This window comes from Neisseria sp. P0019.S002 (assembly GCF_051957155.1).
Taxonomy (GTDB): Bacteria; Pseudomonadota; Gammaproteobacteria; order Burkholderiales; family Neisseriaceae; genus Neisseria; species Neisseria perflava.
In genome coordinates this window covers 222954-280380 of record NZ_JBQCWS010000003.1, presented here as the reverse complement: position 1 = coordinate 280380, position 57427 = coordinate 222954, and the positions used below count along the sequence as shown (strand labels likewise).

54 protein-coding genes, 1 tRNA gene and 1 pseudogene (1 of these 56 running past the window's edge) are annotated in these 57427 nt (G+C 48.4%); 36 read left to right on the top strand and 20 right to left on the bottom strand.

Going from position 1 to position 57427, the window contains the following annotated elements; genetic code table 11:
- A protein-coding gene (locus ACTHTY_RS06685) for an FAD-binding oxidoreductase (RefSeq protein ID WP_440366918.1) crosses the window boundary here: on the top strand, window positions 1-780 show its 3' portion. Its footprint begins 225 nt before the window's first position; the window shows 780 of its 1005 coding nt (coding positions 226-1005); its start codon lies off the left edge, out of view; the stop codon is at window positions 778-780.
- 239 nt (window positions 781-1019) lie between these two features.
- On the opposite strand, the gene ACTHTY_RS06680 is transcribed toward ACTHTY_RS06685, so the two are convergent.
- The gene (locus ACTHTY_RS06680; protein WP_440366916.1) at window positions 1020-3128 is read right to left on the bottom strand and encodes a LysM peptidoglycan-binding domain-containing protein; all 2109 of its coding nucleotides are present in this window, start codon (window positions 3126-3128) and stop codon (window positions 1020-1022) included.
- A 156-nt stretch (window positions 3129-3284) separates the two neighbouring features.
- Here ACTHTY_RS06680 and ACTHTY_RS06675 point away from each other — a divergent pair, with 156 nt between their 5' ends.
- The 5 genes from ACTHTY_RS06675 (at window position 3285) to ACTHTY_RS06655 (ending at window position 8252) form a co-directional block, all read left to right on the top strand.
- Window positions 3285-3944: a class I SAM-dependent methyltransferase gene (locus tag ACTHTY_RS06675; protein ID WP_440366914.1), complete on the top strand. Its 660-nt coding sequence runs from the start codon at window positions 3285-3287 to the stop codon at window positions 3942-3944.
- Window positions 3945-3987: 43 nt separating this feature from the next.
- Window positions 3988-4815 (top strand): bifunctional DNA-formamidopyrimidine glycosylase/DNA-(apurinic or apyrimidinic site) lyase, encoded by an 828-nt coding sequence (mutM, locus tag ACTHTY_RS06670; RefSeq protein WP_440367037.1) that lies wholly within the window; start codon window positions 3988-3990, stop codon window positions 4813-4815.
- A gap of 64 nt (window positions 4816-4879) precedes the next feature.
- The gene (locus ACTHTY_RS06665) at window positions 4880-5665 is read left to right on the top strand and encodes a 1-acylglycerol-3-phosphate O-acyltransferase (protein ID WP_440366912.1); all 786 of its coding nucleotides are present in this window, start codon (window positions 4880-4882) and stop codon (window positions 5663-5665) included.
- 189 nt (window positions 5666-5854) lie between these two features.
- Complete coding sequence (locus tag ACTHTY_RS06660; RefSeq protein WP_004520136.1) at window positions 5855-6592, top strand: redoxin family protein; 738 nt, start codon at window positions 5855-5857, stop codon at window positions 6590-6592.
- Between the two features lie 253 nt (window positions 6593-6845).
- Window positions 6846-8252: a dihydrolipoyl dehydrogenase gene (locus tag ACTHTY_RS06655; protein WP_440366910.1), complete on the top strand. Its 1407-nt coding sequence runs from the start codon at window positions 6846-6848 to the stop codon at window positions 8250-8252.
- A 73-nt stretch (window positions 8253-8325) separates the two neighbouring features.
- Here the strand turns inward: ACTHTY_RS06655 and ACTHTY_RS06650 are convergent, their stop codons facing one another.
- Window positions 8326-9456 (bottom strand): PilT/PilU family type 4a pilus ATPase, encoded by a 1131-nt coding sequence (locus ACTHTY_RS06650; protein WP_036490451.1) that lies wholly within the window; start codon window positions 9454-9456, stop codon window positions 8326-8328.
- 203 nt (window positions 9457-9659) lie between these two features.
- On the opposite strand from ACTHTY_RS06650, the gene ACTHTY_RS06645 reads away from it, so the two are divergent.
- The 3 genes from ACTHTY_RS06645 (at window position 9660) to lepB (ending at window position 13306) form a co-directional block, all read left to right on the top strand.
- Window positions 9660-10361 (top strand): 5'-methylthioadenosine/adenosylhomocysteine nucleosidase, encoded by a 702-nt coding sequence (locus tag ACTHTY_RS06645; RefSeq protein ID WP_440366907.1) that lies wholly within the window; start codon window positions 9660-9662, stop codon window positions 10359-10361.
- Between the two features lie 132 nt (window positions 10362-10493).
- The gene (gene lepA, locus ACTHTY_RS06640; RefSeq protein WP_440366905.1) at window positions 10494-12287 is read left to right on the top strand and encodes a translation elongation factor 4; all 1794 of its coding nucleotides are present in this window, start codon (window positions 10494-10496) and stop codon (window positions 12285-12287) included.
- On the top strand, window positions 12287-13306 hold the full coding sequence (lepB, locus tag ACTHTY_RS06635; protein ID WP_440366903.1) for a signal peptidase I: 1020 nt from the start codon (window positions 12287-12289) through the stop codon (window positions 13304-13306). The genes lepA and lepB overlap by 1 nt, the downstream gene beginning before the upstream one ends.
- 53 nt (window positions 13307-13359) lie before the next feature.
- Here lepB and ACTHTY_RS06630 read toward each other — a convergent pair whose 3' ends face one another.
- The gene (locus ACTHTY_RS06630; RefSeq protein ID WP_440366901.1) at window positions 13360-14238 is read right to left on the bottom strand and encodes a DMT family transporter; all 879 of its coding nucleotides are present in this window, start codon (window positions 14236-14238) and stop codon (window positions 13360-13362) included.
- A gap of 238 nt (window positions 14239-14476) precedes the next feature.
- Between ACTHTY_RS06630 and ACTHTY_RS06625 the strand changes: the two genes are divergently transcribed.
- The 12 genes from ACTHTY_RS06625 to greB all read left to right on the top strand — a co-directional run bounded on the left by ACTHTY_RS06625 (window position 14477) and on the right by greB (window position 23710).
- Complete coding sequence (locus ACTHTY_RS06625; RefSeq protein ID WP_440366899.1) at window positions 14477-15016, top strand: gamma carbonic anhydrase family protein; 540 nt, start codon at window positions 14477-14479, stop codon at window positions 15014-15016.
- A gap of 14 nt (window positions 15017-15030) precedes the next feature.
- Window positions 15031-15630 (top strand): Maf family protein, encoded by a 600-nt coding sequence (locus ACTHTY_RS06620; RefSeq protein ID WP_440366897.1) that lies wholly within the window; start codon window positions 15031-15033, stop codon window positions 15628-15630.
- An 88-nt stretch (window positions 15631-15718) separates the two neighbouring features.
- Window positions 15719-16498 (top strand): 16S rRNA (adenine(1518)-N(6)/adenine(1519)-N(6))-dimethyltransferase RsmA, encoded by a 780-nt coding sequence (gene rsmA, locus ACTHTY_RS06615; protein ID WP_440366895.1) that lies wholly within the window; start codon window positions 15719-15721, stop codon window positions 16496-16498.
- Window positions 16499-16505: 7 nt separating this feature from the next.
- Window positions 16506-16784, top strand: a complete 279-nt coding sequence (locus ACTHTY_RS06610) for a hypothetical protein (RefSeq protein ID WP_440366893.1) — start codon at window positions 16506-16508, stop codon at window positions 16782-16784.
- A 44-nt stretch (window positions 16785-16828) separates the two neighbouring features.
- Window positions 16829-17557, top strand: a complete 729-nt coding sequence (locus ACTHTY_RS06605; RefSeq protein ID WP_003747231.1) for an amino acid ABC transporter ATP-binding protein — start codon at window positions 16829-16831, stop codon at window positions 17555-17557.
- A gap of 63 nt (window positions 17558-17620) precedes the next feature.
- The gene (locus ACTHTY_RS06600) at window positions 17621-17980 is read left to right on the top strand and encodes a hypothetical protein (protein WP_440366891.1); all 360 of its coding nucleotides are present in this window, start codon (window positions 17621-17623) and stop codon (window positions 17978-17980) included.
- A 4-nt stretch (window positions 17981-17984) separates the two neighbouring features.
- Window positions 17985-18437, top strand: coding sequence for a protein YgfX (locus ACTHTY_RS06595; RefSeq protein WP_308881021.1), 453 nt, complete (start codon window positions 17985-17987; stop codon window positions 18435-18437).
- A gap of 38 nt (window positions 18438-18475) precedes the next feature.
- Window positions 18476-19759, top strand: a complete 1284-nt coding sequence (gene folC, locus ACTHTY_RS06590; RefSeq protein ID WP_107857568.1) for a bifunctional tetrahydrofolate synthase/dihydrofolate synthase — start codon at window positions 18476-18478, stop codon at window positions 19757-19759.
- A 13-nt stretch (window positions 19760-19772) separates the two neighbouring features.
- Complete coding sequence (gene ftsN, locus ACTHTY_RS06585; protein ID WP_440366888.1) at window positions 19773-20921, top strand: cell division protein FtsN; 1149 nt, start codon at window positions 19773-19775, stop codon at window positions 20919-20921.
- A complete protein-coding gene (locus ACTHTY_RS06580) occupies window positions 20914-21447 on the top strand; it encodes a CvpA family protein (protein ID WP_063068803.1) in 534 nt (177 codons plus the stop codon). Before ftsN ends, ACTHTY_RS06580 begins: the two co-directional genes overlap by 8 nt.
- A 152-nt stretch (window positions 21448-21599) precedes the next feature.
- On the top strand, window positions 21600-23144 hold the full coding sequence (purF, locus tag ACTHTY_RS06575; protein ID WP_440366885.1) for an amidophosphoribosyltransferase: 1545 nt from the start codon (window positions 21600-21602) through the stop codon (window positions 23142-23144).
- Between the two features lie 74 nt (window positions 23145-23218).
- Window positions 23219-23710 (top strand): transcription elongation factor GreB, encoded by a 492-nt coding sequence (gene greB / locus ACTHTY_RS06570; RefSeq protein WP_003685038.1) that lies wholly within the window; start codon window positions 23219-23221, stop codon window positions 23708-23710.
- 87 nt (window positions 23711-23797) lie between these two features.
- On the opposite strand, the gene ACTHTY_RS06565 is transcribed toward greB, so the two are convergent.
- From ACTHTY_RS06565 to argB, 6 genes are all read right to left on the bottom strand, one after another.
- The gene (locus tag ACTHTY_RS06565; protein ID WP_440366883.1) at window positions 23798-24505 is read right to left on the bottom strand and encodes an SIMPL domain-containing protein; all 708 of its coding nucleotides are present in this window, start codon (window positions 24503-24505) and stop codon (window positions 23798-23800) included.
- 112 nt (window positions 24506-24617) lie between these two features.
- The gene (locus tag ACTHTY_RS06560; RefSeq protein WP_440366881.1) at window positions 24618-25109 is read right to left on the bottom strand and encodes a DUF1841 family protein; all 492 of its coding nucleotides are present in this window, start codon (window positions 25107-25109) and stop codon (window positions 24618-24620) included.
- Window positions 25110-25209: 100 nt separating this feature from the next.
- The gene (gene ftsB, locus ACTHTY_RS06555) at window positions 25210-25485 is read right to left on the bottom strand and encodes a cell division protein FtsB (RefSeq protein WP_003679613.1); all 276 of its coding nucleotides are present in this window, start codon (window positions 25483-25485) and stop codon (window positions 25210-25212) included.
- A 23-nt stretch (window positions 25486-25508) separates the two neighbouring features.
- Window positions 25509-26795 carry a phosphopyruvate hydratase gene (gene eno / locus ACTHTY_RS06550; protein ID WP_440366880.1) on the bottom strand — a complete coding sequence of 429 codons (1287 nt, stop codon included), beginning with the start codon at window positions 26793-26795 and terminating at the stop codon, window positions 25509-25511.
- A 40-nt stretch (window positions 26796-26835) separates the two neighbouring features.
- Entirely contained in the window at window positions 26836-26994 is a 159-nt protein-coding gene (locus ACTHTY_RS06545; RefSeq protein ID WP_157686105.1) for a hypothetical protein, read from the bottom strand.
- Window positions 26995-27056: 62 nt separating this feature from the next.
- Window positions 27057-27944: an acetylglutamate kinase gene (argB, locus tag ACTHTY_RS06540; RefSeq protein ID WP_440366879.1), complete on the bottom strand. Its 888-nt coding sequence runs from the start codon at window positions 27942-27944 to the stop codon at window positions 27057-27059.
- A gap of 174 nt (window positions 27945-28118) precedes the next feature.
- On the opposite strand from argB, the gene ACTHTY_RS06535 reads away from it, so the two are divergent.
- Window positions 28119-29249 carry a M14 family metallopeptidase gene (locus ACTHTY_RS06535; RefSeq protein ID WP_107857575.1) on the top strand — a complete coding sequence of 377 codons (1131 nt, stop codon included), beginning with the start codon at window positions 28119-28121 and terminating at the stop codon, window positions 29247-29249.
- Between the two features lie 74 nt (window positions 29250-29323).
- On the top strand, window positions 29324-30184 hold the full coding sequence (gene lgt, locus ACTHTY_RS06530) for a prolipoprotein diacylglyceryl transferase (protein ID WP_440366877.1): 861 nt from the start codon (window positions 29324-29326) through the stop codon (window positions 30182-30184).
- A 77-nt stretch (window positions 30185-30261) separates the two neighbouring features.
- Here the strand turns inward: lgt and trkA are convergent, their stop codons facing one another.
- From trkA to ACTHTY_RS06505, 5 genes are all read right to left on the bottom strand, one after another.
- Window positions 30262-31674, bottom strand: a complete 1413-nt coding sequence (gene trkA / locus ACTHTY_RS06525; protein ID WP_440366875.1) for a Trk system potassium transporter TrkA — start codon at window positions 31672-31674, stop codon at window positions 30262-30264.
- 95 nt (window positions 31675-31769) lie between these two features.
- On the bottom strand, window positions 31770-33221 hold the full coding sequence (locus ACTHTY_RS06520) for a DASS family sodium-coupled anion symporter (RefSeq protein WP_440366873.1): 1452 nt from the start codon (window positions 33219-33221) through the stop codon (window positions 31770-31772).
- 211 nt (window positions 33222-33432) lie between these two features.
- Window positions 33433-34686 (bottom strand): complex I 51 kDa subunit family protein, encoded by a 1254-nt coding sequence (locus ACTHTY_RS06515; RefSeq protein ID WP_440366871.1) that lies wholly within the window; start codon window positions 34684-34686, stop codon window positions 33433-33435.
- The gene (locus ACTHTY_RS06510; protein ID WP_440366870.1) at window positions 34683-36311 is read right to left on the bottom strand and encodes an FAD-binding protein; all 1629 of its coding nucleotides are present in this window, start codon (window positions 36309-36311) and stop codon (window positions 34683-34685) included. The genes ACTHTY_RS06515 and ACTHTY_RS06510 overlap by 4 nt, the downstream gene beginning before the upstream one ends.
- Window positions 36311-36949, bottom strand: a complete 639-nt coding sequence (locus tag ACTHTY_RS06505) for a 2Fe-2S iron-sulfur cluster-binding protein (RefSeq protein WP_070608671.1) — start codon at window positions 36947-36949, stop codon at window positions 36311-36313. The genes ACTHTY_RS06510 and ACTHTY_RS06505 overlap by 1 nt, the downstream gene beginning before the upstream one ends.
- Before the next feature lie 853 nt (window positions 36950-37802).
- Here ACTHTY_RS06505 and ACTHTY_RS06500 point away from each other — a divergent pair.
- Both ACTHTY_RS06500 and ACTHTY_RS06495 read left to right on the top strand, forming a co-directional pair.
- Window positions 37803-39326 carry a fumarate hydratase gene (locus ACTHTY_RS06500; protein WP_003746217.1) on the top strand — a complete coding sequence of 508 codons (1524 nt, stop codon included), beginning with the start codon at window positions 37803-37805 and terminating at the stop codon, window positions 39324-39326.
- A 153-nt stretch (window positions 39327-39479) separates the two neighbouring features.
- Window positions 39480-39556: transfer RNA gene (locus tag ACTHTY_RS06495), tRNA-Pro, on the top strand.
- 153 nt (window positions 39557-39709) lie between these two features.
- Here the strand turns inward: ACTHTY_RS06495 and ACTHTY_RS06490 are convergent.
- Entirely contained in the window at window positions 39710-40501 is a 792-nt protein-coding gene (locus ACTHTY_RS06490; protein WP_440366869.1) for a formate/nitrite transporter family protein, read from the bottom strand.
- Window positions 40502-40746: 245 nt separating this feature from the next.
- Window positions 40747-41181: an acyl-CoA thioester hydrolase YciA gene (gene yciA, locus ACTHTY_RS06485; protein ID WP_049332732.1), complete on the bottom strand. Its 435-nt coding sequence runs from the start codon at window positions 41179-41181 to the stop codon at window positions 40747-40749.
- A 124-nt stretch (window positions 41182-41305) separates the two neighbouring features.
- On the opposite strand from yciA, the gene pip reads away from it, so the two are divergent.
- The 4 genes and pseudogenes from pip (at window position 41306) to fghA (ending at window position 44683) form a co-directional block, all read left to right on the top strand.
- Window positions 41306-42235, top strand: coding sequence for a prolyl aminopeptidase (gene pip, locus ACTHTY_RS06480; RefSeq protein WP_440366867.1), 930 nt, complete (start codon window positions 41306-41308; stop codon window positions 42233-42235).
- Between the two features lie 120 nt (window positions 42236-42355).
- Window positions 42356-42616: pseudogene (locus tag ACTHTY_RS06475) on the top strand (HD domain-containing protein); the annotation flags it as partial.
- A 94-nt stretch (window positions 42617-42710) separates the two neighbouring features.
- On the top strand, window positions 42711-43847 hold the full coding sequence (locus ACTHTY_RS06470) for an S-(hydroxymethyl)glutathione dehydrogenase/class III alcohol dehydrogenase (protein ID WP_003746247.1): 1137 nt from the start codon (window positions 42711-42713) through the stop codon (window positions 43845-43847).
- Between the two features lie 8 nt (window positions 43848-43855).
- Window positions 43856-44683 (top strand): S-formylglutathione hydrolase, encoded by an 828-nt coding sequence (gene fghA, locus ACTHTY_RS06465; protein WP_440366864.1) that lies wholly within the window; start codon window positions 43856-43858, stop codon window positions 44681-44683.
- Between the two features lie 98 nt (window positions 44684-44781).
- Here fghA and rtcR read toward each other — a convergent pair whose 3' ends face one another.
- Window positions 44782-46410 carry an RNA repair transcriptional activator RtcR gene (gene rtcR, locus ACTHTY_RS06460; protein ID WP_440366863.1) on the bottom strand — a complete coding sequence of 543 codons (1629 nt, stop codon included), beginning with the start codon at window positions 46408-46410 and terminating at the stop codon, window positions 44782-44784.
- Window positions 46411-47528: 1118 nt separating this feature from the next.
- On the opposite strand from rtcR, the gene ACTHTY_RS06455 reads away from it, so the two are divergent.
- From ACTHTY_RS06455 to ACTHTY_RS06445, 3 genes are all read left to right on the top strand, one after another.
- Window positions 47529-49103: a vWA domain-containing protein gene (locus tag ACTHTY_RS06455; protein WP_440366861.1), complete on the top strand. Its 1575-nt coding sequence runs from the start codon at window positions 47529-47531 to the stop codon at window positions 49101-49103.
- A gap of 88 nt (window positions 49104-49191) precedes the next feature.
- Complete coding sequence (locus ACTHTY_RS06450; RefSeq protein WP_440366859.1) at window positions 49192-50670, top strand: RNA ligase; 1479 nt, start codon at window positions 49192-49194, stop codon at window positions 50668-50670.
- Window positions 50671-50762: 92 nt separating this feature from the next.
- Entirely contained in the window at window positions 50763-51323 is a 561-nt protein-coding gene (locus ACTHTY_RS06445; RefSeq protein WP_003746257.1) for a hypothetical protein, read from the top strand.
- An 87-nt stretch (window positions 51324-51410) separates the two neighbouring features.
- On the opposite strand, the gene ACTHTY_RS06440 is transcribed toward ACTHTY_RS06445, so the two are convergent.
- Window positions 51411-51854, bottom strand: coding sequence for an RpiB/LacA/LacB family sugar-phosphate isomerase (locus ACTHTY_RS06440; protein ID WP_440366857.1), 444 nt, complete (start codon window positions 51852-51854; stop codon window positions 51411-51413).
- A gap of 86 nt (window positions 51855-51940) precedes the next feature.
- Between ACTHTY_RS06440 and ACTHTY_RS06435 the strand changes: the two genes are divergently transcribed.
- The 4 genes from ACTHTY_RS06435 to cysI all read left to right on the top strand — a co-directional run bounded on the left by ACTHTY_RS06435 (window position 51941) and on the right by cysI (window position 55741).
- Entirely contained in the window at window positions 51941-52594 is a 654-nt protein-coding gene (locus ACTHTY_RS06435) for a phosphoesterase (RefSeq protein ID WP_440366855.1), read from the top strand.
- Window positions 52595-52731: 137 nt separating this feature from the next.
- On the top strand, window positions 52732-53196 hold the full coding sequence (gene nudB / locus ACTHTY_RS06430) for a dihydroneopterin triphosphate diphosphatase (protein WP_440366853.1): 465 nt from the start codon (window positions 52732-52734) through the stop codon (window positions 53194-53196).
- Between the two features lie 84 nt (window positions 53197-53280).
- Window positions 53281-53814: an inorganic diphosphatase gene (locus tag ACTHTY_RS06425; RefSeq protein WP_003678634.1), complete on the top strand. Its 534-nt coding sequence runs from the start codon at window positions 53281-53283 to the stop codon at window positions 53812-53814.
- Between the two features lie 169 nt (window positions 53815-53983).
- Window positions 53984-55741: an assimilatory sulfite reductase (NADPH) hemoprotein subunit gene (gene cysI, locus ACTHTY_RS06420; protein WP_440366852.1), complete on the top strand. Its 1758-nt coding sequence runs from the start codon at window positions 53984-53986 to the stop codon at window positions 55739-55741.
- A 127-nt stretch (window positions 55742-55868) separates the two neighbouring features.
- Here cysI and ACTHTY_RS06415 read toward each other — a convergent pair whose 3' ends face one another.
- A complete protein-coding gene (locus ACTHTY_RS06415; protein ID WP_440366851.1) occupies window positions 55869-56441 on the bottom strand; it encodes a hypothetical protein in 573 nt (190 codons plus the stop codon).
- 90 nt (window positions 56442-56531) lie between these two features.
- Window positions 56532-57038, bottom strand: a complete 507-nt coding sequence (locus ACTHTY_RS06410; RefSeq protein WP_063068708.1) for a hypothetical protein — start codon at window positions 57036-57038, stop codon at window positions 56532-56534.
- Between the last annotated feature and the right edge of the window lie 389 nt (window positions 57039-57427).

Here is a 57427-nt window from a genome sequence, read left to right as displayed (position 1 = left end):
TGCTGTACCACTGCGAAGAGTGACCTCAAAATTAATGTACCGGGTTTTAATCAAAATGCTTTACCAGTACGCACATTGCCGGCACGTATTGAAAACATTGAAATCAAACACGATGTTGCTTTGTTGAGATTGGCTTTGCCTAAAGCGCCGTCATTTGCATTTTATGCCGGACAATATATTGATTTGCTGTTTCCCGGCAATATCAGCCGCAGCTATTCAATCGCTAATTCGCCTGACCAGGAAGGTGTTTTGGAGCTGCATATCCGCAAACGTGAAAATGGCGTATGTTCGGAAATGATTTTTGGTGCCGAGCCTAAAATCAAAGAAAAAGGCATTGTCCGCGTTAAAGGCCCATTGGGTACGTTTACTTTGCAAAAGGACAGCGATAAACCGATTGTTTTGTTGGCAACGGGTACAGGCTATGCACCAATTCGCAGTATTTTGCTTGATTTGATTCATCAGAATAGCGAGCGTCAGGTTCATTTTTACTGGGGAGCACGTCAGCAGGAGGATTTGTACGCATTGGAAGAGGCAGAAGCATTAATAGGCCGTCTGAAAAATGCGAAATTCTCGTCTGTTCTTTCTAAGCCTGATTCCGATTGGAAAGGGGAGAATGGATACGTGCAAAATGTTGCCGCACAAAATTATCCTGATTTGAGCCAATACGAAGTTTATGCTTGCGGGTCACCAGCCATGACGGAGAATGCGCAAAGTTTGCTGACTCAAAAATGTGCTTTACCGGAAGATGCTTTTTTCTGTGATGCTTTTTCACCGGCATAGGAATATATTTTACGGAATTCATATGTTTGGATAAGGGTATTTAGCATAGAGTTTGACGACAATTCGTTTGAAGAAGAGAGTGTGTTTTTGCACACTCTTTTTTTATACAGTAATTTTCAAAAAATATTTTTATCTTTAAGTAAAGACCATTCTGTTTGTTATCAAACATTAACTTGATTATCTATCATCAAGAAAAAGGCCATCTGAATCTTTCAGACGGCCTTTTTTTGAAGTAAGTATTAGCTACCCATCAGTTTTAAACGTTGACCAGGGGTCACAGTACGGGTATTGCGGTTCCAACGACGAATATCATTAACATCAACATTGAAACGGCTGGCAATGGTGTTCAAAGTATCGCCTTTGCGTACAGTGTAGGAAACGTTTTGAATCGGGTTGCCGCGGACTTTTGCCGGAGCAGCTGTAACACGGAGGATTTGGCCTTTTTTGATATTGTTGCCTTTAATGTTGTTGGCAATAATCAAATCGGCTACGCTCAAGTTGTAACGTTTGGAGATGTTAAACAATGTATCGCCATCTTCCACGCGGTGTGTGCCTGCTGCAAGTGCTGCGGTTTGTGTGTTTTGTTGGCCATTTACACGAGCAAGACGCGCATTGATGCGTTGTTGTTGTTTAGCGGTATTGGCTGCGATACGTGCGGTACGAGCGCTTTCGGCAGTAACAACAGTTTGAACTTGTTTGGCTTCAGAAGTCGCTTCAGCAACAGTCGCTGCAGGTTCCTCTGCAGGTCGGCTTTGTACAAAAGCCATCAGGTCATCATGCTCTTCTTGAAACGGAGCAACAGCAACAGATTCGACTGCTGGAGCAGGGGCTACATCGTTTGCGGCAACAGTCGGTGCAGTCAAGTCGGCAGGGATAGCTGCTTTTGGTGCTTCAGCAACATTTGTGGCAGCAGGCTCAGCAGCAGTATGGGTCATGGCTACAACAGGGGCTGCTACATCCGCATTTGCAACTTGAGGTTGTGCTTTAGTTTCTGTTACCGCTACGGAAGTAACGTTTTCAGCTTTGCTACGTGCAATAAAGTCAACCGGTTTGCTGGACTGTGGAACAACAGGCGCAACAATATTGGTCACGGTATTTTGAGCAACTTTAACCGGTTCTGCTACGCTGGAAGCAATAATTGGAGACATAGCCGGCATATTGGATTGGTAAGTATCCGGCGTATTGTCTTTGTCGATAAAGTTAATAATGTCTTGACTTGGGGTAGCTGAGTTTTTAGCCACCAAAATGCTGCGGCCTTCAGAAATGGCGCTACCGCTCAGGCCATTGAGGCGTTTGAGTTCGGCTACGCTCATGCCGGTATCGTTGGCAATGGCATTAAGTTTTTTGTTGCCCAAAGAAGTATAGATATCCCAAGACATCAGAGTATCTGGATTGGCATTGCGGTAGTTCTTCTCAAATGCGGAAACCGCAGAAACCGGCAACAACAGACGACGATTGTTTTTAGGGATAAATACCGGGGCATTGAAACCTGGGTTGAGTGCCAACAGTTCGCTTTCGCTGATGTTTGCAAAACGAGCGATTGTGCTGTTATCAATAGGTTTGTCGATGCTGACAGATTTGAAATACGGCTGATTGCTGATTTCGCTGATATTCATGCCAAAAGTTTGCGGATTGGCAACGATATTACGTACGGCCAAAAGTTTGGGGACGTAGTTGCGTGTTTCGTTCGGCATACGCAGATTTTCGTATGTCGGTTCCAAACCTTGCGCGCGGGCGCGGTTGACAGCGCGTCCGACATTACCTTCGCCCCAGTTGTAAGCGGCAAGCGCCAAAGACCAGTCGCCGAACATACCGTGCAGGTATTGCAGGTAGTTCAATGCGGCATCGGTAGCGGCGTAAATATCGTGGCGGCCGTCATACAAAGGTGTTTTTTCCAAGCCGAAGTGGCGGCCGGTAGCCGGCATAAATTGCCACAGGCCGGATGCGCCGACGTGTGATTTGGCTTTGGTTACGAATGCGCTTTCAATGAAAGGCAGCAAAGCGATTTCAGCAGGCATATTGCGTTTTTTAACTTCATTAGCAATATGGTACATATAAGGTTTGCTGCGAGAGATGGTGCGGTCGAAATATGCACTGTTTGCAGCAAATTTGTTTTCATGGCGGCGAACCAGTTCTGTGTTGACTTCGTTGATGCGGAAGTCTTTACGCAACGATGCCCATAAGCTACCGGAGCCGAAGGTTTGTGCTTTGGCTTGGTCGAGCAGGGCGGAGTTGAGGCGCATCATGGCCATGCCGACTTGGTTGGGCGTAGCGTTTTGCGCATAGGCTGTGGCGGAAACCGCCGACAGGCTTGAAACGGTCAGAGCGATGGTTTTTAGTTTTGCCATAGTAAATAAAGTTATCAAATATATAATAAAATTTCGTCTTTTTGATAGTATCGTTTCAGCATTTAAACGTCAAGTCGAGCAGGGAATTTGCTTGTGTGATGTGGTCGTGGTGTTAAAATTCTGTCACACAAGTCGGGATGCATAGGGGAGCCTTTAATGGAAGTTTTTTTTATGCAAACGCCAATGGGGCAATATCTTGCTCAAAAAGAGGCGGATTTTTTCAGACGGCATTTGCAGCATTTGAATAGGCAGGTGGCGGTTCAATTGGGCGGTGTATGGCAGAGGCCGTCTGAAAACATGCTTGTAGTGCCTCGCGATGTGCGGATGGATGCTGAAATGTTGGCATTTGAAACGCATTCCGTGGATGTGTTATTGATGCCCCATCTTTTGGAAGTTTCATCTGCAGATTTGGTGTTGCAAGAGGCGTTTAGGATATTAAAACCTGAAGGCAGGTTGATTTTGACGGGGTTCAACCCTAAATCTTTGTGGGGATTGAGCTCGTGGTTTGATGGTAAAAGACTGCCTATGAAATCTCAATGCTTGGCTCTGGCTGAGTTGAAACGAAAAATTGCGGATATTGGTTTTGAAATGGAATATGGGCAGTTTATGGATTATCTGCCTGCTGTGAATTCGCCTTCTGCTTTGAAGTTTTGGAGGTTTATGGAAAAGGCAGGGGATAGGTGGTGGCCGCAGTGTGCAGCGGTTTATGGGATGGTGTTAACGAAACATTTGATTGGTGTCCATCCTTTGCCTGAATTGGAATCTGCATTCGTTGGCAATACGGTTGCTTTAAGTACGGCACGTTTGGCCGAATAGTTTTCAGACGGCCTATATATAATGATGAATTTGGAGAATAATGATGCCTGAATTACCTGAGGTGGAAACGACTTTACGCGGAATTGCGTCGCATATTGATGGCAAGAAGATAGAAAAAGTCATTATTCGCCAGTTTAAATTGAGATGGCCTATCCATCCAAACTTGGCGCAAATTTTGGCTGGGCGCAAAGTTTTGGCATGCAACCGGCGTGCGAAGTATTTGATTATTACTTTTGAAACGGGTATTTTACTTATTCATTTGGGTATGTCCGGCAGTTTGCGGATTTTTACCGCCGATGATGAGCGTATCGCCACTCCGGATAAACATGATCATTTAGATTTTGTATTTGATGACGGCACCGTATTGCGTTATCACGATCCGCGTAAATTTGGTGCGGTATTGTGGTATGAGGGTATTGCCGAACATCATCCACTGTTGGAAAAGTTGGGACCGGAGCCGCTCTCGGGTGATTTTGATGCAAATTACCTGTATCAGAAATTGAAAACCCAAAAGCGTGCAGTCAAGTTAGCACTGATGGATAATGCGGTGGTGGTTGGCGTTGGTAATATTTATGCGAATGAAAGTCTGTTTAAGGCAGGTATTTCGCCAGTGCGTCCGGCGAATAAGCTGACCAAGAAAGAATGCGCATTATTGGTAGAAACCGTTAAAGCGGTTCTGCAAAGGGCAATTGAAACGGGCGGCAGTACGCTGCGAGACTTCGTTAATAGCGATGGCAAAAGCGGCTATTTCCAGCAGGAATATACGGTCTATGGCCGTCATAACGAGCCTTGCGTTCAGTGTGGCGGGTTGATTTTTAAAGCAACTTTGGGGCAGCGTGGAACATTTTATTGTCCAAATTGCCAGAAATAGTTTCAGACGGCCTTAAATGTCAGAGGCCGTCTGAAAATAATGAATACCATACAGAAGAAATTTTATGTCTAAACAAAAAGCTCCTTTTTTAAAACGATTGGGCAGACTTTGCCGTTTGGCGGCTTGGTTGTTCCGAACCGGCCGGAATTTGCGTGCCATCGATGGTAATAATGCAGAGGAACGCAATCATGCTGTGGTTGTTTTGGGAAAAGGCGCATTGGATGCTTTGGATATTGAATTGGAAATCGGCGTACCGCCTCAAGGCAATGTGAGCGGTACATTGGTAGTGGCCAACCATGTTTCTTGGTTGGATATTTTTGCCATGAGCGCCGTTTATCCGAGCAGTTTTATTGCCAAGCAGGAAATCAGCGGTTGGCCGGTTTTGGGAAAAATGGGTAAAAATGCCGGCACGGTGTTTATCAACCGCAATTCCCGCCGAGATATCGAGCCGATTAACCAGGCGATTTGTGCGGCATTGAAAGCAGGGCAGAATGTAAGTTTTTTCCCCGAGGCGCGCACTTCTTCCGGCTTGGGTATTTTGCCGTTTAAAGCTGCCCTGTTCCAATCGGCTATTGATGCGAAAGCGCCGATACAGGCGGTAACCTTACGCTATTATGATGACGAAGGACAACGGACGGATCTGCCATCCTATGCGGAGGTAAACTTGTTTCAATCTTTATGGCGCATTGTTTCGATGAAGAAAATCCGTATCCGTTTGGATTTCTCGCCTCAATACAAACCGACAGATATGCCTGATAAAGACCGCTATGCTTTGAAGGATATTGCGGAAACAGCCATCGGCGAAATTGTGGCTTCGGATTCGCCCGTTCAGCCCTTACCTAAAAAATAATTTCAGTCAGGTACTTGTTTTATTTCAGATGGCCTTTATTTAGATGAATAGCTGTTTTCGGTTTAATTGAATTGATAGTTTGATGTAATTAATATTATTTGAACTATAAATTATACAAATCGATAGGCCTGCATTAAAATGCAAGCATTGATTCATTTCTCTAACCCGAATTTTTAAAGGAGCTTAAAAATGGCTTTGCAAGATCGTACCGGTCAAAAAGTACCTTCCGTAGTATTCCACACTCGCGTTGGCGACACTTGGAAAGATGTTTCTACTGATGATTTGTTCAAAGGCAAAAAAGTAGTCGTGTTCTCTCTGCCTGGCGCATTTACTCCAACTTGCTCTTCTTCTCACCTGCCACGCTACAACGAATTGTTTGGTGCGTTCAAAGAAAACGGTGTTGACGCAATCTACTGCGTATCTGTAAACGACACTTTCGTAATGAACGCTTGGGCTGCTGAAGAAGAAGCCGACAACATCTACATGATCCCTGATGGCAACGGTGAATTCACTGAAGGCATGGGCATGTTGGTTGACAAAGAAGACTTGGGCTTCGGTAAACGCTCTTGGCGTTACTCCATGCTGGTTAACGACGGCGTGGTTGAAAAAATGTTTATCGAACCTGAAGAACCAGGCGATCCTTTCAAAGTGTCTGACGCTGACACTATGTTGAAATATATTGCTCCTGACTGGAAAGCTCAAGAGTCTGTTGCCATCTTCACTAAACCTGGCTGCCAATTCTGTGCTAAAGCTAAAAAAGCTCTGCAAGACAAAGGTTTATCTTACGAAGAAATCGTATTGGGCAAAGATGCAACTGTTACTTCCGTACGCGCTATTACTGGCAAGATGACTGCTCCTCAAGTATTCATCGGCGGTAAATACATCGGCGGCAGCGAAGACTTGGAAGCTTACTTGGCTAAAAACTAATTGCCTGTATGCTTGAGACGGCTTGAAAAGGCCGTCTGAAAGACCCAAATATAGAGTTATTCAGACGACGTTTGCAAATCGGCGTTCTGAATAACTCTATATTTACAAGTAGAATTTGAGATTATTGTTTTAAATCGATATTTAGGTATTGACTATTGATTTTTAAATTTTGATAGTTTGTGAAGTTTAGGCCGTCTGAAAACGGATAACCTGATGGCAATATCGGTTTGGATATAGACAGTAAGGATAAAATATGAAAAAGATTCAAGCAGATGTGGTAGTACTGGGTGGCGGTACAGCCGGTATGGGCGCATTTCGCAATGCCCGACTTCAAACAGACAATGTTTACCTGATTGAAAACAATGTATTCGGAACAACTTGTGCGCGTGTCGGCTGTATGCCGTCCAAATTGCTGATTGCGGCTGCGGAAGCGCGCCATCATGCTCTGCATACCGATCCGTTTGGCGTGCATTTGGATAAAGACAGCGTAACGGTAAACGGCGAAGAAGTCATGCACCGCGTGAAGTCCGAACGCGACCGTTTTGTCGGTTTTGTAGTCAGCGATGTAGAAGAGTGGCCTGCCGACAAGCGTATTATGGGTACGGCAAAATTTGTTGACGAACACACCGTCCAAATCGATGACCATACTCAAATTACTGCAAAAAGTTTTGTGATTGCTACAGGTTCGCGCCCTGTGATTTTCCCTCAGTGGGAAGTTTTGGGCGATCGCTTGATTGTGAATGATGATGTTTTCTCTTGGGATACCCTGCCTAAGAGTGTGGCCGTATTCGGCCCTGGTGTAATCGGCTTAGAGTTGGGTCAGGCTTTGCACCGTTTAGGCGTAAAAGTTGAAATTTTTGGCGTGGCAGGCGCTATTGGCGGTATTTCCGACCCTGTTGTTGCTGAAGAAGCCAAAGCTGTTTTTGGCGAAGAGTTGGCTTTGCATTTGGACGCTAAAACCGAAGTCAAACTGGATGCGGAAGGCAATGTTGAAGTTCATTGGGAACAAGATGGCGAAAAAGGTGTGTTCGTTGCCGAATATATGCTGGCAGCCGTAGGCCGTCGTCCGAATGTGGACAATATCGGTTTGGAAAACCTGACTATCGAGAAAGATGCGCGCGGTGTACCTGTTGCCGATCCGCTGACCATGCAAACCAGCATTCCGCACATCTTTATCGCAGGCGATGCATCCAATCAATTGCCTCTGCTGCATGAAGCTTCCGACCAGGGCAAAATTGCCGGTCATAATGCCGCTATTTTCCCGAATATTGAGGGTGGTTTGCGCCGTAGCGTAATCGGCGTGGTATTTACCAGTCCGCAAATTGCCACTATCGGTTTGAAATACGCGCAAGTTGCAGCGAAATATCAACCTGATGAGTTTGTAATCGGCGAAGTTTCATTCCGAAACCAAGGCCGCAGCCGCGTTATGTTGGTAAACAAAGGCCATATGCGTTTGTATGCTGAGAAAGCGACCGGCCGTTTCATTGGTGCGGAAATTGTCGGCCCTGCTGCCGAACATTTGGCACACTTGATGGCTTGGGCGCATCAAATGAAGATGACGATTCCGCAAATGTTGGATATGCCGTTCTACCATCCGGTTATCGAAGAAGGTCTGCGTACTGCATTGCGTGATGCCGATGCAAAATTGAAACAGGCTTGATTAGTTGATGGAATAAAGGCCGTCTGAAACTCGTAGTGAGGTTTCAGACGGCCTTTTTTATGCTTTGAAGTTGTTAAATCAATTCTAAATCCGGACCGGCATTTTGTGCGCGACGGCTTCTTAATTGAATGTCTAGGCGCAAATCATGGGCGGAGTCGGCATTTTTAATAGCGTCTTGATAGCTGATATCGCCGTTCTCATACAAATCATACAAGGCTTGGTCAAAAGTAATCATGCCCATACCGGTTGATTTTTTCATCATTTCTTTAATGTTGTGGACTTCGCCTTTTCGGATTAAGTCGGCAATAATGGGCGAATTGAGCAAAACCTCGACAGCCGCTACGCGTCCCCGTCCGCCTTCACGGGGAATCAGGCGTTGCGAAATAAAGGCTTGCAGGTTGAGCGATAAATCGGTTAGCAACTGGTTACGGCGCTCTTCGGGGAAGAAGTTGATGATGCGGTCCAGCGCTTGGTTGGTACTGTTGGCGTGCAGTGTCGCCATACACAAATGGCCGGTTTCCGCGAAGGAAATGGCGTAGTCCATGGTCTCGCGGTCTCGGATTTCACCAATCAGGATAACATCCGGCGCTTGGCGCAGGGTATTTTTCAATGCAATCGGCCAATTTTCTGTATCTACACCGATTTCACGTTGGGTGATGATGCAGTTTTTGTGTTGGTGGATAAACTCAATTGGGTCTTCGATGGTAATAATGTGGTCGAAGCTGTTTTCGTTTCGATAGTCGATAAGGGAGGCGAGGGAAGTGGACTTGCCCGAACCTGTACCGCCGACAAAAATAACCAAACCGCGTTTTCTGAGGGCGATGTCTTTTAGAATCGGTGGCAGATTAAGAGTTTCAAATTTAGGGATATTGCTGGTAATGGAGCGGAACACTAATGCAGTTGCGCCGCGTTGAACCATTGCATTGACACGGAAGCGGCTGGTATCGGGCAGGCTGATGGCGAAATTGCATTCGTTGGTGGTAGAAAATTCTTCGATTTGTTTGGAAGACATAATCGAAAAAGCGATTTCCATACATTTTTCAGCGCTTAACGGCTCATCGGTCAGCCGCATGATTTTGCCGTCCACTTTCATGGCCGGCGGGAAATTGGTGGTAATGAAAAGGTCGGAGCCTTTGTATTTGTTCATGTGGCGTAGCCAAGTGAACAATTCTTCTTTTGCGCCCGGAGTATTTTCGTCAAACATAAGAATTCAGATAGTTAATGTTAAGTTATTTTATTGAGAATAATTATAACAGAAGCAATCATTATTTGCTGTTTTGCCACTAGAGTGGCTATCTGTTTTAAATTGAGTGTCGTGCTGGGAATATAGCAGATTTTTCAGCATCCCTGTGATTTTAAATTCTGCTGTTATAATGTTGCCCGATTAGTGAATGGAAAGGTAATGAGATGTCAGTACAAACAATTGCCGTGGTCGGCGCAATGGAACAGGAAATCGAGCTTTTGCGTGAAAGCATGGCCAATGTCAAGCATGTGTCTTTCGGTAAATTCTCGGCGTATGAAGGTGAATTGGCCGGAAAACGCATGGTATTGGTTTTGAGCGGTATCGGTAAGGTCAATGCAGCGGTTTCGACTTCTTGGGTCATTCATCAGTTTGCACCGGATTGTGTCATCAATACCGGCAGTGCAGGCGGTTTGGGCAAGGGTCTGAAGGTCGGCGATGTGGTCATCGGCGAAACTGTGGCGCATCATGATGTTGACGTAACGGCTTTTGGTTATATTTGGGGGCAAGTACCGCAACTTCCTGCCGTGTTCGCATCGGATTCAAACTTGATTCGCCAAGCAGAAAAGGCAGCGCAAGTGTTTGAAGGTGCAGCCGTAACGCAAGGCCTGATTGTCAGTGGCGATTGTTTTGTGCACAGCAGCGAAGGTGTCGCGGAAATTTGTAGTCATTTTCCTGACGTAAAAGCAGTTGAAATGGAAGCTGCGGCGATTGCGCAAACCTGTCACCAGTTGGAAGTGCCGTTTGTGATTATTCGCGCCGTATCCGATTCGGCAGATGAGAAAGCGGACATCAGCTTTGAAGAGTTTTTGAAAACGGCTGCCGTCAGCTCGGCGAAGATGGTAACCGAGATTGTCAAATCGCTATAAAATCATGCAGAAACGTTGAATTTCCGTTAGAATACGGAACGATTCAACCTTATTCTAAGGCCGTCTGAAAACCGAATCCCTGTTTTTTCAGACGGCCTTTCAGCCTTTAATTGCATTTATCTTAATAACAATATGAAAAACATACGGAATTTCTCCATTATTGCCCACATCGACCACGGTAAATCGACGCTTGCCGACCGTTTTATCCAATACTGCGGCGGTTTGGATTTGCGCGAAATGAGTACGCAGGTGCTCGATTCCATGGACATCGAAAAAGAGCGCGGCATTACTATTAAAGCGCAAACCGCCGCACTCAACTATAAAGCACGTGACGGGCAGGTGTATCAGCTCAACCTGATTGATACTCCGGGACACGTCGACTTCTCTTACGAAGTATCCCGTTCGCTGTCAGCTTGCGAAGGCGCGCTTTTGGTGGTCGATGCGTCCCAAGGTGTAGAAGCGCAAACCGTGGCGAACTGCTATACCGCGATTGATTTGGGCGTGGAAGTTGTGCCTGTTTTGAACAAAATTGACTTGCCTGCCGCAGAACCCGAGCGCGTGGAGCAGGAAATTGAAGACATCATCGGTATTGATGCCGTTGGTGCGGTTCAATGTTCTGCCAAAAGCGGCATTGGTGTGGAAGATGTTTTGGAAGAAATCGTTGCCAAAATCCCTGCGCCAACTGGTGATGAAAATGCGCCGTTGCAAGCGGTTATTGTTGATTCATGGTTTGACAACTACGTCGGCGTAGTTATGTTGATTCGTGTGAAAAACGGTACCATCAAGCTGAAAGACAAAGTGCGCTTTATGAGCACCAAGGCGGAAACGCAGGTTGAGCAGCTGGGCGTTTTCACACCAAAATCAGTTCAAAAACAAGAACTCAAAGCTGGTGAAGTAGGCTTTTTGATTACCGGCGTGAAAGAATTGGGACAGGCGAAAGTCGGCGACACGGTTACTTTGGTTGCCAACCCCGCTTCTGAGCCGCTGCCCGGTTTCCAAGAAGTGCAAAGCCAAGTATTTGCCGGTCTCTATCCAGTGGAAAGCCACGACTACGAAGCTCTACGCGATGCTTTGGAAAAATTGCAGCTGAACGATGCTTCGTTGAAATTCGAGCCTGAAGTTTCCCAAGCATTGGGCTTTGGCTTCCGTTGCGGCTTCTTGGGCCTGTTGCACTTGGAAATCGTGCAGGAACGCTTGGAGCGCGAGTTCGACATGGATTTGATTACTACCGCGCCGACGGTGGTTTACGAAGTTGTGTTGAAGAGCGGCGAAAAAATCGAAGTCGAAAACCCGTCCAAACTGCCCGACATCGGCAGCATCGAAACCATTCTCGAGCCGATTATTACCGCGACTATCCTCGTGCCGCAGGAATACGTCGGCAACGTCATGACTTTGTGTAACCAAAAGCGCGGCGTTCAGGTCAATATGCAATACATGGGCCGCCAAGTCATGCTGACTTATGATTTGCCAATGAACGAAGTCGTAATGGATTTCTTCGACAAGCTTAAATCGACTTCGCGCGGTTATGCTTCGTTGGACTACCATTTCAAAGAGTTCCAACCGTCTGATTTGATTAAGCTCGACATTATGGTCAACGGCGAAAAAGTCGATGCCCTGAGTCTGATTGTCCACCGACAAAGCGCCGTTCACCGTGGTCGTGAGCTGGCATCAAAAATGCGCGAACTGATTCCGCGCCAGATGTTCGACATCGCCGTCCAAGCCGCCATCGGCAGCCAGATTATCGCCCGCGAAAACGTCAAAGCCCTGCGTAAAAACGTTTTGGCGAAATGTTACGGCGGCGATATTACGCGTAAGAAAAAACTTCTCGAAAAACAAAAAGCAGGTAAGCGCCGCATGAAACAAGTGGGCAATGTGGAAATCCCGCAAAGCGCGTTCTTGGCGATTCTGCAAGTGAGTGATAAATAATGAGTATAAATCTGACTTTAGGCGCAATCGTTGTACTGCTGGCCGGCTTGGTCCTCAACTTCAAAAGCAGCAAAGAGCGTCAGGAAAACGGAGAATGGAGCTCCGGCCTGCAATGGAGTTATCTCTTGTGCATGGTCGGCGTATTCGGCATTTTGTCCGAATTTATGAGCTTTACCGCCGTATTACTGGTGTTTGTCGTGTTCACCGGTATTGTTTGGGCAATCCATAAAGGCCGTCTGAAAAAAAGCGAGACCGGCGAAGACAATGCGCATTTTACCGACTATATGGGCGGCTTTTTCCCCATCATCTTGGTTATCTTTGTGTTGCGCAGCTTTATTGCCGAACCGTTCCAAATTCCGTCCAGCTCCATGCGTCCGGGCTTGGTCAAAGGCGATTTTATCTTGGTGAACAAATTTTCTTACGGGATCCGCCTGCCGATTTTGAATAAGGTCATTATCCCTGTCGGCAACATTGCCCGAGGCGATGTCGTGGTGTTCAATTACCCACTTCAGCCTGAGATGAATTACATCAAACGTATCGTCGGTATTCCGGGCGACGTTGTGGAATACCGTGATAAGGTTTTGACTGTTAACGGAGAAATTATTTCCGAAAAACCAAATGGCAATTATCAATACGCAGATGATACTGATCCGTCTATGATTCATACGCTTGAGCGTTTTCAGACGGCCTTAAACGGCAAAAATTTTGACGTTATCAAAGAGGCCGGTCAGCCTTCCGTATCTATTGCCGTATTGAACAAATATACTTCCGAAGTGATGCCTGAAAGCAATTACTCGCTTGAAACAAGCGGTTTGGAAAATTGCGAATACGCAGAAGACGGTAATGGCTTTATCTGTAAAGTTCCTGAAGGCCGTTATTTCGCGATGGGCGACAACCGCGACAACAGCGCCGATTCCCGTTATTGGGGATTTGTCGATGACAAACTGATCGTCGGTAAAGCCTTCTTCGTTTGGATGAACTTTGGTGAACTCAGCCGTATCGGTAACAGTATCAAATAAGCAATAACAGATGAAAAGGCCGTCTGAAATTTTTCAGACGGCCTTTTTTGTATCTATTTTTTGTCTTTTAACGAACCTAAATAAATCGCCAATAAAGTCAAAGCGGCGCCACTCCATTGGACGATATTAATCGGTTTATCCAACCAGAAATAATCGATCAACATGGCGGCGACTGGTTCGGAGAGCAGTAGTAGGCCTGTTAGTGACAAAGATAAAAGTGGGATAGCGTAAGCAATCAATGCCCAAGCAAAACATTGCATGACGATGCCGTAGATGGAGACTAGAATCACATCGTTTAAAGTTTTGGGGTAAAGATGGGCGGTATCGAATAGCAGCGATGGGATGACCAGCGCCATTGCGCCGCCGAAGCTTAAAATCATCATGAGCGGAAACAAACCGACTTTTTCCTGCTCATGAGTTTTGCGTACGAAAACCATAGACAGGGCCAGCATGGCACCGGATACTACGCCGCTGACAAATCCCCATGCGGCATTATTGTTATGACCGAACTCTGGGCTGCCGATCAAGGCTACGCCTATGGTGGCCAATATCAAACTTAAAATTTGCAGGGTGCTTAGACGTTCTGAATAAAAGAAGAAGCCGATGGCGGCTAAAAAGAAAATCTGCAGACTGTTGAGCAAGGTGGAAATGCCGGGGCCTACGGCGTGAATGCTTTCGTGCCAAAGGGCGAGGTCGAATGCGAGGAAAACGCCGGATAAGATTGCGTAGCCAACCGTTTTTCTTTTTGTGGGCATTTTTTGTCTGAAAAAACGTCCGAGCAGGAAGAATATAGGAGCGGCGATCAGCAAGCGCCAGAATGCGATGGCGTAAGAGCCGACATCGACAAATTTGACGATCAAACTGCCCAAGCCGAAGACGACGCAGCCGATGACCAATAGGGGCACTGCATAATTTCCCGAACGTGTGTCCATCGGCTTCTCCAAGAATCAAATGAAGGCGATTATTCCATAAAAGATAGCTGGGGCGCTAATGATAAATAGTCGTAAGCCAAGATAAAGGGTTCATGATGAAAGGCCGTCTGAAAACTGTTTCAGACGGCCTTTTGATGATTTTCTGGCTTGATTTCGTATTGTTGTAGTATAAAATCGTTTTACGCCGTGTTTTCAGACGGCCTGATCAGTTTTGGTTTTGAGAAAAGGATTATTGGAAATGGCAAACCCTATTCGTGCGTTTTTGGATTATGTGCCGTCGGTTGATGAGTCTTGTTTTGTAGATGAGACTTCGGTAGTGATTGGCGAAGTGTCGCTGGCGGAAGATGTATCAATTTGGCCTTATGCTGTATTGCGCGGCGATGTGAACAGTATTTCCATCGGTAAGCGCAGCAATGTGCAGGATGGCAGTGTTTTGCATGTGTCGCATAAGAATACGGCAAAGCCTGACGGTTCGCCTTTGATTATCGGCGATGATGTGACGATTGGGCATAAGGTCATGCTGCATGGCTGCCGAATTGGGAATCGTGTGTTGGTGGGCATGGGTTCGATTATCTTGGACGATACGGTTGTCGAAGATGATGTGATGATAGGCGCGGGCAGTTTGGTGCCGCCGCGCAAGCGTTTAGAAAGCGGTTTTTTATATGTCGGCTCGCCTGTGAAACAAGTGCGTCCGCTGACGGATGAGGAAAAGAAATTTTTGACGTATTCCTCTGCGCATTATGTCCGCCTGTCTGGACAGCATAAAATTTCAAAATAAGGAAACCCAATACAATGAACGCAATTTATCTGGCTTCGGGCAGTCCGCGCCGTCGTGAGATTTTGGAGAATTTGGGTTTCACGGTACGCCGCCTTCCTGCGGATATTGATGAAACCCCTAAAGAAGGCGAAGCCGCAGTAGAGTATGTGCGCCGTATGGCCTGCGAGAAAAATCAGGCAGCGGTGGCGCAATGGTTTGCTGCTCATAATCAAGAACCTGAGTTTGCTGTATTGACGGCGGATACGACGGTGGCGGATGGTGCGGTTATTTTGGGTAAACCGGAATCCGAAGCGGATGCGGTCGATATGCTGGAACGCCTGTCTGGGCGGACGCATCAAGTGCTGACGGCTGTATGCGTTTACTGGCAAGGCGTACGCCATGATGTGGTGCAGACGAGCGAAGTGCGCTTTAAGACGTTGACGGCTGAGGAAGTCGCAGCCTATGTTGCCAGCGGCGAGCCGATGGATAAGGCCGGTGCGTATGGGATTCAGGGTTTGGGCGGCGTATTTGTCGAGCATTTGCAGGGCAGTTTTACGGGCGTGATGGGTTTGCCGGTTTATGAGACTGCTCAGCTACTGAAATCTTTGGGTTTGGAAGCGCCGCCGTTTGCTTAAAATTAGGCAAATGCCGTCTGAAAGCGTGCCGACAAAAACGCCTGTTTCAGTTACAATACTGCCTTAAACAGCTTGCTTGAAGAAAGATATGAAAGAACATAAGGCCCGGAAACGCTTCGGGCAGAATTTTTTGCAGGATACGCGGATTATTAGCGATATTGTCAACGCGGTCAGACCGCAGCCCGATGATATCGTGATTGAAATCGGCCCGGGCTTGGCAGCTATTACCGAGCCTTTGGCGAAAAAACTCAACTGCCTGCATGTCTGCGAAATCGACCGTGACATCGTACGCCGTCTGAAAACCTTGCCGTTTGCAGATAAATTGGTGATACACGAAGGCGATGTATTGCAGTTTGATTTCAACAGCATTGAAGGCAAGAAAAAAATTGTCGGCAACCTGCCGTACAATATTTCCACGCCACTTTTGTTCCGATTGAGCGAAGTGGCAGACGATGTGATCGATATGCACTTTATGCTGCAGAAAGAAGTGGTCGAACGTATGGTGGCGCAGCCGAAAACCAACGACTATGGCCGTCTGGGCGTAATGCTGCAATATTTCTTTGATATGGAAATGTTGATTGAAGTACCGCCCGAGTCCTTTGATCCTGCGCCGAAGGTGGATTCGGCCGTTGTGCGCATGATTCCGGTGAAACACCGTATCGGTAAAGCAGAAGATTTTGAACATTTTGCCAAACTGGTGAAACTGGCTTTCCATCAACGCCGCAAAACCATACGCAATAATTTGAAGGAACTTGCCAGCGATGATGATTTGCAGGCAGTCGGTATCAATCCGCAGGACAGGGCAGAACACATTGCCGCTGAGAAATATGTGGAATTGAGCAATTATCTGGTTCAAAAGGCCGTCTGAAACAGTGATGGCAATTTTTAAGCAACCTCCTATTCAATGGGGGGTTCGGGGTGATTCATATTTGTGGCGCGAGTTGGCACAGTATTTTTCCGGTAAGGATATGCCGCCGGAGTGGCACCGTTTTGAAGCAGCAATTATCGGCGCAGTTTGGGTATTGACCGGGCATCGTCTCGATAGGGAAGAGCAATTTAAAGTCAATCGGTACAATAAAGGCGGAATCTCCGGCAGCATAGTCAGTTGCCGCTTTTGGCTGGAAACGGCCATTCCTTTGCTTTGGCAGCGGTAAACGCAACTCAAGCTCCGAAAATTTTGGTAGTTTGGAAAGAAATAATGATTAAATTCAAAAATGTACACAAACATTTTAAAGATTTGCACGTTATCAACGGTGTGAATCTGGAAGTCAAACAAGGCGAAGTGGTCGTTGTATGTGGCCCTTCAGGCAGTGGCAAATCGACGTTGATTCGTACGGTAAACCAACTCGAGCGCATTGAAAGCGGCGAGATTTGGGTAGACGGCATCAATGTTGCCGATCCGAAAACCGATTTGAACAAAGTGCGTGAAGAAGTGGGCTTTGTGTTCCAAGGGTTCAATCTGTATCCGCATTTGACTGTCTTGGAAAATATTATTCTTTCTCCGATGAAAGTGAAAAACCAAAGCCGTGAAGAGGCGGAAAAGAAAGCGATGGAGCTTTTGGAACGTGTCGGCTTGGCGCATAAAAAAGACGCGCTGCCCGGCCAGCTTTCCGGCGGTCAGCAACAGCGTGTGGCGATTGCACGCGGTTTGGCGATGGAGCCGCGTGTGATGTTGTTTGACGAGCCGACTTCCGCACTTGATCCTGAAATGGTCGGCGAAGTATTGAAAGTGATGAAAGACTTGGCGGAAAGCGGCATGACCATGATGTGTGTAACCCATGAAATGGGTTTTGCGCGCGAAGTCGCCGACCGTGTGATTTTTGTCGATAAAGGCCAGATTTTGGAAGACGAAACGCCGGAAGAATTTTTTACCAATCCGAAACACGAGCGTGCCAAACAATTCCTGCAACAGGTAATGACACATTAAACTCGGGCCGTCTGAAATTTCAGACGGCATGATCGGTTTGAATGATTTTGAAAGTTGAAAATAATGTATTTTGTTGACCGTACTGCTGTCGTGCTGAAACCGACCGCCCGTTTTTTGGAATGGCTGAAATCCGCCGATGAAAATATGCCTGACCTGACCGTCGAGCAACTGCGCACCAACTGTTCCGTATTCCTTGTGCCGCAATTTGACGAACCCGAATCCGTCATTTCCTATTTTGACGAACGTTACCAGCAGATTTTTGAAGCCGAATTGGCAGGCTGGGACATCGATAAAAGCAAATGGCCGCAAGAAATGAGTTTGAAGGCTTTTTGGGAATTTTTCGATACCGAAATCCACGATATGGTTTTGGATATGGAAGAGGCGGAATTGAACATTACGCCTGTTTTCGACAATATGATGTAAAGCCGTGCGAAGTTTTCAGACGGCCTTAACGCCCTCGCGTTCTTTGAAAATTCTGATTGTCTTCTTACACCTTTCGGCGTTGGCCTTATGCCTTGCCGAGTTTTACGGTTGGATGATGTGGCTGGGTTTGGCGGCGTTGGCCGGCAGTTTTGCCTATGCTTGGCGCAGCGTTAATTTTCACGCTCAAAATGCGGTCAGAAAAATCATCATCGACCGCCAATACCGTGCGACGGTTTATTTGAATAACGAGGCAGAGGGAAGAAGTGCGGTTTTGCAAGACAGCAGTATGTTGACGGTTTATGCTTTGTTTTTGCAATGGAATGTTGACGGGAAAATAGTCAAACACTGCATCTTGCCCGATATGGCCGACCGCGATGCCTACCGCCGTCTGAAAGTGTGGGCGCGCTGGTGCCGTGAAAAAGAAGACAAAGCAGAACTTGCGGCAGATATAGATTAAACGGCCGATTCAGACGGCCTTTTGAAGCGATAAATACAATGAAAACATTACAAGACTGGCTTTCTCATTTGGAGACTGCCCATAGTTCCGGCCTTATCGATATGGGTTTGGAACGCGTGGGAGAAGTGAAAAAACGCATGAATTTGGTGCCGCAATGTCCTGTCGTCGTGGTGGCGGGTACAAATGGCAAAGGCTCTGTATGCGCCTATTTGTCGCATATTTATAAAGAAGCCGGTTTTAAAGTCGGTACGCTGACCAGTCCTCATCTTCTGCGTTACAACGAACGAATCGCCATCAACACTCAGCCGGTTTCAGATGAATTGATTGTTTCCTCATTTGAGCGTATCGAAGCGGCACGCGGCGAAATTTCGCTGACGTATTTTGAGTTTAATGCTTTGGCTGCCGTCGATATTTTCATGCGTGAAAATGTGGACGTAATGATTTTGGAAGTCGGTTTGGGCGGACGATTGGATGCTGTGAATGTATTTGACGGCGACTGCTCGGTCGTTACCAGCGTGGATTTGGACCATCAGGCATTTTTGGGCGATACCGTTGAGCAGGTCGGTTTTGAAAAAGCCGGAGTGTTCCGTAGTGGCAAACCAGCTGTGTGCGGTCAGAATCCTGCGCCTGAATCATTGGTCAAACACGCAGAAGAAATTGGCGCAAAACTGTTGATGGTTCAGCGAGATTTTGATTTTGCATCAATGGAAAGCGTACAGTGGAACTACCGCTTCCATCCGCAATCTTCAGACGGCCAAAGCCGTAACCGCAATTCCTTGCCGTTTCCTGCTTTGCGCGGTGCCTATCAGTTGTCCAATGCCGCGTGTGCATTGACGGTGTTGGAGTGTTTGAATAATCAGCTGCCCGTTGACATCGGCGCGATTAAACGCGGTTTGCTGTTGGTTGAGAATCCTGGACGTTTCCAAGTTTTGCCCGGCCGTCCGCTGGTGGTTTTGGATGTCGGCCACAATCCGCACGCAGCACGTGCTTTGCGCCGCAGCCTGATTAACCTTGCCTTTGCACAAAAACGTACCGCCGTATTCAGTATGTTGTCCGACAAAGATATTGATGGCGTGCTGGAAATCGTTAAAGATCAGTTTGACGAGTGGAATATCGCACCTTTAGATGTGCCGCGCGGCATGACGGTAGAGGCTTTGCAGGCCAAATTGGCTGAACACGGCATCGACAATGTAAATGTTTTTGAAACTGTCGCTGCAGCCTATCGTGCTGCTTTGGCTAAAGCAACCGAAAATGATAGAATCGTTGTTTTCGGCTCATTCCATACTGTTGCCGATGTAATGGCTGTTTTGAAAGAACACTAACGAGGAAATTATCATGTCCGACAATAAACAAAAAGAAACTCCAAACGGATACGATTTAGACGGTTACGAACAACTCAAACGCCGCAACCGCCGCCGCTTGGTTTTGGCCTCCGGCTTGGTGGTGGCTTCAGGTATGCTGTTCGGTCTGGCGCTGACATCGGGCGACGATAAAAATTCACCGTTTAAAGAAGCGCCTGTCGGTCAGAGCCAAGTCAAAACGGCGGATGAGCCCAGCAAGGCTGTTGTCCTAGAGCCGAATAAAGAGGATGTTGCGATGGCTGAAGAGGCAGCCCGTCATGCGGATGCCGAAGCGCCAAATAAACCGCAAAATGCAGGCGAGGAAGAAGATAATGCGCCGGTTGAAGTATTGAAGCCAAACCGTGAATCTGCTCCCGAAGATGTCGGCGAGCCGTTGGTTTTGATCAATGATACTTTGGATGACGGCAATATTAAAGGTTTGGAAGAGTCCGAACGTATTCAACGTGCCGAGGCTGCCAAACGTGAAGCCGCGGAGCGCCGAGCCGAAGAACGCCGCCAACGTCAGGCTGAACAACGTGCTGCTGCGGCCCGTAAAACACAAGCCCAACAGGAAGCTGCTGAGAAAGAAAGCGCATTGGCAGCTAAAAAACGCGCACTTCAAGCGCGTGCTGAAAAAGCAGAGCGTGAAGCCGCTGCCGAACGCAATAAATTGGCACAATTGGAAAAAGCAGAGAAAGCCATTGCCGAGCGTAAATCTGCCAAAAACAGCAAAGACAGCGTAAAAGACAAGGCCGAACCTGCCAAGAAAGCAGAAGCCAAAGTTGAAAAACCAAAAAATGAAAAGGCTAAACCGGAAACGGCCAAAGCAGAAAAAGCCGATAAGGTAAAAACTGCCGAGAAGCCGTCTGAAAAAGCCAAACCTAAAGCTGAAAAAGAAACAGCAGAAGCCAAGCCTGCTAAAAAAGCCGCTATTCAGGCTGGTTATGCTGAAAAAGAACGCGCACAAAGCCTGCAACGTAAAATGAAAGCCGCAGGTATCGATTCGACCATTACTGAGGTTATGACCGATAAAGGTAAGGTGTATCGCGTGAAATCAGCCAGTTATAAAAATGCACGCGATGCAGAGCGCGATTTGAACAAATTGCGTGTACATGGCATTGCCGGTCAGGTGACCAGTGAGTAATCTGCCTGTTGCCGATTTGTTGGCGGCCGCCGTCATTGTCATCTGCATTATTATCTCCTTGACACGAGGTATTATTGCCGAAGCAGGGGCGATGGTGGCGTGGGTGGTATCGTTTATTGCTGCCAGAACGCTCGCCGTGCCGTTTGCCGATGTGGTCTTTAAATCGGTTGAGCCGCATTCCTTGGCGGTTGCGATGGGTTTTGCCGCTGTGTTTTTTCTGGCATGGCTGTTGCAGAAACTGGCACGATCGCTGTTGAGCAGTTTGATGTCTGCCGTTGGTTTAGGAAGCATCAACCGTTTGCTTGGCGGCGTATTCGGTGCAGTGAAAGGTGTGATTTTGGTGACACTGGCAGTGATGGTTTTTTCACACACTGATTTGCCGAAAACGGAAGAGTGGCAAAGTTCGCACACAATTCCGTATTTTGAATCACTGGCCGATGCTGCGATGCCTTATCTACCAGGGAAAGATACCGCAATGCCGCATCTTTCGGGTAAAGCAGCTGAAGTAGAAGAATTGGATGATTGAGTTTGACGGATTCAGACGGCCTATGGGTCGTCTGAATCCGTTTTTATTTGTCTAAAGGTATCATTATATTGTCAACAATTTGAGCAAACTCATCTAAATTATTTTATAATGACGGCTTACCCATTTAATCTTCAAACTCGGAGAAGCACGATATGTGTGGTGTATTAGGTTTGGTTAGTCATGAGCCGGTCAATCAGATGTTGTATGACGGTTTGCAGATGTTGCAACACCGTGGTCAGGACGCAGCAGGTATTGTTACTGCCGAAGGCAATATATTTCATATGCACAAGGGCAAAGGCATGGTGCGCGAAGTGTTCCGTACCCGTAATATGCGTGACTTGGTCGGTAATGCAGGCATTGCACATGTCCGCTATCCGACTGCAGGCAATGCGGGCAGCAGCGCAGAAGCCCAGCCGTTTTATGTCAGCTCCCCATTCGGCATTGTTTTGGCACACAATGGTAATCTGACTAATACCGAAGAGCTCTATGAAAACGTATGCAACAAACACCTGCGCCACGTTAATACTAGCTCCGATTCTGAAGTCCTACTCAATGTATTCGCACACGAATTACGCCGCGAAGTCTCTAAAAATACAGCCCCTTATCAACTTACCATCGACAATATTTTCAACGCCGTTTCCGAAGTGCACCGTTTGGTGCGCGGCGCATACGGCGTAGTAGCCATGATTGCAGGATACGGCATGCTGGCTTTCCGAGATCCTTTCGGTATCCGTCCGTTGGTTTTGGGTTCGCAAATTGACGAATCCGGCAAAAAATCTTATGCTGTTGCCTCCGAATCCGTTGCTTTCAATGCGCTTGCCTATGATTTGGAACGCGATATCCAGCCGGGCGAAGCCGTATTTATTGGTCTTGACGGCACGATTATTTCCCGTCAATGCAGCGATAAAGCCAAATTAAGCCCTTGTCTTTTTGAATATGTTTATTTTGCCCGCCCAGACTCCGTCATCGATGGCGTTTCCGTTTATCAGTCCCGTATGGATATGGGCGTATCTTTGGCAGAAAAAATCAAACGCGAGCTGCCTGTCGATGATATCGATGTCGTGATGCCGATTCCCGATACCAGCCGACCCAGCGCGATGGAGCTTGCCGTCCATCTCGAAAAACCATATCGTGAAGGTCTGATTAAAAACCGCTATATCGGCCGCACCTTCATCATGCCCGGACAAGCAACGCGTAAAAAATCAGTGCGCCAAAAACTCAGCCCGATGGAAACCGAGTTTAACGGCAAAAGCGTTTTGTTGGTGGATGATTCCATCGTGCGCGGTACGACCAGCCGTGAAATCGTTGAAATGGTACGCGCGGCAGGTGCACGCAAAGTCTACATTGCTTCTGCAGCTCCCGAAGTGCGCTATCCAAATGTGTACGGTATCGATATGCCGACCCGTGAAGAACTGATTGCAAACGGCCGCAGCGCAGCAGAAATCGCAACTGAGATTGGCGCAGACGGCATCGTCTTCCAAAACTTAGAAGACTTGGAAGCAGTAGTCAAAGCACTCAATCCAAAAATTGAATCCTTTGATTCCTCATGCTTTAACGGTGTTTATCAAACCGGCGATATCGATGAAGCATATCTGAACCGTCTCTCTACCGAAAAATCAGGTTGTGGCGGCTTGAAAGTACATCCAAGCAAAATGGAACACAGCATCAGTATCAGCGATAGCGATGATGAAGAATAAAGTAAATTGACTTACAATAAAGGCCGTCTGAAAATTAACGTTCAGATGGCCTTTAATTATGTTTTAGACACATCATGAGTACCGAAACCAAAAATTACATCACGCCTACCGGCTGGCAGGCATTGAAAGACGAACTGTATCACTTGGTCAACAAAGAACGCCCGGAAATCGTCCAAATCGTTAACTGGGCAGCAAGCAATGGCGACCGCAGCGAAAATGGCGACTATCTTTACGGTAAACGCCGTATGCGCGAAATTGACCGCCGTATCCGCTTCCTAACCAAACGCTTGGAAGCCGCCGTCGTCGTCGACCCTGAAGCACGCGAAGCCACGGACCAGATTTTTTTCAGCGCCACCGTTGGCTTATTGCGCGGAGACGGTCGTGAACAAACCGTCAAAATCGTCGGCGTAGATGAAATTGATACCGCTAAAAACAAAATCTCATGGATTTCCCCTTTGGCGCGCAGTCTGATAAAAGCACGCGAAGGCGATGAAGTTGTCTTGGATACACCGGAAGGTCGTGAGGTTATAGAGATTTTGTCGGTGGAATATATTAAGATTGACTGATTATGCGTGAATAAAGCAAGTGAAGCTACAAAAGGCCGTCTGAAAAATACACTTTCAGACGGCCTTTAACATTATCTAAATAAAATCCTACATTTGCACCGAGCCGTTGACGGTCAGGCTGATTTCTTCCGAACCCGGAGAGGCTGGCACGCCATCTTCTATTCCTGCAGCTACTTCTGCGGCAGGGATTGTACGCAGCATTTTGGCATGTGCAAAGTCGCCGCCGACTTGGCGGTTGCCGATATGGCCCAGGTTGAGTTTGACGATTTTGTAGCTGGAGAAGCCGAGCGTTTGGGCGAGGTTTTGGGCGCGGTCTTTGAAGCGCAGGATGACGGTTTTGCTCAATTGGTCGACGGTTTCTTCGCGTTTTTCTTTGGATACGGAAAATGAGGAATTTTCCAAAACAGCGATATTAATGCTGTCGGCAATCAGGCGGTTGAGTGCTTCAAAGTCTTTGCTTTCTACTTTGAAGTAAGCGTGTTCTTCCCAGCCGGTTTGGGTACGTTTGCCGTTGGTGTATTGATAGCGTGGGGAGGCGTTGCGTTCCATCAGCTCGGCTTTAAATTTGCTGTTTTGGGAGATTTTGTTGAACTGGTTGAATTTCTTCATGAAGGCTTGGTTGACGACTTGACGGTCTTTACCTTCTGCGTTGACGCTGAAATGCGCGGTCATGGTATCCCGCGGCACTTCCATATTCGCGGATTCGGAAAATTCAACGATGTTGTAATTGAGGCTTTCTGCTGCAACGGGCAGGGAGGCGGCTAGCAGTAGGGCGGTAAGGGCTGGGCGGAGCATTTTGGTTTTCCTTGTAATGCGGATTTTAAAAAAGTAATTTAGCATGAAAGATAGAAATGTTGGCTTTGGCAAGCGTAAGGATTTGTATGGGTTGAGGCCGTCTGAAAAGAAGTTACTTTGTATCCATCAAGCTGACTTCATGGGGATTGAGGCGGGCTTTTTCTTCTTGGCCTAAGCCGACCAATTTTCTCAAGCGGGTCATGTAGGCGTTGACATCTAGGCCCCGTCCGTAGCGTTGCGCTTCCCAGATGGTTTCTGCCAAGGCTTCCATCATATCGTGTTCGGCTTTGACCCAGTCGCCGTTGTAACGGGCGCAAAGTTGTTGGTGGATGGCACGGATGCCCGGGGGCTGGTCGATGGCGCTTTGCTCTTGTAGGGAAAGGTGTAGCGACATGTGCAGGAATGGGTTGCTTTCGCCGTCTTCGGGCAGCCATTCTTTATCTAAATATTGTTCGATGTCTTCGAGATAGTGTCCGTATTCGGGATGGGCTTCGATAATGCGCAAAGCTTTTTGTTGCAGGCCGTCTAATTGGAGCGGTGCGAGCCTGTGTTGCCAGACGTGGGCAAAGAATCGGCGGACATCGTGGGTGTTTACGTCATACATGGTGGGTGTGATTTGATTTTGGGATATGTGATTATATAGCGATTGCGATAAAAAAGGCCGTCTGAAAAATATGTTTTCAGACGGCCTTTGTTTGCAGGGTTTAGCGGCGGTCGATGATTCGGTAATACACTTCGCCGTCTTGGACATAGCCCAATTCGACGCGGGCAATTTCGGCGATGGCCTCTTGTCCGTGTGCCAAGTCTTCAACTTCCGCATTGAGGAAATTGTTGCGTAAAGTGAGCGTTTGGTTTTTTTCCTCCTGACGGACGAGCTGCTCCTGCAATTCTTCCGTATGCCCGACGCTGCCTTTACCGAACCAAAGGCTGTACTGACAGCACAAAAGTGCGAAGGTTAAAACAAAAGTTACCCACTTCATACAATAAATATCCTATATTTTGCTTATTTGCCCAGTTGGTAGAATGCGGCTTTGCCAGGGTAGTAAGCGGCTTCGGCCAATTCTTCTTCAATACGCAACAATTGGTTGTATTTCGCCATGCGGTCAGAACGGGACAGAGAGCCGGTTTTGATTTGCATACAGTTGGTGGCAACTGCCAAGTCGGCAATGGTGCTGTCTTCGGTTTCGCCGGAACGGTGGCTCATTACGCTGGCGTAGCGGTTGCGTTTGGCCAAGTCGACGGCTTGCAGGGTTTCGCTCAATGTACCGATTTGGTTGACTTTGACCAGCAATGCGTTTGCCACACCTTTTTCGATGCCTTCGGCCAAGATTTTTGGATTGGTTACGAACAAGTCGTCGCCGACCAATTGAACTTTTTTGCCCAATTTTTCAGTCAGCAGTTTCCAGCCTTCCCAGTCGTTTTCGTCCATGCCGTCTTCGATGGAAATGATTGGGAATTCGTTAACCAGGCCTTCCAAGTATTCGGCAAATTCTGCGCTGGTGTAAGAGCGACCTTCGGCTTCCAGATGATATTGACCGTCTTTATAGAACTCGCTGGATGCGCAGTCCAGGGCGAACAATACGTCTTCGCCTGCTTTGTAGCCTGCGGCCTCAGTGGCTTCTACGATCAGTTGCAGGGCTTCTTTGTGGCTGTTCAAGTTAGGTGCGAAACCGCCTTCGTCGCCCACGGTGGTTGGGAAGCCTTTGGCATCACACAGTTTTTTCAGTGCGTGGAAGATTTCGGCGCCGCAACGCAGGGCTTCGCGGAAAGATTTTGCGCCGACAGGCATAATCATGAATTCTTGGATGTTCAGGCTGTTGTTGGCATGTTCGCCGCCGTTGATAACGTTCATCATTGGAACAGGCAGAGCCATTGGGCCTGCGCCGCCCAAGTAACGGTACAGCGGCAGGCCTGCATCTTCAGCGGCCGCGCGTGCTACGGCCATAGAAACAGCCAAAGTAGCGTTGGCACCCAAGTTGCCTTTGTTTTCAGTACCGTCCAATTCGATCATGATTTGGTCGATATAAGATTGTTCGTTGGCATCGATACCGATGAGGGCTTGCGCGATTTGGTTGTTGACGTGGTCAACGGCTTTCAATACGCCTTTGCCCAAGTAACGGGATTTGTCGCCGTCACGCAGTTCCAAAGCTTCTTTTTGACCGGTTGATGCGCCGCTTGGTACGGCTGCACGGCCCATGACGCCGGATTCCAACAATACGTCACACTCTACAGTAGGGTTGCCGCGAGAGTCTAAGATTTCGCGTGCAAAAATATCAACGATTGCGCTCATGAATATCTCCAAATAGGATGGTAAAAGAAAAGTAGCTTTGTTACGCTTCAGACGGCCTTGAGGATGATTGCCGAAGTCTGATGAATACGGACATTATACCGTCTTTGCCGGGCATGGCATCGGCGTCGGTATGAAACCGACTGTAAGTTTGTTTCACGTCAATATCGTTCAAACAAACATAAGCCGTATAGTGTAACATTTTTTACCCTTTTTAGGGTGAAAAGCTGATTAAATAAGGCATAAGGCCGTCTAAAAAACGGATTAGCCTTCGCCCAAAATCATCGAGCCTACGCCGTCATCGGTCAGCACTTCCAAGAGCAGGGCGTTGGGAACGCGGCCGTCTATGATATGCGTGGCTTTGACGCCGCTTTTGGCGGCCTCGACGGCGGAGGCAATTTTAGGCAGCATGCCACCGTACAGCGTACCGTCTTCAATCAGTTCGTCAATGCGGCTTGGCGTCAGGGTGGTCAATAATTTGCCTTCTTTATCCAGTACGCCGGGGATATTGGTCATCATCAGCAGTTTTTCGGCCTGAAGTTTTTCCGCCAGTTTGCCGGCAACCAAGTCGGCATTGATGTTGAATGCTTCGCCGTTTTGGCCTACGCCGATGGGTGCGATGACAGGAATGCAGCCGCGTTCGACCAAGCCTTCCACCAAACGGGTCTCGATGTCGGCAACTGTGCCGACTTGGCCGATGTCCACACCTTTTTGTTCGGGCGTATCGATCAGGAGTTTTTCCGCTTTGATGAAGTGGTTGTCCCGGCCGGTAATGCCGACGGCGCGACCGCCGAAGGTGGTAATCATGGAAACGATTTCTTTATTGACGTGTCCGCCCAAAACCATTTCTACGATGTCCATGGTTTCGCTGTCGGTCACGCGCATGCCTTGAACGAACTCTCCTTTTTTGCCGACTTTTTCCAACATTTCATTGATTTGCGGACCGCCTCCGTGAACGATGACGGGATGCAGGCCGATCAGTTTGAGCAGGACGACATCGCGTGCGAAGCCCTCTTTTAAGGCCGACTCGGTCATGGCGTTGCCGCCGTATTTGATGACGATGATGGAGCCGGAAAAACGGCGGATATAAGGTAAAGATTCGGCAAGGACGTGAGCCTTGATGGCAGGGGAGACAGATTGTTGCTGGGTCATGGTTTCAACCTTGTTTCATGATTTCGGCCTTTATCTTAATCCCAAAGGCCGTCTGAAACAATATTTCCAAGCGCTTGAAATCCTGTTAAATCAGTTAAATGGTTGAAACCAGCCTCATGCAAACGGTAAAATGACGGTTTGCTTCGGCCTCTTCGCCGATTACTAAGGATACCCATGATGAAAATCAGCACCCAATTCGATGCCGGTTCGGTTGTTGTCAAAGACTTGAGCAACCCTGCCGATATCCGCCTCGCCCTGCGTCCCGACAATGCTTCGGAGTTTGCCCAATGGTTTTACTTCCGTTTGCAGGGTGCGGCCTATCAAAACTGCGTGATGCATTTTGAAAATGCGGCGGACGCTGCGTATCCTTTGGGCTGGGAGGACTATCAGGCTTGCGCCTCTTACGACCGCCAAAATTGGTTTCGCGTGCCGACCAGCTATGAAAATGGTGTGTTGACCATCAACCATACGCCTTTGTCCAACAGCGTTTACTACGCCTATTTCGAGCCTTATTCCAACGAGCAGCATTTGAACCTTTTGGGCGATGCTCAGGGCAGCGGTTTGTGCCGTATCGACGATTTGGGCAGTACCGTTCAAGGCCGCGACATCAATCTTCTGACCATCGGCAACCAAGTCGAAAGCGACATGAAAGTCTGGATTATCGCCCGTCAGCATCCGGGTGAAACCATGGCGGAATGGTTTGTCGAAGGTTTGCTGGGCCGTCTGCTTGATCCGCAAGATCCGACCGCGCGCATGCTGCTTGACCGCGCGACTTTCTACATTGTGCCGAATATGAATCCGGACGGTTCGGTTTTGGGTAATCTACGCACCAATGCCGCCGGCGCCAATCTCAACCGCGAATGGGAAACCCCGACTTTGGAGCGAAGCCCCGAAGTCTTTACCGTCCGCGAAAAAATGATGGAAACCGGCGTGGATTTGTTCTTGGATATTCACGGCGATGAAGGTTTGCCGTTTGTCTTTGTGGCCGGTACCGAAGGCGTGCCTAACTACAACGAGCGCATCGAAGCCTTGGAAGACCAATTCAAACTCGCGCTGCTCAATGCCAGCCCAGATTTCCAAGACGATTATGGCTATGATAAAGATGCGCCGGGTCAGGCAAATATGACTTTGGCGACCAACTGGGTCGGCAATCATTTCAACTGCCTTGCCTATACTTTGGAAATGCCGTTTAAAGACAATGCCAATCTGCCGGACGACGATTTCGGCTGGAACGGCCAACGTTCGCTGCGCTTGGGCGAGGCAATGTTGTCTGCTATTTTGAATGTGGTTGACGATTTGCGTTAAACCATCCGACACCGCATACAGGCCGTCTGAAAGTTCAGGCTTTCAGACGGCCTTTGAGATAAGGAACACACATTATGATGATACATCCCCAGTTTGATCCGGTGCTGATCAGCATCGGCCCGCTTGCCATCCGCTGGTATGCCTTGAGCTATATCGTCGGCTTTATCCTGTTTACGATTTTGGGCCGCCGTCGTATCGCGCAGGGCAATTCTGTGTTTACTAAAGAAACACTCGACGATTTCCTGACTTGGGGTATCTTGGGCGTCATCTTGGGCGGCCGTATCGGCTACGTTTTGTTTTATAAATTTTCTGACTATCTGGCCAACCCGTTGGATATTTTCAAAGTATGGGAAGGCGGTATGTCGTTTCACGGCGGCTTCTTGGGCGTGGTCGTTGCCATGTGGCTGTTTGGCCGCAAGCACAACATCAGTATTTTAAAATTGATGGATACCGTTGCGCCGCTCGTACCGCTGGGCTTGGCTTCCGGCCGTATCGGCAACTTTATCAACGGCGAACTTTGGGGACGAGTTACCGAACTCAATGCTTTCTGGGCGATGGGTTTCCCGCAAGCGCGTTACGAAGATACGGAAGCTGCGGCGCACAATCCTTTGTGGGCCGAATGGCTGCAACAATACGGCATGTTGCCGCGCCATCCGTCTCAGCTTTATCAGTTTGCCCTTGAAGGCATTTGCCTGTTTGTCATCGTTTGGATTTTCTCGAAAAAACCGCGTCCGGCCGGTCAAACGGCGGCATTGTTCTTGGGCGGTTACGGTTTGTTCCGCTTTATTGCCGAATTTGCCCGTCAGCCTGACGACTATCTCGGCCTGCTGACTTTGGGTTTGTCCATGGGTCAATGGTTGAGCGTGCCGATGATTGTATTGGGTGTGATTGGTTTTGTTTGGTTTGGCCGTAAAAACAGCGTTGCCAAAGTATAAATAAAACAATGAATAAAGGCCGTCTGAAGAGGTTTTCAGACGGCCTTTTTATGGCTTCAAGCAAACGGATTTCAGGTTTAACCGAAAAAGCCCATTTTGACTTGAATGAGTTTTTCCAACTCCGGCAGGACGCGGCGGCGTGAGACGAAGAAGATAATGTGGTCGCCGTCTTGGAGGATGGTTTCGGTGTGGTGTCCCATGATGACTTCGCCGGTTACGCCGCGGACGATGGCGGCGATGTAGCAGTCGCTCGGCCATTTGATGCCGCTGATGCGGCGGCCGACGATGGCGGAAGTGTTTTTGTCGCCGTGTACCACCACTTCGATGGCTTCGGCCGTACCGCGGCGCAAAGGATGGACGGCAACGACGTCGCCGCGGCGGATGTGGGCGAGGATGGAGCCGATGGTAATCAGATGGGGGGAAACAACGATATCGATTTTGTTACCCTCGAGCAAATCGACGTAGCTTGAGCGGTTGACGATGGTAATTACGCGTTTGGCACCAAGGTTTTTCGCCAACAAACTGGACATGATGTTGTTTTCGTCATCATTGGTCAACGCGCAGAAGACGTCGATTTCGTCGATGTATTCTTCGTCCAGCAGGGTTTCGTCGGTGGCGGAACCTTGCAGGACGAGGGTATTGTCCAGATTCTCGGCCAGCCATTCGGCACGGTGGGGTTTGTATTCGATGATTTTGATGTCGTATTTGGATTCGAGCTGTTTGGCGAGGCGGTAGCCGATGTTACCGCCGCCGGCAATCATGATGCGGCGGGTACGCGCTTCTTTCGGACGCAATTCGCGCATGATGGCTTCAACGCTGCTGATGTCGGCGGCAAAAAGTACCTCGTCGCCTTCGATGATGACGGTTTGCGGCGTAGGGACGATCAGGCGGTTGTTGCGGTAGATGGCGCAGATTTGGCAGTCCGCACCTTCGAGCAGGTGTTGGTTGATGTCGGCAATTTCACGGCCGATCAGCAACCCGCCTTTGCGGGCTTGAACAATCACCATGCGCACTTTATCGTTGGCGAAACTGAGTACCTGCAATGAGCTGGTGTAGTTGAGCAGGCCGACGAGTTGTTCGGTAACCAGTTGTTCGGGGCTGATGGTTTCGGTAATGCCGAAGATGTTGAGGCTGCCTTCTTCGGGTTTGTCGCTGCCGGCAACCGGATATTCGAGGTATTCGCTTGAGCGTACGCGTGCAATGCGGCCTGGGATATTAAATAGGTCGGCGGCGATTTTGGAGGCAACGATGTTGGTTTCATCGCTGCGGGTCAGGGCAAGCAGGAGATCGGAGTCCGCCGCACCTGCCTGTTCGAGGGTAAAGGGCGATGCGCCGTTGCCGACAATGGTTTGGACATCAAGACGGCTGCTGATACGGTTGAGCGCTTTTTCGTCGATGTCGATAATAGTGACGTCGTTGCTGGGAACGGAGGCAAGGTTTTGGGCGACGGTCGAGCCGACTTGGCCGCTGCCGAGGATGAGTATTTTCACGGTAATCGAGTGTGTTCGGTAAAAATGAAATTGTAACAAAAGGCCGTCTGAAATTGGAGTTTTCAGACGGCCTGAGTTTTAAATAAGCCAGAGGGTTACCAGTAGCCCAAAACTTTCCACCACAAGATACCGACAGTGCCGAAAATCAGGATTTCGAGCACGCTCATGATGAAGCCGACTTTCCACCATTCGGTCATGTTTACATAGTTGGAGCCGTAAATGACAGGAGCGGAACCGGTGGCGTAGTGGGTCAGCGACATCATGATGCCGGTAGCGGAGGCCATAACCAGGGCAAACAGCATCGGTGGTGCGCCCAAGGCCAAGCCAGCGCCGTAGAATGCGCCGAACATGGCGGTAACGTGTGCCGTGCCGCTGGCGAAAACGTAGTGGGCGTAGAGATAGGCAAGCATCAACAGGGCGCAACCGGCTTCCCAACCTAAGCCCATGTGGGCGATACCGCTTTGCATGGAGTCGGACAACCAGCTGATGAGGCCCAGTTTGTTGAGGAAGTTTGCCATCATCACCAAGGCCGCAAACCAAACAATAGTGTCCCACGCGCTTTTTTCTTTTAGCGCGTCGTCCCAAGTCAGTACGCCGGTCGAAAGGCACAGGCTCAAGCCGAGGAAGGTGGTGGCGGTAGCGTCAACTTTCACGCCGAACAGCATCTCGGGAATACCCGCCCACAACAGCAGCAGAACCAGGAAAATGCCCAGCATGATTTTTTCTTCACGCTTCATCGGTCCCATGGCAGCCAAATGCTCTTTTGCCAATGCAGTGGCGTTGGGGGTTTGTTTGATTTCAGGCGGATACAGGAAATACAACACCAGCGGCATCAGCAACATAGCAAGCAGGCCGGGTACGACCATCGCCAAGAACCAAGTACCCCAAGAGAGTTGGATTTGCGAATTGGTGGCTTTGGCAACCAATTCGACTACCAGCGGATTAGGTGCGGTGGCAGTGATAAAAATCAGACAGGTAATCACGTTGGAGTGGAAGTTGACCAGTGAAAGGTATTTACCGATTTTGCCTTCCGTACCTTTTTCAGGGTCGGAGTCGAAGCTCAAGGCAATGGATTTCATAATCGGATGCACGATGGCACCGCCGCGCGCGGTGTTGCTCGGCGTTACCGGACCGATGACCAAGTCGGCCAGCGCCAAGCTGTAACCTACGCCCAGTGTGCGTTTGCCGAAGAGGGAGATCAAGAGGTAGCCGATACGCATACCCAAGCCGGTTTTCAACAGGCCGCGCGAGATGATGATGGCGATACCGATCATCCAGATGAGTGAGTTGTTTAGGCTGCTCAAAGCGTCTTTGGTTGCGTCTGCAGCTTTTTCGTTGGTCACGCCGGTCAGTGCAACCAAGGTGATGCCCAAAATCGCCATTGCGCCGATAGGCATGGCTTTGCCGATGATGCCGGCAATGATGCCGACAAACAATGCCAAAAGATGCCATGCGTCAGGCGAGACGCCTTGAGGAACGGGGATAACGAACCAGATAAGCAGCGTCAGCACAAGTGCGGCCGCAGCAGGAATTGGCTTGAAGCCCATGTTGAATCTCCTAATTTGAGGATTGAAGTATTGGGAAATCTGTTTTCAGACGGCCTGAGTGTTGCTGAAGCCTGTCTGAATGTATTTTGGTAGGTTCGGAAGGTATTTTCTCATTGGGTTTCTCTTCCATCTTGGAAAGAAGAGAAAGGGAGTCGGGTATCGTTTTTCAGACGGCCTTTACAGAACAGGCCGTCTGAAACCCTGTATCGGATTAATCCTGCTCCGCCGACAGGCCGTATTCTTCGGGGAAGGTACGCAGCGAGCTTTGCAACACGGTAACCGCGCCGTCAATCAAACCGCAACGGCCGCTTCGTGGCAGCAGTTGGCACAGGCTTTGTAAGGCGCGCAGGTCGTCGGGAGTGCCGATGCCGGTGTCCACGCGGTTGAGCAGGCGGGAAAGCTGGAATGTGCCGCCTTTGCAAGGTGGGCATTGACCGCATGAGTTGGAAGCGAAAAATTCCACATATTCGGCCACTTTACGCACCACGCTGGTGCCTTCGGAAATCACAATCATCGCGCCAGTACCGAGGCTGGATTTGCGTTCGCGTACGGAAACGAAGTCCAAAGGCACATCCAAATCTTTGACGGTCAAAAGCGTATTTGACGGGCCGCCGGTAAATACGGCTTTAAACGTACGGCCTTCAAGCATACCGCCGCCGTGATCGTAAATCAGTGATTGCAGGGTCGTGCCCATTGGCAGTTCGTACAGCCCCGGATTCAATACGTCGCCGGAGAGTGAGTAGAGTTTTGTGCCTGCGGCATCGCCCAAACCCAAAGATTTGTACCATTCCGCGCCTTTGGCAAGGATTTGCGGAATATTGGCGAAGGTTTCGGTATTGTTGATAAGGGTCGGCTCACCGTTGACACCGCTTTCGGCAGGGAAAGGCGGCTTGCGGCGAGGGAAGGGGAAACCGCCTTCCAGCCATGAAATCACGGCAGTTTCTTCGCCGCCGATATAACGGCCTGAAGTTTCGACCAGTTGCAAGTCCAAAGGTTTACCCAAGTAGTTTTCGATGCGGATAAACAAATTGCTGTTTTTCCATTGCTCGATGGCCGGTGTGATGGAAGCGATGGATTCAGTTTGATGAGGGTTGACGTACAAAATCGCTTTGTTGGCACGGCAGGCAACGGCGGCAATCAGGACGCCTTCGATGACTTGGTGCGGCGTATTTGCCAATAGTACGCGGTCTTTAAATGTACCCGGTTCGTCTTCGTTGGCATTGCAGACGACGTATTTGTCGCCATTTTTGCTTTGGGCGGCAACGGCAGCCTCCCATTTGCGCCAAGTCGGGAAACCTGCACCGCCCATGCCGCAAAGATTGGCATCTTGCAGTTTGGAAACAATGCTTTGAGGATCGGCAAGCGCGGCCAGCAGGCCTTCGCCGCCGCCGACTTTGCGCCATGCGGCTAAATCTGCGCCGACTTGGCGGGAAGGATGCAGTAAGTTTTGATTGGCTTGATTCATGATTGTTGCTCCTGCAAACCGGCGTGTTCGCGCAAATCGAATTTGCCGTAGTCGGGATATAAAACGGGGGCTTTGATGTCGCTGGTCAGACCGGCGCGGGTCATTTCACGTTGCAGATCGTGGACGTGACCGACACCGCCGCGTACTTTTTTCAGCGGTAGGCCGCAAGTTGCCGCGGCTTTACCGGCACGGCGGCCGAAGCTGATGATGTCCAAAAGCGCATTGCCCATCAGACGGTTGCGGCCGTGGATGCCGCCGGTTACTTCGCCGGCGCAATAGAGGCCTTCGACACAGGTTGCGCCGTCACCGTTGATTTCGATACCGCCGTTTTGATAGTGCAGGGTCGGATGAATCATGACCGGCTCAACAGCAGGGTCGATGCCGCATTTGTGGGCAACATGGCCGAGTGTTACTAGACGGTTCAATACGTCAGGGTCGTTAGCAATCAGGCGCGGGGTGTCGAGGAACACGCCGACTTGTCCGTCGCGTACCACGCCACGGCCTTCGCGGCATTCACGCAGAATCGCAGCGGCAACAACGTCGCGCGGTTGCAATTCGTCAACGAAACGTTCGCCCAAACCGTTGACCAGTTTGGTGCCTGCGGAACGCACGGCTTCGGAAATCAGCGCGCCTGCCAAGTGCGGAGGATGGGCAACGCCGGTCGGGTGGTATTGGAAAGAATCGACATCGCGCAGTTTGGCGCCGATACGGTAGGCCATCACCAGGCCGTCTGCAGTCGCGCCATAATGGTTGGAAGTGGCGAAACCTTGCAAATGCAGGCGTCCGCTGCCGCCGGTTGCCAATACCACGGCTTTGGCGTGAACCAACACCAAAGAACGTTTTTCCAAATCGTACAAAATCGCGCCGACGCAGCGGCCGTGTTCGTCTGACAATAATTCGATGGCGGGGTGGCGGTTGAGCTGGGTGATGTTTTCGTCGAGTTCGACCGCCTCGCGCAGTACGCGCATCATTTCGAGGCCGGTAAAGTCGCGGTAGCTCAAAATACGCGGTACGGTCGTACCGCCCGCACGTTTGCGGCTCAACATACCGTTGCTGTCCGCGCCTTTGGCTAAGTCAAAAGTCATGCCCAAGCCAATCAGCCAGCGAATGGCGGACGGCGCATCGGTAACCATTTGGGCAACCAATTCTTTTTTGCCTGCGTTGTGGCCGCCTTTGATGGTATCGTCAAAGTGTTGTTGCAGGCTGTCTTCCGCGCCGACCGCTGCTTGAATACCGCCTTCGGCCATCACGGTATTGCTGTCGCCGATACGCAGTTTGTTCGCCATGATGACGCGTGCGCCGGCTTCAGTCGCAGACAATGCCGCCGCCGCGCCTGCACCGCCGCCGCCAATTACCAATACGTCAGTGTTCAAGTGTTCAGCGCCTGATAAATTATAGTCGTCAATCAGAGGCTGACTGATTAAGAGTTTGGCCAAATCAGGATGGCAGTAATCGCCTTGGTTTGGGCCGATAGGCAGTTTCACACGCGCATTTGCCTGATAGTCAGGGTGAAATTGGCTCAGTAATTCGTTTTTTTCAGGTAAATCGCCGCGCAACTCCAATGAGGACGCACGCAGGTTGGCAAGGGCAGTTTCGTAGTCTATACCTTGGATTTTGTTAACCATTACACTGACTCCTCTTCAAATTCGACTTTCATTTTGCCGCTGTCGATTTCGCGCAGGCGGCGCATCAAATCCACAGGGCGCAACGTACGCGCCGCTTTCATACGGCGGGCGAACAGGCCCAAGTGGTTTGGACGGATGTGTTCGGGGCAGGAGAGGGTGCAGAGGTTGCACATCACACATTGGTCAAAGGTCAGCGCAGCCGCGCCGAAATCGCCGGAAACTACCTGCGCCACGCCGTTTTCCACTTGCAAACCTTTAGGACAGGCACGATTACAGCCGCCGCAATGACGGCAGTTTTGAGCTTCAGGAAAGGCTTTGGCGGTATCGTCCAACCAGTTCCAGCCATCACCAATTTCGCCGACGTCGTAATATTGGATATGCTCGGGAATAAAGTAATCCAAGAAGCTGACCTGCATGCCTTCTTCAACTTTGGTTTCGCATGCCAGTGCAGTGGTGACTTCGCGCTCGCCTTCTTTACGAATCATACAGCGGCAGGAACCGCATACGCCTTGACCCATACAGCCGACATTGGCAGTAATCGCATTGCCTGAACGGGCATAGGCTTGGATGATTGACGAGTCGGCAGAAGCTTTGACTTCATGGCCGTCTATGGTCAGGGTTAACAAATTTTCACTCATGGTTTGTTCCTGTGAAATTGGAAGTTGGAATAGTGGGTAATTTGACTAATTGTATTTTTATTACATATGTTGTGTATGAGAAAATATCCAAATCATTTACTCAGAAATTCTTTTAAAATCAATATTTATCTTTATGAGTTGAAGTGTATCAGAATTTAGTGGTTTTGATGATAGGGCTAATCCAAGGTTTTATGTAGGAAAGATTGTAAACAAAATGTGCCTATTATTTAGGCAAAATTATTATGTTTATTTGATTATAAAGGTAAAATAAAATTACTTTTTTGGTATATATTTAAAAATATTAATTCATTCGCTAGTAGAAACCATTATTATATATTTGATAATTTTGCATAGATTGTTGTATATATTGAATAATATTTAGGTATATAAGCAAGTGAAAAGACTGTTATAAAATTTCAGAAAATCAAACAAGTTTGATATCAGTCAAGAAGATTGAGGGAGGAAATGACACGGATTTTACAATTGTGTATTGTATTGGAGAATAAAAAAGGCCGTCTGAAATTTAGATAGTTCCCTTTTAAATACAAGATACTAAATTTCTTTTTCAGATGCTTAAGGCAAATATTTTCAGACGGCCTTGAAATAAGATTATCATTTAAAAACAATGTAATTTTATTTCTATGTAAGCGAATAGCCAGTAGATATGGGTTATCAATAACCAAGTGATTTAATATGTTATTAAATTCTATTTAAATCAATAAGGTATGAAAATGATATTGTCTGGATTATTCATTTGAAAGCACTATTACACTATTGAAGGCCGTCTGAAAAATCGGTCTCTTAAAAAATAAACAAACCCTTCCTACCATGACTCCCGAAAAGGAACACAATCATGACCGTCATCAAGCAAGAAGACTTTATCCAAAGTATTTTCGATGCTTTCCAATTCATCAGCTACTACCATCCTAAAGATTACATTCAGGCTTTATACAAGGCTTATCAAAAAGAAGAAAACCCTGCCGCCAAAGATGCGATGGCGCAGATTTTGGTCAATAGCCGTATGTGTGCCGAGGGGCATCGTCCGATTTGTCAGGATACCGGTATTGCGACCGTATTCTTGAAAGTGGGCATGGATGTACAGTGGGATGCCGAGATGAGCGTACAGGAAATGGTTAACGAAGGCGTACGCCGTGCATATACCTATCCTGACAATAAATTGCGCGCCTCTGTATTGGCCGACCCGGCTGGAAAACGTCAAAATACCAAAGACAATACCCCTGCCGTTGTACATATGGAAATCGTAAAAGGCGACAAAGTCGAAGTCACTTGCGCAGCCAAAGGCGGCGGTTCTGAAAACAAAACCAAAGTTGCCATGCTCAACCCTTCAGACAATATCGTTGATTGGGTATTGAAAACCGTTCCTCAAATGGGTGCAGGCTGGTGTCCTCCGGGCATCTTGGGTATCGGCATCGGCGGTACGCCTGAAAAAGCAGTGTTGATGGCCAAAGAAAGCCTGATGAGCCATATCGATATTCAGGAACTCAAAGAAAAAGCCGATTCAGGTGCAGAATTGTCTACAACCGAAGCCCTGCGCTTGGAACTCTACAAAAAAGTAAATGCCTTGGGCATCGGCGCACAAGGTTTGGGCGGTTTGAGCACCGTGCTGGATGTCAAAATCCTTGACTACCCAACCCACGCGGCTTCCAAACCGATTGCCATGATTCCAAACTGCGCGGCAACCCGCCACATCGAATTTGAATTGGATGGCTCAGGCCCTGCCAAACTGGAAGCCCCATCTTTGGAAGACTGGCCGGATCTGACTTACAGCCCTGACAACGGCAAACGTGTCGATGTCAACAATCTGACCAAAGAAGAAGTGGCTACATGGAAAACCGGTGACGTATTGTTGCTGAACGGTAAAATCCTGACCGGCCGCGATGCCGCGCACAAACGTTTGGTTGACATGCTCAACAAAGGCGAAGAATTGCCGGTAGATTTCACCAACAAACTGATTTACTACGTTGGCCCGGTTGATCCAGTCCGTGACGAAGTTGTTGGCCCGGCCGGTCCGACTACTTCCACCCGTATGGATAAGTTTACCCGCCAAATGCTGGAACAAACCGGCCTCTTGGGTATGATCGGTAAATCCGAACGCGGCGCAGCAACTTGCCAAGCCATTGCCGATAATAAAGCCGTTTACCTGATGGCTGTCGGCGGCGCGGCATATTTGGTTGCCAAAGCCATTAAAGCATCTAAAGTCTTGGCGTTCCCTGAATTGGGCATGGAAGCGATTTACGAATTTGAAGTCAAAGACATGCCTGTAACCGTTGCAGTGGATAGCAACGGCGAATCGGTTCACGCCATTGCGCCAAAACAATGGCAGGCCAAAATCGGTATTATTCCGGTTGAAGCTTGATATTTGACTGAATAATCAAAGGCCGTCTGAACGATTTCCGACGGCCTTTTTTGTTTACAAATAATTTAAATGTTTTCAAACGAGTAAATTTCCTTTTTTAAAAAGCACTTGTCAAAATCAGCGTTTGAAACTAGAATTCACAGCTTATCGAGTCGGAGTGTGGCGCAGTCTGGTAGCGCACTTGCATGGGGTGCAAGGGGTCGAAGGTTCGAATCCTTTCACTCCGACCAAAGAATTGGAAAGAGCCGTTTTGAAAACGGCTCTTTTTTCGTTTGGATGATTTATCTGAATAATGTGTCCGAATGGATTTTAAAACTTAATACCAATGGCGTCTGAAACAAAACCTGCTTTCTCAAAGCAGGTTTTGTTGTTTATAAAGCAGGCTATTCGGTACTATCTTTCAGCGTGTCTTTATAAGTATAAAGATAAGACGCGCCGACAAAGGATGCGCCACCGACGACATTGCCCAGGAATACGGGAATCATATTGAAGAAAAACTGCCCCCAAGTGATGTTTGCGCCTGCCAAAATTCCGGCGGGGATAACGAACATATTAGCGACAAGGTGTTGGAAGCCGTTTAATACGAAAATCATGACGGGGAACCAAATGGCCAGCATTCGTCCGGTTGTGTTTTTAGCGGCAAAGTGCAACCACGCGCCCATGCAGACCATCCAGTTACATGCGACCGCCGATACAAAAGCGCGGCCGAAATCCATATGGACTTTTGCTTCCGCCACGGCAATGGTTTTTTCTGCCATGCTGCCTTCAATCATACCGACATAGTATCCGAGGAAAAACGCCATCGCCAGCGTGCCCACCAAATTGCCCATGCAAACGATAACCCAGTTACGCAGCAGCATTTTGGAGGAAATCCGTCCGGCCAATCTGCCTAAAGACATGATCATCATGTTGCTGGTTACCAGCTCGCCGCCGCCAAGCAGGATGCAAATCAAGGCGATTGGGAACACGGCGGCACCGAGTAAAGTCGCAATTCCGCCCCATTCGTGTGGAATGCCGCTGACTACTTTTAAATAGGCAAGATATCCGAAGCCGATGTATCCGCCGGCCAAAATGCTCAAGATTGCCAGAGTGGGGATGCTGGATTGTGCTTTGGCGCAGCTTTTGTCGAGAACAACCTGTAAAATTTCCTGTGGGTATAAATCGCGCGAAGCCATGATGTTCCTTAAAGTGGGTTGAGGAGGAAACGCCGTTTCAAAAGTGGCGCAAACTGTCGCGGTAGAGTAGTGTTATAGGGAGCCAGTGTACGGTCTTTGTCTTATCAATCAGTCTGAATTAAACCTAAAAAACAGATACTTCGCCTTGCTTTAGCTCAAAAGAAATATTATTACATTTTGCTTCTGTATTAAAAAAGGCCGTCTGAACGTTGAGGTTTCAGACGACCTTGTTTTGATTTTTAAACTTACAAATGAGCCAGCTTTGCATTGCCTTCGCGAGGAATAGGGCGCGGATTGCCTTGTGCATCGATGGCGACGTAAGTGAACACGGCTTCGGTGACCAGTTGGCGGTCTTCCGTTACCATATCGTTCATCAAAGTCTTCACCCACACTTCGATTTTCAGTTGCAAAGAAGTATTACCTACGCGGACGCAATGGCCGTAGCAGCACACGACGTTGCCGACCTTTACCGGTCTGATGAAATTCATCTCTTGAACAGCCACGGTTACAATTCGTCCCTGTGCGATTTCTGCTGCCAAAATACCGCCGCCCAGATCCATTTGCGACATAATCCAGCCGCCGAAGATATCCTGATTGGGATTGGTATCGCGCGGCATGGCTACCGTACGCAATAAAAGTTGTCCTTCGGGTGCGGCATGGGTTTGTTTGTTGTCAGCCATAAAAAATCCTGTCAAAAAAGTGCTATTTTACGCTATTTGTAGCGATAAACCTATGTAGGTCGTCTGAAAAATCAGAAGGCAAAGTGTTACAATCAACCTATTCATCAGACAAAGGAGAAAGCTCATGCATCCGATTCAAGAACCACGAAATAGCGGCCTTTTGCGCGTATCCGACATTCACGAAATCTACTGGGAAGAATCAGGAAATCCTGATGGCCACCCCGTGATTTTCCTGCATGGCGGCCCCGGAGCAGGGGCATCACCTGCCTGTCGCGGCTTTTTCAATCCAGAGTATTTCCGTATCGTTATTATCGACCAACGCGGTTGCGGACGCTCCAAGCCGTATGCCTGTATTGAAGACAATACCACATGGGACTTGGTTGCCGATATTGAAAAAGTACGCGAAATGCTCGGCATTCAAAAATGGTTGGTTTTCGGCGGCTCATGGGGCAGCACCTTGTCGCTGACTTATGCCGAAACCCATCCCGAGCGTGTCAGCGGCTTAGTTTTGCGCGGTATTTTCCTGTGCAGGCCGTCTGAAATGGCATGGCTGAACGAAGCAGGCGGCGTAAGCCAAATTTATCCGGCTCAATGGCAAAAATTCATTGCCCCCGTAGTCGAAAACAAACGCCAAGCCCTAATTAAAGCCTACCATGAAATGCTGTTCAGCGAAGATGAAGCCACGCGCCTCAAAGCAGCTAAATCATGGGCAGACTGGGAAAGCTACCTTATTCAGTTTGAACCTAAAGACGTAGATGAAGACCCGCAAGCCTCCCTTGCCATCGCAAGAATGGAAAACCATTACTTCGTGAACGAAGGCTGGCTGCAGGGCGATAAAGCTATCTTGGCAAACATCGACAAAATCCGCCATATCCCAACCATCATCGTCCAAGGCCGCTACGACCTATGTACCCCGATGCAAAGCGCGTGGGAACTCTCGCAAGCCTTCCCAGAAGCAGAATTGAGAATCGTCCAAGCAGGCCATTCTTCTTTTGATCCTTCGCTTTCCGAGGCTTTAGTGAAAGCGGTGGAGGATATTAGAAGCAAGTTATAAAGGTTAATAAATGACAATGCCGTCTGAAAAAGTTTCAGACGGCATTTTTCTATTTACATATTAAATTTAATATCATATTATCATTGCATGATATCAGTTTGAATTTTTTAGAATTTCAATATGAAACCCCTAATTTACTACGCCCATTCCGCGCAAGACAAACTCGGTAATCTCTTACCTTACGAATATTGGCAAACCTTACAAAGCCATTCGGTAAATGTTGGGGAAATGGCGGCGGAGTTTGCTCGGATATTTGGGGTGCAGGAACAGGCCTACCAGACGGGACAGCTGCATGATTTGGGGAAATATTCGGAAGCCTTTAATCGCCGATTACATGGCAGCCCTTCAGTCGATCATGCTACTGTTGTAGTCAAAATTGCAAAAATGCCTTGCTTCAGGGTGGGTTCCAAAGTATAAACTGTGGTTATCTTTCGTAGGCTAGATAACTTTATTAATGAATTAAAAGGCAAAAATAATGGAAATTAAACAAACCAATTCAACCATCAAATCGCGTGCGGCGGTGGCATTCGCCCCAAATCAACCCTTACAAATTGTGGAAATCGACGTGGAAATGCCGCGTAAAGGCGAGGTGTTAATTCGTAACACTCATACTGGCGTGTGCCATACTGATGCATTTACGTTATCAGGAAGCGATCCTGAGGGCGTATTCCCTGTGGTGCTTGGACACGAAGGTGCGGGTGTGGTCGTTGCTGTGGGCGAAGGTGTGTCAAGCGTAAAACCGGGTGATCACGTCATTCCTCTTTACACCGCAGAATGTGGCGAATGTGAGTTTTGTCGTTCGGGTAAAACCAACTTGTGCGTTTCAGTGCGTGATACGCAAGGTAAAGGCTTAATGCCGGACGGCACGACGCGTTTTTCTTATCAAGGTCAGCCGATCTATCACTATATGGGCTGTTCGACTTTCAGTGAATATTCAGTTGTTGCCGAAGTTTCACTGGCGAAAATCAACCCGGAAGCCAACCACGAACATGTATGTTTACTCGGCTGCGGCGTGACCACAGGTATTGGCGCGGTACATAACACAGCAAAAGTACAAGAAGGCGACTCTGTTGCCGTGTTTGGCTTGGGCGCGATTGGTTTAGCGGTAGTGCAAGGTGCGCGTCAAGCCAAAGCGGGTCGCATTATCGCCATTGATACCAATCCTGCAAAATTCGAGTTGGCAAAACAGTTTGGTGCAACGGATTGTTTGAACCCGAACGATTACGATAAACCGATCAAAGATGTGTTGTTAGACATCAATAAATGGGGCATTGACCATACCTTTGAATGTATCGGCAACGTAAATGTAATGCGTCAAGCATTAGAAAGTGCACACCGTGGTTGGGGACAATCCATTATCATCGGCGTAGCGGGTGCAGGACAAGAGATTTCAACGCGTCCGTTCCAGTTGGTAACCGGTCGTGTTTGGAAAGGCACGGCATTTGGCGGCGTGAAAGGCCGCTCTGAACTTCCGAAAATGGTGGAGGATTCAATGAAAGGCGACATCGAGTTAGAACCGTTTGTAACCCACACAATGACACTGGATCAAATCAATGAAGCCTTTGAATTAATGCATGAAGGTAAATCGATCCGCGCTGTTATTCATTACTAAGGTACGCGATGAAACTGATTGAACAACATCAAATTTTTGGTGGTTCGCAACAAGTTTGGGCACACTACGCCCAAACGCTTCAATGCGAAATGAAATTTGCCGTCTATTTGCCGGATAATCAGGAGAATCGACCGCTTGGTGTGATTTATTGGCTTTCCGGCTTAACGTGTACGGAACAAAATTTCATTACCAAATCAGGCTTTCAGCGTTATGCGGCAGAACATCAAGTGATTGTGGTTGCACCTGATACCAGCCCTCGTGGAGAGCAAGTGCCGAACGATGATGCTTACGATTTAGGGCAGGGCGCGGGCTTTTATCTTAATGCGACCGAGCAGCCTTGGGCGACGAATTATCAAATGTATGATTATATTTTGAATGAGTTGCCTGGCCTGATTGAGGAAAATTTTCCTACCAACGGCAAACGTTCGATTATGGGACATTCAATGGGCGGACATGGCGCATTGGTATTGGCGCTGCGAAACCAAGAACGTTATCAAAGTGTTTCTGCCTTTTCGCCCATTTTATCGCCAAGCCTCGTGCCTTGGGGAGAAAAAGCCTTTTCTGCCTATTTAGGAAAAGATCGCGAAAAATGGCAGCGATATGATGCTAACTCGCTCATTCAACAAGGCTATAAAGTGCAAGGTATGCGCATTGATCAGGGCTTGAAAGATGAGTTTTTGCCAACACAATTACGCACTGAAGATTTTATCGAAACCTGTCGTGCGGCAAACCAACCGGTCGATGTGCGCTTCCACAAAGGCTATGATCATAGCTATTACTTCATCGCCAGTTTTATTGGTGAACATATTGCCTATCATGCGACATTTTTGAAGTAAGCCAAAGAAGTAATTTGTGTTAATAAATGAAAAAGGCATCGGATTGATGTCTTTTATTTTTTATAAATGATGAAAATGAGCTATCTTACCCACTCTATTTAAATATCCCCCCATTCCAATCCAAACCGTTGCAAATACTTTCTCAATCGGTCGCTGTCATTGACTTTTGCCCTTTCTGTTCGGGAAACGTTGAACAATGCACGACCAGCAGCAGCCATGTTGGGGTGTTTGCGGCATTCGTCGATGACGTGTTGCAGTTGCAGTTTGTCGAACAAATCCAATGTGTCCCAATCGACTTTATCGGGGTAGTCTTGTGTTTTTTCAGACGGCCTTTTATGTAAGGGGCCGTCTGAAAAGGGTTCTTCCGACCATAACCATTTGAGGCGTTCGATTTCGGCTTGGACTTGTTCCACCTGTATCCTGCCTTGCGGCGCGAGTGTGGCCAGACGCATGATGCTGGCGGCTAGGTCGCGGAAGTTACCGCGCCATGGGGCTTGGTTGGAATGGGCGAAGGCAAGGTAGGCGGCCAGGGCTTCTTTGTTGAAGCGGGTGGTTCGGCCGAGTTCCTGTGAAGCTAGGGCGAGCTGGTGTTCGACATTGGGCTCGATGTCTTCGCGGCGGTTGGCGAGTGCGGGTAGCGGATAGTTCCAAATATTGATGCGGGCAAACAGGTCTTCGCGGAAGCGTCCGGCGCGGATTTCGTGGCGTAGGTCGCGGTTGGTGCCGGCGATGAGTTGGAAGTCACTTTTGACTTCGCTGTCGCTGCCGACGGGATAAAAGTGTTTCTCTTCAATGGCTTTGAGTAACATGGCTTGTTCGTCCAAGCCTAATTCGCCGATTTCATCTAAAAACAATACGCCGCCGTCGGCAGTTTTTAGGTAGCCTTCACGCTTTTCTGCGGCGCCGGTAAAGGCGCCTTTTTTGTGGCCGAACAGGGCAGATGCTGCACCGTCGCCGCGAAGGGTGGCGCAGTTTACATCGACAAATGTGCCTTTAATCAAATGGCGCGCTTTTTTCAATTCAAAAATCCTGCGTGCCAGCATGGATTTGCCTGCGCCGGTGGGGCCGGAAAGCAGAATGGGGGAAGGAGAGTTGAGCGCGACTTGTTCGATTTCGGCAATCATGCGGTTGAAGGCGGCGTTTTGGGTGGAAATGCCGCTTTTCAGGTAGCGCACTGCGTCATCGCGTACGGCGGCAAGGCGTTCGGCCAGTACGTCGTAACGAGCCAAGTCTAAATCGATGATTTCATAACTGCCGACATTGCCGTCCTCCATACTGCGTCTTTGGTTTTTCGGCGGCGCGGTCTGCAACAGCACGCCGGGGATTTGACGCGATTCCACCAATAAAAACAGACAGATTTGGGCAACGTGTGTACCTGTGGTGATGTGGGTGAGGTAGGTTTCTTCTTCTGTATCAAATGGATAGCTTGCTGCCCAATCGTGTAGTTTGGTATAAACCTCGGAGAAGTCCCACGGGTTTGCTAGTTCCATAGGTACGAGATTGACGACTGTGTGCGGCGACACATCTTGAATATCGGCTTTTATCTGCTCTGCCAGTTCGCGGTATTTCTCCGCATAAAACAGTTCCATGCGGTCAAGATGAAAGTCCTGACGCTGATTCATGGCGACATTCGGCCGCCATTTCAACCAACGCCCTTGACCGAAACCTTTGTCCAGTACTGTACCGAGAAAGCTGATGGCGACTTGTTTTTTAGGGTTGGTATTCATGTTTCAGACGGCCTTCAAAATGTTTTCTAAGATAAATACGCTGCAATCATCGCCAAAATGCAATTTGACACAAGCGTTTGTCCAAGTTATCACATCGCACTATCTATTCTTATATATCTTATTTTCTATATAACTATCTATAAATATATTTTTTAGTATTCTACGCTTTTTGCCAATAAAAGTTAATTTAAAATATATTTTCTTTATATTCAATAAATTAAAAATTATTTTTATAAAAAATTATTCTTGGCGCGCTGTTGGCTATGTTGTGAATGTAACGATACAGCAGATGCTTCGGGAAATACAGTTACCGGAGAAAAATTTTCCGTAAATTTAGTTGCTGTGGAGTTACAGGGCGAATGCCAACAAGACTACATTTGGATTAACAGGTTCGAATCCTGTCTCGTCTGATAGACGTTGAACGTCTTGTTTATTTAGTCGCCCACCCTTTTCCAATATGGCAGGCAAATGCCTGGTGAAACTACAACATGGATACCCTTGTGTCGCAGGTTCGAGTCCTGTCTCTGTTAGCCAAAATAGCAGAGTAGCTCAGCTGGTAGAGCGAAGGCATGTTTCCCTGAAAAACTTGTTGCGTGCCATATTACTTTATACGGCAGTAGGCTGATGCTTGAAGAGAGTAAATTAAAACCGTTTCTCTTCATGTTTATCCGCTACGCTGCCATCCATTCGAGTCCATCTGAAATATTCAGGCGGGCTGATATAAAAACCGTTTTCGGTGCATTCGGCAAATACCGGAGAAATTACAGCCTGCTAAGCTCGAGGTCGCGGGTTCGAGTCCCGTCTCTGCCGCCAACGATGGTAGAGTAGCTCAGTGGATAGAGCGCGTAAAAATTTCTCCATTCTTTGTTGCCCAATGTACCACCCCTTATGGGCGAATGCCATTAGGATTACATTCCTTGCTTGCTACAAACCCGAATGATCCTAGTAAATCTAGTCGCCCTACGGCAGTAGGCGGATGCCCGGAAGAGAATACATTAGCTTTCAGTTAAAAACGCTTCTCTTCATCTTTAGCCGCCACACTGCCACCCATTCAAGGCCGTCTGAAAAACAAAGCTAAAACAAGTTCAGACGGCCTCAAACCAACAATATGAAAGAAAATGAAAATGGCTAATACAACCTTGTTTCAATCTATTAAAAACCGTTTTACTAAAACCGATACCCATAATGAAGCCGGCGGCATTGCCTACACGCTGACACCCAAACAACAGCTGGCACAGCTTGCCGCTACCGGTTGTCTGAACAATACCTACTATGCCGATGCCCAAAGTCAGCTTGACCAAGTATTGAAGTTGGCAGAAAGCCTGGATGCCGAGTTTATCGCCAAAACTGCCGTATATGCCCGTCAAAAAGGTTTCATGAAAGATATGCCTGCGCTGTTGCTTGCCGTGTTGGCGCAAAAAGACGTGAACATGCTCGCCCGCGTATTCGACCAAGTAGTGGACAACGGTAAAATGTTGCGTAACTTCGCACAAATTATCCGCAGCGGTGCAGTCGGCAGAAAATCTTTCGGCAACCGTCCGAAAAAACTGATGCAGACTTGGCTTTTGACCGCTACCGAAAAACAACTGTTGAACGCCGCTGTCGGTAATTCGCCGTCGCTGGCAGACGTGGTCAAAATGGTGCATCCTAAACCGCGTGAAGCATGGCGTGCCGCATGGTTTGCCTGGCTGATCGGCAAACCGTACGACCGCGAAGCATTGCCACCCATTACCCGCGCTTTTGAAGACTACAAACAAAGCCGAGAAGGCGAATTGCCCAACGTTCCTTTCCAAATGCTCACTGCTTTAGACTTGAACAGCGGCGACTGGGCGCAAATTGCCTGTAACGGTTCATGGCAGCAGGTTCGTCAAAACCTGAACACTTTCCTGCGCCACGAAGTGTTTTCGAAAAGCAAAAACATCAAAATGGTGGCAGAAAAACTGCGTGACGAAACCGCCATTGCCCGCTCCCGCGTCCTGCCTTATCAGTTGCTGACCGCGTATCAGGCAACATCTAATCAAATGCCGTCTGAAATCCGCGAAGCCCTGCAAGATGCGATGGAAACCGCCGTACAAAACGTACCGGCCATCCAAGGCAAAGTCGTGGTTTGTCCGGACGTTTCCGGCTCTATGCACAGCTCGGTTACAGGCTATCGCGGCAGCGCGACCAGCAAAACCCGCTGCATCGACATTGCCGCGCTCGTATCCGCCGCCATGTTGCGTACCAATCCGCAAGCCCGTGTGATACCGTTTGAACAAATCACGGTAAACGTGCAGCTCAACCCGCGCGACAGCATCATGACCAACGCCGAAAAACTTGCCAATATCGGCGGCGGCGGAACGGCATGCAGCGCACCGCTCGCCATGCTGAACCGTGAAAAAGCCGATGTGGATTTGGTCGTCATCGTGTCAGACAATGAAAGTTGGGCAGATGACAACCAAGGATGGGGCTCAACAACCAGTCTGATGAAAGAGTGGGACATTCTGAAACGACGTTGTCCCGAAGCCAAACTTGTTTGTCTGGATATCCAGCCCTACACTAAGGCTCAAGCACGAAACCGTCACGATATCTTGAACATCGGCGGCTTCTCCGACCAAGTATTCTCCCTGATCGGTTCCTTTGCCGAACGAGGTATGGGTACAGATTTCTGGGTAGAAGAGATTGAGAAAACGCCGTTGGCAGTTGTGAACTGAAGCTGAGGCCGTCTGAAAAAAGGGTGGAAATATTTTTCAGACGGCCTATTTATTCAGGGCAAGCTGAGAAAAAGAATAAGGAAATAAAATGCAAAAATTCATCTTAATCCGCGGTCATCAAGGTTCGGGAAAATCGACGTTTGCCGAACAAAAAGCCACTGAATTTAAAGCGCAGTATCAGGATGCGGAAGTTGTCCGTATTGAAAACGATTTGTTTATTACCGATGAATATGGTGAATATCGTTGGTCGGGTGAAGCGGTGGATAAGGCACAAAAACGCGGTAATGCCTTGATGACTGAAACCTTGAGACTTGGACGTCAAAATCCGAATCGAAATATTTTGATCATTAATTCCAATACTAACCAAAAAGCTTCGCGTTGCCGTCATTTATTGGATCAGGCGGAGAAAAGCGGTTTTGAAACAGAAGCTTATCGACTGCACAATTTCTATCCCAACCTGCACGGCGTGAAAGAGCATGACGTGTTGGCGGCGTATATCAAGTTGAACCAAAACCGTGTGGCCAACGAAATCCACATCGAGGCTGTGCAACCGGCAAATGCGGAGCAGTTAGAAAAAATCGAACAGATGCAGGCTATCGAGCATAAGCCGCTGGTGTTTGATGAGGCACAGCAAACCTTTGTGACCGATCATTATCTGCAACACGGCAGCCGCAACTTTACCGCCAAAGCATCCAAGCGTTATCCCGAATTGCGCGTGTTGAAATACGCCCGCAGCGTGTTCTATAACAACCGCTTTGATGATGCTTTGCTGGAAATGCGCGGTTTGATTATCGACGCGCATAATCGAATTATCGTGCGCCCGTTTAAAAAAGTGTTCAATTATTCGGAACGTATCGCCAAAGGCAGCCGTTACCCGATCTGCGTCGGCGACGAGCGATTGGTGGACGCGGTGGTGAAAGTAAACGGCTTCCTCGGCTGCTGTACTTTCGTATCGCTTTCAGACGACCATCCGTCCCACGGCGCGACGTTTGACGGCAAAGTGCTGTATTCGACTACCGGTTCGCTTGATAGCGCGTTTGCGGACATGACCGCCGCACACTGCGCGCAATACGAAACCTTGTTCCGCGCATATCCAAACCATACTTTTTTGTTTGAAATCACAGACGCGAAAGATGTGCACATCATCCGCGAAGAATTGGGCGAAACCTTAATCGGCTGCATCGATGTAACGACCGGCCGTCAATTTTCTGAAGCGGAATTGGACGAAATCGGCAAACAATACGGCGTTCGTCGTCCAGAAATGCTGAAAAACATCACATTCGGCGAGCTGAAAGGCCGTCTGAAAAATGTGGAGCACGAAGGCTTTATGGTATTTGATGCCCAAAACGGCGAAATGCTGTTCAAACTCAAATCGCCGTATTACCTGATTTCCAAGTTTTTAGGACGAAGCAACGAGGGCAATATCGGCCGCAAACTCGACAAACGCCACGTCGATGAAGAGTTTTATCCTTTAATCGACTATATCCACGAGTATCAGGAAGCATTCAATGCCATGTCGGAATTGGATAAAATCGCGTTTATTCAAGCGTTTTTGAGACAGTTGTAAGGCCGTCTGAAAAATGCTATATGCTTGTGTTAGTATAGCGCTGGCGGATGGAGTGTTTCATCTGCCATACTTTTAGTGAATAAGGAAAAACAATGAAAAAAACAAGTATCGTTAGGAAACTGATGCTCGCCATCGCTATGCTTCCGTTAGCTGTTCAAACTGCGCAGGCTGAGGAATTTGGGTCTTTCGGCGCTCCGCCTAAAGGCTTCAAAGTCGGCTATCAAACCGCGCAAAATGGTGTGACATTGATAGAACTTGTGCCGCAGAAACAGACTGTGGAAGACTGGACGCAAATGGTCACGCTGCAATCCATGGCAGGTATGAAACCGGGTGTTGAGCAGTTTTTCGGCAATCTTTCAGCCTCATGGCAGAATGCCTGTCCGCAAAGTAGTGTCAACCCAATAACGGCAGGTGAAGAAAACGGCTATCCATTCGCTTTGGTGATGTTGTTTTGCGCCAACAATCCGCAAACCAGCAAACCTGAATTTACTTGGATAAAAGCCGTACAGGGTAACGAAGCTTTGTACGTGAAGCAATATGCTTTCCGTTACGAGCCGACGAAGGCCGAGTTGACCAATGCCGTCATGCATTTGCGCAATTTACGCGTCTGCGACAACAGCGCAGGACATCCTTGCAATAAAAAAGGGAAATAAGCATTTAAATATTTTCAGACGGCCTTACCGGTTTTGCTAAAGCGAAACGTAACAAGGCCGTCTGAAAATATATGGAGCAACGCGTATTTATTTTCCGCGCTCGTACGCTTCGATTTCGCCGACTTTAGGCGCATAGCTGCTGCTTGTGTCGTGGCGCAAATCCAACCAAATATCGACCAATGCCCAAGCGGCCGGCGCGGCAATCACGTTTTGCCCCATACATAAAACTTGCGCGTTATAGTTTTCCACCGAGCCGCGGACAGTAAGCAAATCATGTGCTGTCGCCGCTCGTATGCCGCGCACTTTATTGGCGGCAATTGCCGTGCCCACGCCGGTGCCGCAAATCAATAGCGCACGGTCGGCGCGTCCTGCCGCGATTTCTTCGGCCGCGGCAAACGAGAGTTGCGGATAGGTCCCTTTGGGCGAGGATAAATCGACTAAGCTGCTGACCCGCGGGTCGTTTTGCAGATGCGCTTTGAGCGCGTCTTTCAATATTGCGCCGTTGGCCGGCGCGGCAATAACCAAACGCATAAAAACTCCTTGAAGCACACAATAAACATTATTCAGCATACGCCCGCGCGTGATACGATTCAAGCCTGCAACGCAGAAAGCACGGTATGAGCAAAACCTACTTCACATCAGACCTACATTTCTCACATAAAAACATTGCCAAATTCTGCCCGCAATTTCGACCGTTCGATAACGTGGAGCAGATGGATGAATTTTTAATTCAGACATGGAATGAAACCGTTACGCCTGAAGATACGGTGTACAACTTGGGCGATTTTTCCTTTGCCCAAGACCATAAGCAGATAGAGCGCGTTTTGTCGCGTTTGAACGGGCAACATCACTTGATTTACGGCAATCATGATCATGTGATTCGGCAGCATGCTGATTTTTTCCGCAGCCAAACCAAGCATGACGGCCATCCGCTGCTGTCGTCCATACGGCCGTATTTGAAACTCAAATTGCCGGAAATTAAGAATACGCTGGTTCTCTTTCACTATCCGATTCAGGAGTGGGACGGCTGTTATCAGGGCTGGTATCACTTATACGGCCATTTGCATGACAGGGTGGCGGAAATCAAAGGGCGTGCTTTAAATGTCGGATTCGATTTGCACGGCCGCTTTTTGACGGTGCAAGATGTCGATAAGTTTTTGTGTGGTTTGCCTAAAATTTCGTATTTTGGCGAAGCAGGGGTGAAGGCCAACTCGCCGGAAGAAGCGGCAGAGCTGGTGTCTCGGAAACTGGCGCAGTTAAATCAGGTATAATTTCAGACGGCCTTTGCGGATTTCCGACAAAGGCCGTCTGAATATCAATTTCCCATTTTTGAGTGATACATGGAAAACCTTTTGGCTTACTTACTACAAAAAATCAGCCTCCCTAACCAAACCGGCAAGGACAAGCCATGAGCGGCAAGCCTTTGAAGTATCCCGTTTCCGCTTTGGTCGTTTTGCATGATAAAGACGGCAATATCCTGCTGATTGAACGCACGGCGCCGCAAGGTTTTTGGCAGTCGGTCACAGGCAGCTTGGAAGAGGGCGAGCGTATCGAAGAAACCGCATGGCGCGAAGTGTGGGAAGAAACCGGTATCCGCCTTGCAGAAGGACAGCTGGAAAACTGGCATGACAGCACCGTTTATGAAATCTATCATCACTGGCGCCATCGCTATCCCAAAGGCGTTTTTGAAAACCGCGAACACATCTTCTCCGCCCAAATTCCGCGTGATACGCCCATCGTCCTGCAACCGGACGAACACGTTGCCTATGGTTGGTTTGGTGCAGAAGAAGCGGCGGAAAAAGTGTTTTCCCCTTCCAATAAACGCGCAATTTTAGAACTGGTCAAAAGGCTGAATGCCAAAAAGGCCGTCTGAATACGACAGTTTCACATTTTCAGACGGCCTTGGGTTTGCTATACTTTCAACGTTTGACTCTCTTTAAAATCAAAGGAAACCATCATGGCAGACTTCAACAAAATCCTGACCCCGGGCGACGTGGACGGCGGCATCATCAACGTTGTCAACGAAATCCCTGCGGGCAGCAACCACAAAATCGAGTGGAACCGCAAACTGGCCGCTTTCCAACTCGACCGCGTTGAACCGGCAATTTTCGCCAAGCCGACCAACTACGGCTTCATTCCGCAAACTTTAGACGAAGACGGCGACGAATTGGACGTATTGCTGGTGACCGAGCAGCCTTTGGCAACCGGTATTTTCCTGGAAGCACGCGTTATCGGCGTGATGAAATTCGTTGACGATGGCGAAGTGGACGACAAAATCGTCTGCGTTCCAGCCGACGACCGCAACAACGGCAACGCCTACAAAACTTTGGCCGATTTGCCGCAACAACTGATCAAACAAATCGAGTTCCACTTCAACCACTACAAAGACCTGAAAAAAGCAGGTACCACTAAAGTTGAATCTTGGGGCGATGTAGAAGAAGCGAAACAAGTCATCAAAGAATCTATCGAACGTTGGAACAAACAAGCCTAATCGGTTTGTCCTGTTCAGTATCAAGGCCGTCTGAAAGCAAAGTTCAGACGGCCTTTTTATGTTTCAAACCAATATAACAAAATCGTCTTTAAAACAAACAAACCATTCTTTCTCATTTTCAGACGGCCTCATTAAAGTAACGCCTATATCAAAAATAAGGAGTGCTTCAATGACTGCTACCACAACCGACCCGCGAGCCAAGCTGCCTGAGACGCCTTTGTCCGGCAATGAAGCCTTGAAAGAGCGCAGCGATTATCTGCACGGTACGATTAAGGAAGAGTTGAAAGACGACTTTACCGGCGGCTTTACTGCCGACAACTTTCAGCTTATCCGCTTCCACGGCATGTATGAACAGGACAACCGTGATATCCGTGCCGAGCGTACCGAACAAAAACTTGAACCCTTAAAAAACATGATGTTGCGTTGCCGTTTGCCCGGCGGCATCATTACGCCGCAGCAGTGGCTGGGTATCGACAAATTTGCCGGTGAAAATACGATTTACGGCTCCATCCGCCTGACCAACCGTCAAACCTTCCAATACCACGGCATTCTGAAAACCGATTTAAAACAGGCACATCAGGCATTGCACAAACTAGGTCTCGATTCCATTGCCACAGCCAGCGATGTCAACCGCAATGTGTTGTGCACCAGCAATCCGGTGCAAAGCACGTTGCATCAAGAAGCCTATGAATGGGCGGCGCGCATCAGTATGCACCTTCTGCCGCGCACCATGGCATATGCCGATGTGTGGCTGGACGGCGAAAAAGTGTTCACAACCGAGCCGACCGAGCCGCGCAATAAAGAAATTGCCGACGATGTAGAGCCGATTTTGGGTAAAACCTATTTGCCGCGCAAATTCAAAACTGCCGTCGTAATTCCGCCCGATAATGATGTGGACATTCATTCTAATGACTTGGGTTTCGTGGCGATTGCAGAAAATGGCAAGTTGGTGGGCTTCAATGTATTGGTCGGTGGCGGTTTATCCAGTGAACACGGCAATACTAAAACCTATCCGAACACTTCTTACGAATTCGGTTTCGTTCCGCTGGAATACACCCTCAACGCCGCCGAAGCCGTCGTCAGCACCCAGCGCGACTGGGGTAACCGCAGCGACCGCAAAGCAGCGCGTACACGCTATACGCTGCAACGCGTCGGCGTAGATGTGTTCAAAGAAGAAGTCGAAAGACGCATGGGCATTAAGTTTGAACCCATCCGCCCTTACGAATTTACCCATCGCGGCGACCACATCGGCTGGGTACAAGGGCATGAAGGCAACTGGCATTTGACTTTGTTTATTGAAAACGGCCGCCTGCTCGATTATCCCGACAGACCGTTGAAAACAGGTATCCGAGAAATTGCCAAAATCCATCCCGGCGACTTCCGTCTGACTGCCAACCAAAATCTGGTGGTTGCCAATGTACCGCCGGAATTGAAAGACACGATTGATAAAATCGCTAAAGAGCATGGATTAATCAGCAAATCGATTACCATCCAGCGTGAGAACTCGATGGCCTGCGTTGCCTTGCCGACCTGTCCGTTGGCAATGGCGGAGGCCGAACGCTTCCTGCCGACATTCTCCGATAAAATCGACGCAATGTTCGCTAAATATGGATTGGAAGACGAATACATCGTTTTGCGCGTAACCGGTTGTCCCAACGGTTGCGGTCGCGCCATGCTGGCGGAAATCGGTTTGGTCGGTAAAGCAGTCGGTCGCTACAACCTTTACGCAGGCGGCAACCGCGAAGGCACCCGCATTCCGCGCCTGTTTAAAGAAAACGTTACTGAACCTGAAATCCTTGAAATTGTCGAAGGCTGGGTGGCAGATTGGTCTCGAAACCGTTTGGATGATGAAGGTTTTGGCGATTTTGCCATCCGTACCGGCATCGTCAAACCTGTATTGGATGCTCCGCGAGACTTCTGGGCATAACGCATACAGACAGACCCACAAGTCTGCAATAAGAAAATAGAGAAAACCAAAGGCCGTCTGAAAATCTGATTTTCAGACGGCCTTTTATATTGTGCGTATTTATATCAAAGATGGAATATAAACCGAATCAGCGACGGCGGCCAAAGCCCCGACCCATGCTTGGGCGGCGGTAGTTGGAAGGCTGACGCGTAGTTTCGCGGTATCGTTGTTGCTGCTGGGAGTTTTGTTGCTGGGCACGCAGGGTGCGCGTATTCAGCTGTTGGCTGGTGCGTCCGTTTGGACGTGCGCTTTGATAATAGTTGGCACGGGCTTGACGGGCAATCGGGCTGTTTTGATTGCTTGCCTGTGTGAATTTGTTGGCCAATGCGTTGCCGATAAATGCACCGGCTGCTGTACCCACCAAGCTTTGCAGCAGCCAGCTGCCGGTGGATTGGTCGTAGATGTATTGTTGGCCGTCTGTACCGGTTACCGGTTGGCCGTTGTTGCCGTTGGCTTGTGCTTCGGCAGGAATGGTGTCGTTCACGGCTTCGGGCGTGAGCTGGTAAACCGTATTGTCCTCTTGTTGGCCGTTTTGTTGTGCCAACTGTTGTTGCAATGCTTCGATTTGTTTTTGTTGCTGCTCAAGCTGCGCTTGGGTATTGTCTTTGCAGGCAGCAAGGGCAAAAGTGGAAAGGGCGGCTAAGGCAATCAGTTTTTTCATTGTTTTTCCTGAGAGAAGTTTGTTTTTGCCGAGATTTCGGCGGAGTGTGTTTGCCTAATGTTAAACCATTTCCCTGTTTTTCAAGTGGTTTTACAAAATAATATTGGAAAGTTGCGCTGCAAATGCACGGCTGTTGGCAGCTAGATTGCCCAGTGCAGGCATTTCGTGTTCGGTTTCGATAATCAGCAGGTTGGCAGGGCGGCGGGTGTGTAGGGACATTTGCATTTCAGCGGGAGAGAAGGGCATGTGATGGCGTTTGGCGAAAGCTTCGGCGCGTTTATTGGCGGTTTTGAGCATGGGCAGCAGGGTAATATCCAAATGGAAACGGCGTACGCCCAAAACCAAAATACGCGCTGCGAAGAAATCCGCTTCATCAGTAAAGACGCTGGGGCTGCTTTGATTGAAGTCGTGGCGCTCTGCGGCAATCAAAGTCGCGATGGTGCGCACTTGCGGAATCAGGGCTTCGCTGATGAGGCTGTCAGGCGAATCAGGCAAAGTGTGCATGTTGAGCATGCTGTGGTGGCTGTTGCTGTCAACGACCATGCGGCAGGTGTGTAACATTTGTGTTTGGCTGTGGATTTTAGTTGAGGCAGTCATGGCTGTATTCCTTATTTCTTAAAAATGGGTGGATTTAAGCGGCCATGGTGGGTATAAAAAAAGCCGCTCAAATGAGGCGGCTCTAATTTGCGTATTTTCAATTTGGTCTGTTTCAGACAAGCGCAAAAAAGTACCGCACGTTTGTGTGGTACCAATAGAAGAAAGTAGCAGAGCGTTGCGCGGTTTGCATGATGAAAATACGTCTTTAATGTATGAAAGAATGAAACGTAGTTTAAAACAAGAATGCCAGTAATTTCAATATCCAATCGACGAAACCCACCAATAAATCTACAAGTTGTTGTAATCCTTCCAATTTATTTTCTTTCGAGTGAGTCAAATTTGCACAATTATAATGCAAAACCGGGTAAATTGATAACAATCCGAGCAGG

Bases quoted from the DNA above. Each gene is read 5' to 3' on its own strand.
- ACTHTY_RS06655 (WP_440366910.1), top strand. From the start codon at position 6,846: ATGAAAAAGATTCAAGCAGATGTGGTAGTACTGGGTGGCGGTACAGCC.
- rsmA (WP_440366895.1), top strand. From the start codon at position 15,719: ATGAAAGAACATAAGGCCCGGAAACGCTTCGGGCAGAATTTTTTGCAG.
- ACTHTY_RS06610 (WP_440366893.1), top strand. From the start codon at position 16,506: ATGGCAATTTTTAAGCAACCTCCTATTCAATGGGGGGTTCGGGGTGAT.
- ACTHTY_RS06625 (WP_440366899.1), top strand. From the start codon at position 14,477: ATGGCAAACCCTATTCGTGCGTTTTTGGATTATGTGCCGTCGGTTGAT.
- lepA (WP_440366905.1), top strand. From the start codon at position 10,494: ATGAAAAACATACGGAATTTCTCCATTATTGCCCACATCGACCACGGT.
- ACTHTY_RS06645 (WP_440366907.1), top strand. From the start codon at position 9,660: ATGTCAGTACAAACAATTGCCGTGGTCGGCGCAATGGAACAGGAAATC.
- ACTHTY_RS06410 (WP_063068708.1), bottom strand. From the start codon at position 57,038: ATGACTGCCTCAACTAAAATCCACAGCCAAACACAAATGTTACACACC.
- ACTHTY_RS06660 (WP_004520136.1), top strand. From the start codon at position 5,855: ATGGCTTTGCAAGATCGTACCGGTCAAAAAGTACCTTCCGTAGTATTC.
- folC (WP_107857568.1), top strand. From the start codon at position 18,476: ATGAAAACATTACAAGACTGGCTTTCTCATTTGGAGACTGCCCATAGT.
- eno (WP_440366880.1), bottom strand. From the start codon at position 26,795: ATGAGCGCAATCGTTGATATTTTTGCACGCGAAATCTTAGACTCTCGC.
- fghA (WP_440366864.1), top strand. From the start codon at position 43,856: ATGAAACTGATTGAACAACATCAAATTTTTGGTGGTTCGCAACAAGTT.
- purF (WP_440366885.1), top strand. From the start codon at position 21,600: ATGTGTGGTGTATTAGGTTTGGTTAGTCATGAGCCGGTCAATCAGATG.
- lgt (WP_440366877.1), top strand. From the start codon at position 29,324: ATGATGATACATCCCCAGTTTGATCCGGTGCTGATCAGCATCGGCCCG.
- mutM (WP_440367037.1), top strand. From the start codon at position 3,988: ATGCCTGAATTACCTGAGGTGGAAACGACTTTACGCGGAATTGCGTCG.
- ACTHTY_RS06675 (WP_440366914.1), top strand. From the start codon at position 3,285: ATGGAAGTTTTTTTTATGCAAACGCCAATGGGGCAATATCTTGCTCAA.
- ACTHTY_RS06620 (WP_440366897.1), top strand. From the start codon at position 15,031: ATGAACGCAATTTATCTGGCTTCGGGCAGTCCGCGCCGTCGTGAGATT.
- ACTHTY_RS06490 (WP_440366869.1), bottom strand. From the start codon at position 40,501: ATGGCTTCGCGCGATTTATACCCACAGGAAATTTTACAGGTTGTTCTC.
- ACTHTY_RS06560 (WP_440366881.1), bottom strand. From the start codon at position 25,109: ATGTATGACGTAAACACCCACGATGTCCGCCGATTCTTTGCCCACGTC.
- ACTHTY_RS06665 (WP_440366912.1), top strand. From the start codon at position 4,880: ATGTCTAAACAAAAAGCTCCTTTTTTAAAACGATTGGGCAGACTTTGC.
- ACTHTY_RS06565 (WP_440366883.1), bottom strand. From the start codon at position 24,505: ATGCTCCGCCCAGCCCTTACCGCCCTACTGCTAGCCGCCTCCCTGCCC.
- ACTHTY_RS06650 (WP_036490451.1), bottom strand. From the start codon at position 9,456: ATGTTTGACGAAAATACTCCGGGCGCAAAAGAAGAATTGTTCACTTGG.
- ACTHTY_RS06470 (WP_003746247.1), top strand. From the start codon at position 42,711: ATGGAAATTAAACAAACCAATTCAACCATCAAATCGCGTGCGGCGGTG.
- ACTHTY_RS06545 (WP_157686105.1), bottom strand. From the start codon at position 26,994: ATGTTACACTATACGGCTTATGTTTGTTTGAACGATATTGACGTGAAA.
- ACTHTY_RS06510 (WP_440366870.1), bottom strand. From the start codon at position 36,311: ATGGTTAACAAAATCCAAGGTATAGACTACGAAACTGCCCTTGCCAAC.
- ACTHTY_RS06415 (WP_440366851.1), bottom strand. From the start codon at position 56,441: ATGAAAAAACTGATTGCCTTAGCCGCCCTTTCCACTTTTGCCCTTGCT.
- ACTHTY_RS06435 (WP_440366855.1), top strand. From the start codon at position 51,941: ATGAGCAAAACCTACTTCACATCAGACCTACATTTCTCACATAAAAAC.
- ACTHTY_RS06605 (WP_003747231.1), top strand. From the start codon at position 16,829: ATGATTAAATTCAAAAATGTACACAAACATTTTAAAGATTTGCACGTT.
- greB (WP_003685038.1), top strand. From the start codon at position 23,219: ATGAGTACCGAAACCAAAAATTACATCACGCCTACCGGCTGGCAGGCA.
- ACTHTY_RS06515 (WP_440366871.1), bottom strand. From the start codon at position 34,686: ATGAATCAAGCCAATCAAAACTTACTGCATCCTTCCCGCCAAGTCGGC.
- ACTHTY_RS06440 (WP_440366857.1), bottom strand. From the start codon at position 51,854: ATGCGTTTGGTTATTGCCGCGCCGGCCAACGGCGCAATATTGAAAGAC.
- ACTHTY_RS06455 (WP_440366861.1), top strand. From the start codon at position 47,529: ATGAAAATGGCTAATACAACCTTGTTTCAATCTATTAAAAACCGTTTT.
- rtcR (WP_440366863.1), bottom strand. From the start codon at position 46,410: ATGAATACCAACCCTAAAAAACAAGTCGCCATCAGCTTTCTCGGTACA.
- ACTHTY_RS06505 (WP_070608671.1), bottom strand. From the start codon at position 36,949: ATGAGTGAAAATTTGTTAACCCTGACCATAGACGGCCATGAAGTCAAA.
- ftsB (WP_003679613.1), bottom strand. From the start codon at position 25,485: ATGAAGTGGGTAACTTTTGTTTTAACCTTCGCACTTTTGTGCTGTCAG.
- ACTHTY_RS06520 (WP_440366873.1), bottom strand. From the start codon at position 33,221: ATGGGCTTCAAGCCAATTCCTGCTGCGGCCGCACTTGTGCTGACGCTG.
- yciA (WP_049332732.1), bottom strand. From the start codon at position 41,181: ATGGCTGACAACAAACAAACCCATGCCGCACCCGAAGGACAACTTTTA.
- ACTHTY_RS06680 (WP_440366916.1), bottom strand. From the start codon at position 3,128: ATGGCAAAACTAAAAACCATCGCTCTGACCGTTTCAAGCCTGTCGGCG.
- ACTHTY_RS06630 (WP_440366901.1), bottom strand. From the start codon at position 14,238: ATGGACACACGTTCGGGAAATTATGCAGTGCCCCTATTGGTCATCGGC.
- ftsN (WP_440366888.1), top strand. From the start codon at position 19,773: ATGTCCGACAATAAACAAAAAGAAACTCCAAACGGATACGATTTAGAC.
- pip (WP_440366867.1), top strand. From the start codon at position 41,306: ATGCATCCGATTCAAGAACCACGAAATAGCGGCCTTTTGCGCGTATCC.
- argB (WP_440366879.1), bottom strand. From the start codon at position 27,944: ATGACCCAGCAACAATCTGTCTCCCCTGCCATCAAGGCTCACGTCCTT.
- nudB (WP_440366853.1), top strand. From the start codon at position 52,732: ATGAGCGGCAAGCCTTTGAAGTATCCCGTTTCCGCTTTGGTCGTTTTG.
- ACTHTY_RS06600 (WP_440366891.1), top strand. From the start codon at position 17,621: ATGTATTTTGTTGACCGTACTGCTGTCGTGCTGAAACCGACCGCCCGT.
- ACTHTY_RS06450 (WP_440366859.1), top strand. From the start codon at position 49,192: ATGCAAAAATTCATCTTAATCCGCGGTCATCAAGGTTCGGGAAAATCG.
- ACTHTY_RS06500 (WP_003746217.1), top strand. From the start codon at position 37,803: ATGACCGTCATCAAGCAAGAAGACTTTATCCAAAGTATTTTCGATGCT.
- cysI (WP_440366852.1), top strand. From the start codon at position 53,984: ATGACTGCTACCACAACCGACCCGCGAGCCAAGCTGCCTGAGACGCCT.
- ACTHTY_RS06535 (WP_107857575.1), top strand. From the start codon at position 28,119: ATGATGAAAATCAGCACCCAATTCGATGCCGGTTCGGTTGTTGTCAAA.
- ACTHTY_RS06425 (WP_003678634.1), top strand. From the start codon at position 53,281: ATGGCAGACTTCAACAAAATCCTGACCCCGGGCGACGTGGACGGCGGC.
- lepB (WP_440366903.1), top strand. From the start codon at position 12,287: ATGAGTATAAATCTGACTTTAGGCGCAATCGTTGTACTGCTGGCCGGC.
- ACTHTY_RS06445 (WP_003746257.1), top strand. From the start codon at position 50,763: ATGAAAAAAACAAGTATCGTTAGGAAACTGATGCTCGCCATCGCTATG.